A 57671-nucleotide genomic window follows, 5' to 3' on the forward strand; every position below is an offset into this window, starting at 1 on the left:
GGGGCCCCCGGGGGGGGGGTGGGCGGGGGGGCGCGCCGGGGGGGGGGGGGGGGGGGGGGGCGGGGGGGGGGGGGGGGGGGGGGGGGGGGGGCCGCCCCCCCCCCCCCCCCCGCGGGGGCGAAACAAACCCACCCCACCCCCGCCCTCAGATCCGCCGCCGAGCCTTCCGCGCCCGCCGCACCAACGCAGCCGTACCCAACAACGCCACCGTCGCCCCCGCGGCCCCCGCCGCTGTCGCGTCCTTGCGCCCAAGCCGCCGCCCCACCACGGTATGCCGCCCGGCGACCTCCTCCAGCAGCTCCGCGAGCACCTCCTCGTTGCTCCACTGAGGCCGCCACCCGGCATCGTGCAGCCGGCTCCCGCTCACCACCCAGGGATACATCGTGTACGCCAGATCCCCGGCCGGAGAGGGCGTGAGCCCGATCCGGTGCAGCCGGGCAGCCGCGCCCAGCGCGACAGCGGACGGCAGCTCCATGCGCCGGATCCCGCTGATCTCCTCGACCTGCTCCTGCTCCAGCCACCCGTCACACCCGACGGCCAGCTCCCCCTCGACCTTCTCCAGCACCGCGTACTCCAGCGCGCTGCACAGATCCTCGACGTGACAGAACTGCCACGCGGGCCGCGACCCGGCGACCACAAGCAGCCGTGGAGACTCAAAGTACCTGGTCAGAGCGGTGTCGGTGCCCCCGATCAACACCGCGGGGCGTACAACGGTGACATTCAGCCCGGGATGCGCCCGCGGTGCGCGCCGAGCGAGCCGCTCGATCTCCAGCAGATCCCCGACCCCGGTCGCCTCGGCGGTCGCCCGCAGCTCGGCGTCCTCCGCCAGCGGGAGTTCGTTGTCCGGCAGCGCCCCGTAGACCATCGCCGACGTGCACAGCACGACCCGATGGACCCCGGCCGCCGCGGCAGCCGTCAGCACGGTCTGCGTCCCGCGCACGTTGTACGCCGTTCGGGCGGCCCCGTCCGTCTCCAGGTCCAGATCGAGGGCCAGGTGCACCACGACGTCGGCACCACGCAGCTTCTCCGCGATGGCCGGATCGCGTACATCCAGGATGTGCCACTGCGCCGCCGCGCACTCGCCGCGCCGCTCGTCGATGGCGACGACCTGCTTGATCTCCTCGGACGCCGCGAGCCGCTCGGTGAGCAGCGCTCCGATGCCGGTCGCGGCGCCGGTGACCGCGACGACTGGCCCGCGTACGGCCGGGTTGGTTGAGTGGTTTCGCGCTGCGCGAACCTGCGGATCTGGGGAACTCACCGGCGTCTCCAGCGGTTGTCTTCAGTAAGGACGCGCGTGACGCGTACGTACCAGGTGACATCCATCCTGCCGCAGGCCAGGAGTCGGCGACGCACCGAGCCCCCAACCGGCCGAGGTGTCTAGGCTGGGTGGTGTTGTCGGGCAGCCGCCGTTGGAAGAACCGACGGCCTTACCAGCCGAGGAATCCCGTGAGTGACACCCCATTCGGATTCGGCCTTCCGCCGGAGGAGCCGGAGAACGGCGACGAGGGCAAGAAGGAGGACCAGCAGAGCGGTGGTGGTCAGGGACCGTTCGGTTTCGGACTGCCCGGCTTCGGTGGTCCAGGAGGCGACAATCCGCTCGCAGCCATGTTCGGTTCCATGAACCCCAACGACCTGGGCGCCGCGTTCCAGCAACTGGGCCAGATGCTCTCGTACGAGGGCGGTCCGGTGAACTGGGAGATGGCCAAGCAGATCGCCCGTCAGACGGTCTCCCAGGGGACTTCCGACGGCGTCAAGGACTCCAGCATCGGTCCCGCCGAGCGCACCGCGGTCGAGGAGGCCGTCCGGCTGGCGGACCTGTGGCTGGACGACGCGACGTCGCTGCCGTCCGGCGCGGGCTCCGCCGTGGCGTGGAGCCGCGCGGAGTGGGTCGAGGCGACCCTGCCCGCCTGGAAGGAGCTGGTCGATCCGGTCGCCGAGCGGGTCGGCGCGGCCATGGGTGATGTCCTGCCCGAGGAGATGCAGGCCATGGCGGGCCCGCTGATCGGCATGATGCGCTCCATGGGCGGCGCCATGTTCGGCACGCAGATCGGGCAGGCCGTGGGTGTGCTCGCGGGCGAGGTCGTCGGCTCGACGGACGTCGGCCTGCCGCTGGGCCCGACGGGCCGGGCCGCGTTGCTGCCGGCGAACATCGCGTCGTTCGGCAAGGACCTGAGTGTGCCGCAGGAGGAGGTGCGGCTGTATCTCGCCCTGCGCGAGGCCGCCCACCAGCGCCTGTTCGCCCATGTGCCGTGGCTGCGCTCGCATCTGTTCGGCGCGGTCGACGGCTACGCACGCGGGATCAAGGTCGACACGGCCAAGCTGGAGGACGTGGTCGGCCAGTTCGACCCGCAGAACCCGGAGCAGTTGCAGGACGCGCTCCAGCAGGGCATGTTCCAGCCGGAGGACACCCCGGAGCAAAAGGTCGCCCTGGCCCGGCTGGAGACGGCGCTGGCGCTCGTCGAGGGCTGGGTGGACGCGGTGGTGCACGCGGCGGCCAAGCCCCGTCTGACCTCTGCGGACGCGCTGCGCGAGACGCTGCGCCGCCGCCGTGCCACGGGTGGCCCGGCCGAGCAGACGTTCGCCACACTGATCGGCCTGGAGCTGCGCCCGCGCCGGCTGCGCGACGCTTCGCGCCTCTGGGCCTCGCTGACGGACGCACGCGGGGTCGACGGCCGGGACGGCCTGTGGGCCCACCCGGACATGCTGCCCACGGCCTCCGACCTGGACGACCCGGACGGCTTCGTGCACCGCGAGCAGCTGGACTTCTCCGAGCTCGACAAGATGCTCGGCGAGGCGGCGGAGAAGCCCAACCTCAAGAAGGACAGCACCGACGGCGAGGACAAGGGCGACGGCACCGAGTGAACCTGTACGACGACGCGGTCCTCGTACTGAAGGGCTACGAGGACCAGGAAGAGTTGCGCCAGTCCTACCTGGACCATCTCGGGGCTCACCCGGACGGCATGTGGAAGGCCTGCGAGGACGGGCACATCACGGCGAGCGCACTGGTGGTCGACCCGGAACATGGTCGGGTGCTCCTCACCCTCCACCGGAAGCTGCGGATGTGGCTCCAGATGGGCGGTCACTGCGAGCCGGAGGACTTCTCCGTGGCGGCGGCGGCCCTGCGCGAGGCCACGGAGGAGTCCGGCATCAGCGGGCTCAGCCTGCTGCCGGGCGGCCCGGTGCGCCTCGACCGGCACCCGATCCCGGCGCCCTGTCACTGGCACTTCGACGTCCAGTACGCGGTCGTGGCGCCGGCCGGTGCGACACAGGAGATCAGCGACGAGTCGCTCGACCTGCGCTGGTTCGCGTACGACGAGGTGGCGGACGTGGCCGACGAGTCGGTCCTGAGGCTGCTGGCAGCGACACGCGCGAGGTTGTGAGTCCCGGGCAAGTGCCGGATGCGCGTGTGTAGATGAGCATGTGTAAGGGGCGACCACCATTGGCGGTCGCCCCTTACACAACTTACGGTCCGGGCGGTCAGCCCCAGGCGTTGCCCTGGTTCTGCGCCCGCGCCCCCTGCTGGCCCATACCGAACTGGGCGGCGGCGCCCTGCCCGATCTGGGCGTTCTGCGGCGGCAGCAACTCGCTGGGCTGGACCAGCGCGTAGCCGCTGCCCATGAAGCTGAGCTCCCAGCCCTCACCGGTGTTGCCTCGGCGCCGCCACACTCCGGAGGTGTGCGTCTGGGCCTGCATCTGCACGCGCAGGCCGGTCGACCAGGCGACGATCGCGTCGGCGTCACAGTTGACGTACTTGTCCGGCGTCACCTGCATCATCAGCGGCGCGCCCGAGGTCATCAGAGCGACCCTGCCACGGCCGGTGATGTTGAGCTGGTACTTCCCGGAACCGGCGATGCCGTACAGGCTGTCCACTGCGATCACCTCGTGATGCAGCCCGGAGTCCATCGCCAGCACGTAACTGCTGTCGACCGTCAGACCGTCCTGCTCCACGTCCACCAGATGGATGTGCTGGGCGAGGTTGGCGAGATAGACCGTGCCCTGCCCGTGGCAGCGCATCAGGTCCAGTCCCTCACCCGTCTGCGCGCGCGAGCGGCCCTGGTTGTTGCTCTGGTACTCGGCGTCGAACTCCATCAGCCCCTGGTAGGCGACCATCGTGCCCTTGCGGGCGAGGATGTCGTCGTGGCCCTCCAGGGTGATCCGGAGCATCTGCTTGTTCTGCAGACTCCAGCGTTCCTGGGTCTGTGAGTCGTTGTGCACGAAAAGTGGGCTCTGCATGGCGTTCTGGTTCCCCCTCAGCCCCGGACCCGGAGCCGGTCGGTGCTGTCCTCGCTGGGCTGGACGACGACGAAGCCCTGGCCGGAGAAGGCCATCTGGTAGGCCTCGCCGCTGCCCCGGCCGATGAGTGACTGCGCCTTGAAGCTGCGCTTGCCCTTCACCTTGAGGTTCGGGGACCAGGCGACGAGCGCGTCCGGGTCTACGTACGTCTCGTCGTCGCCGCCACCGCAGTCGACGACGATCGGCTTGCCCCGGGAGGTCAGCGCGACCCAGCCCTGCCCGGAGATCTTCGTGTTCCACAGGCCCTGCCCGGCGAATTTCGCCAGCCCCTTGACCCGCTCGACGCCCCAGGTGAGGTGTGCGTCGAAGGCGAGCAGGTTGGTGGCGTTGACGGAGATGCCGTCGCCGTTGAGGTTGATCACGATCACGTTCGCGCCGTAGTCGGCGAGATAGAGCAGGCCGTCCCCTGAGCACTTCATCAGGGGCGCGCCCTCGCCGGTCATCCAGTCCTTGGCGATCTGGCGTACGGCCGGCGGGTTGGGCTCGTACTGGACGAAGCCTTCATAGGCGACCATCGACCCCACGCGCGCGAGGAGGTCGTTTCCGGTCTGCATGGCGACCTTCAGCATGTGGTTGCCGTGGTTCTCCATGCGGGCGGTGACGGGTGCGGGAGCGTAGCCCGCGAGTGGCTGGTTCATGACGGGCTCCCTCAGACCTCGTACGGCTGGACGACGATGAAGTTGCCGGGCGCGCCTCGGAACTGGAGGTTGACGCTCTCTCCGGTGTCGCCGGGGTAGGCGTTGCGACGCATCCGTACCTGGCTGGAGACGACCACCTGGGAGGCGGCGGACCAGGCGACCACGGCGTTGCAGTCGGCGAACGTGGTGGGTGTGACCGGCAGGACGACGGGGACACCATGCGTCTTCACGACGATGGTGCCGGTGCCCGTGAACTGCATCGTGAACAGAGCGCCACCAGGGATGCCGTGTCCCTCGACCCGGCGGACCTCGTACTGGAGGCTCTCGTCGAACGCGAGGACGTTCTCCGCGGACACGCAGATGCCGTCGCCCTGGAGCTCGATGGGGTGCAGCATCGTGGAGTTGTCGGCGAAGAACACCTGGCCCTGGCCGGTACAGCGCATCAGCTGCATCTCCTGGCCGGTCGCGTTACCCGCGATCCGGCCGGCGAATCCGGCGCCCTTGTAGCTGAAGTCGACCTTGCCCTGGTAGAGCACCATGCTGCCCTGCCGGGCCAGCACCGGCTGGCTGCCGGTGCCCAGGTCGACGCGGACCAGCTTCTTGTTCTGCTGCGTCCAACGCTGCCCGGTCGGCGTCTCCTTGAACTGCTGGAGCGCGGCCGTGACGCCGGCGCCCTGTCCGCCACCCTGCGGTACGCCCTGGGGCACGCCGTAGGGGGCCTGCTGGCCGGGGACCTGCCCGAACGGGGGCTGCTGACCGTAGCCCGGGGGCGCAGTCGGCTGCCCGTGGCCGGGAGGACCGACCGGTGCCTGGGGCTGGCCGTAGCCGGGGGGCAGCGACCCCGTCTGGCCGGGTGCCTGGCCGTACGCGGGCTGCGGGGGCCCCGGCTGTCCGTAGGGCGCGGGCGCCGGCGCCGGGGGCGGCACCTGGGCGCCGCCGGGCGGTGTCAGGGGCGCGACGATGGTGGGGGCGGCGTGCACCGCCGGCGCGGGCGCCGAGGCCGGGGGCGCGGCGGCTCCCGGAGGGGGCGGCGCGAAGCCCTGGGCCGCGGGCTGCGGAGCGGCCGGGGCCGGCGCCGGAGCACCGAAGGCGGGCGGCGCGAAGCCGGGAGCGGCACCGGTCTGCGGCTGCTGCGGAGCGGGCGTCTCCTCCTCCTCGGCGACCTCCCCGCCGAAGTTCTTCAGCAGCGCGTCCAGGCCACCGTCGAAACCCTGTCCGACCGCGGCGAACCGCCACACGTCCTTCAGGTAGAAGTCGCCCAGCATCACGGCCCGCTCGGTGGAGAACTCCGAGCCGTTGAAGGAGTAGCGTGCCACCTCCTCGCCACCGGCGACGATGCGGACGTATCCAGGGGCGATCTGCGACAGCTGCCCGGCGCCGTCGAGCGTAGCGGTGAACGAAAGTTTCTGGATCTGCGGCGGAATCCGGTCGAGCGTGACGCGGAAGGACTCCGTGTCGCCCGCCTGAGCGCCCAGGATCTGGATGGACTCCTCGGGTGACTTCGGCTGGTTGAAGAAGACGAAATACCGGTCGTCCGAGAGCCGCTCGTCGGCGTCGAGGCCGAAGCAGCTGATGTCGAAGCTCAGCCCCGGTCCGGAGATCTGTACACCTACGTACAGATCTGTGCCTGCGGTGAGATCACTGATCCTGGCCTTGTGGCCGCGTTGGAATTCCCTGGCCATACGTAACGACCGTCCCCCATCCCGAATGCCGAATGCGTCGGGTCAGGCTAACGGCTATTTCCGGACGTGAGCCGAAGCCGGTACAAACCCGGTACACAACGGCCCACCGCCCGCGCACCTACCGCGCGAAGATCAGTCCCCGCGCGCGGGAGGCAGCTGCGGCAGCCGGTCGGCGGCGACCACGCCTTCGAGGTAGCCACGAGCCCGCTCGGTCCGCGGGTAGGCCTCCAGGAGCCGCCAGAACCGGGGACCATGACCGGGCACCAGCAGATGCGCCAGCTCATGGACGAGGACGTAGTCGACGACGTACTCGGGCATGCCCTGCAGCCGGTGCGACAGGCGGATGCTGCCCTCGGCCGGCGTGCACGAGCCCCAACGCGTGTTCTGGTTGGTGACCCAGCGCACCGAGGCAGGCCGGGCGCGGCCGGCGAAGTACTGGGCCGACAGTTGCTCGGCGCGCTCGGCCAGCTCGCTGTCGCCGGGCACCCGTTTGTGTTTGCTTTCCTGGGCGGCCAGTTTGTCGAGCATGACAGTCACCCAGCGCTGTTCCTCGGCCTCGGACATCCGGGCGGGGATGAGCACGACGGTGCGATCGCCCTCGCGGTAGGCGGAGACCGTCCGGCGTCGCCGGGCGCTCCTGCGAACCTCGATCGCGCTCGCCCCCGAGCCGCTCGGCGGCTGGCTCGTCGTGCTGCGCTGTGGGTTTCCGGCGCGGTGCAAGGGGTCGGCGGGCACGGCACGACGTTACCCGCTGCACACGGGGGAAGTCTTGACTCCGGGACGGTTCGGCGCCGATCCCCCACCATGCGCTCAATTTGTACGACGAACACCCACCGCCTGTGGACAACTTTCGACGACCTTCGAGCAAACCGGGCATGCTGGCACTCGTCGGCGGAACGAGCACTGAAATCCACCGACAAACAGGGACTTTCAACGGGGACTTTCTCTGGCTACGGGGGCCTGCCATGCGATCAACCACCACACCTGCGCCCGCGTCGGACGCGTCTGTCACGCTGTCGACCACGGCCCACTCGGACAAGACCCGCCCGCGTGTCACCCATCCGATGACGAAGCCCGCGCTGCGGCGTGGCTGGCGGGATCTGAACACGGTGCAGTTCGGGATGACACCCGCGCACGCGATGACACTCGGCCCGATGGACACGGCGACGGGCAGCTTCCTGAACCTGCTCGACGGCACCCGCGGACGGGCGCGGCTCCACGAGGAAGGGCACCGGATGGACCTGCCGGCCGATCATGTCGACGGACTCGTGGAGCGGCTGAGCGAGGCCGGCCTCCTCGACGACGCGACGGGCGGCGGCCCGGCCGTCGACACCCTGCGCGGCAAGAAGAAGGTTCTGGACCGGCTGGGTCCCGACCTCGCCTCCCTCTCCCTGGTCGCACCGGCGCCGGGCGAGGCGATGGCACGGCTGGCCGCTCGCCGGTCGCTGCGTGTGCAGGTCCGGGGCGCGGGCCGGGTCGGCGCAGTGGTGGCCTCGCTGCTGGCGGGGGCGGGCGTGGGCCACGTCGACGTACGCGACGGCGGCGTGGTCGAGCCGTGGGACGTCGCACCAGGTGGCCTGCCCGCCGATTCCGTCGGCGAACGCCGGGACGAGTCCGCCCGGCGCGCTGCCCGACGGGCAGCCCCGGACCGCCCACCACGGCATACGGCCGCTCAGCCGCCGCCCGACGAGAACAACCCCGGTTTCTCCCTGGTGATCCTCGCCCCACGCGACGACCTCGCCGTCCACGCACCCGACCCGGCCGCCGCCGAATCTCTCGTGAGCTCGGGCACACCGCATCTGTACGCGGGCGTCGTGGAAGGAACCGGCATCGTGGGCCCCCTGGTCCTGCCCGGCGAGACGGCCTGCGCCGGCTGTCTGGACCGGTGCCGCATCGACCGGGATCCGACCTGGCCGCGCCTGGTCGCGCAGTGGCGTTCCGCACGGCCACGCCAGGTCAGGGCATGCGACCTGGCCCTGGCGACGACAGTCGCGGGCCTGACCGCCAGCCACGCACTCGCCTTCCTGGACGGGAGGATCCCGTCCACCGCAGGCGCCCGCTGGGAGGTCTCCGTCCCCGGGCTCGACTGGCACGCCCGCCCGGTCTGGGCACACCCCGCATGCCCCTGCGGCACCGAGGAGAAGAGTAAGAAGGGGGAGCACCCCTCGGAGGACGGGGAGCCACACGAGACAATGGCCGAGCAACGGCCGTCATCGGAGTTACGCCGTAAGGCACACGCGGCGCGGCTGTCCGGAACTTGGAGGGCGCATGTCTGATCTTCCCCGGAAGGCGGTCACCCGAACCGCCAAGCTCGCCGCGCTCCCGCTCGGCTTCGCCGGGCGGGCGACGTGGGGGCTCGGCAAACGGATCGTCGGCGAATCGGCGGACATCGTCGGCCGCGAGCTGCAACAGCGCACGGCGGAACAGCTGTTCAAGGTGCTCGGTGAGCTCAAGGGCGGCGCGATGAAATTCGGGCAGGCCCTGTCCGTCTTCGAGTCGGCCCTGCCCGAGGAGGTCGCGGGTCCCTACCGCGCCGCACTGACGAAGCTCCAGGAAGCGGCCCCGCCGATGCCGACCCGCACGGTGCACTCCGTACTGGAGAAACGGCTCGGCGCGGACTGGCAGGAACTGTTCCTGGAGTTCGAGGAGAAGCCGTCCGCCGCGGCCTCGATCGGCCAGGTGCACCGGGGAGTGTGGCACGACGGACGCGAGGTCGCGGTCAAGGTGCAGTATCCGGGCGCCGGCGAGGCGCTGCTCTCCGACCTGACCCAACTGAGCCGCTTCGCCCGCCTGTTGGGTCCCCTCATCCCCGGGATGGACATCAAGCCGCTCATCACCGAACTCCGGGACCGTGTCTCCGAGGAGCTCGACTACGGCCTGGAGGCGCAGGCCCAGCAGGCCCACTCGGAGGAGTTCACGGACGACCCGGACGTGTTGGTACCGGCCGTTGTCCATCACTGCGAGCAGGTCCTGGTGTCGGAATGGATCGACGGAATACCCCTGTCGGAGGTGATCACCGACGGCACCCAGGAACAGCGCGACCGCGCCGGCCAACTACTGACCCGCTTCCTCTTCTCGGGCCCTGCCCGCACCGGCCTCCTGCACGCCGACCCGCATCCCGGAAACTTCCGCCTGCTGCCGGGCGGCCCGGCCGACGAGGACGACTGGCGCCTGGGCGTCCTGGACTTCGGCACCGTCGACCGTCTGCCGGGCGGCCTTCCCGCCACGATCGGCGAGTCTCTGCGCCTGACGCTGGACGGCCAGGCCGAGGCGGTCTACGAGACGCTCCGCGCGGAAGGCTTCGTCAAGGACTCGATAGACCTGGACCCCGACGCGGTCCTCGACTATCTCCTGCCGATCATCGAACCGGCCCAGGCGGACGAGTTCACCTTCACCCGCGGCTGGATGCGCAGCCAGGCGGCCCGCATAGCCGACCCGCGTTCCCCCGCACACCAACTGGGCAAGCGCCTCAACCTGCCCCCGTCGTACCTCCTGATACACCGGGTGACCTTGAGCACCATCGGTGTCCTGTGCCAGCTGGGAGCGACGGTCCGCATGCGCGCGGAACTGGAGGAGTGGCTACCGGGATTCCTGCCTGAGGCCGAGGAGGAGCCGTCGGCTGCTGAGGCATGAGCCGGTTCACCACCAAGCCGGGTCCAACCGAGCCTCGATCGCCCTGAGGTTCTCCCGGGCGCACGTGTCGCAGAAGTAGTGACGCGTTCCGTTCTCCATCGAGCAGGTCCAGGTCAGCGGTGGAGTGTCGGCGCGGGCGCCGCAGCGGGTGCACACGATGGGGCGGAGCTCCGCCGAGGAGCCGCTGTCGCCGCTGCCAAGGGGAACGTCGCTGCCACCGGGAGGACTGGTCACGCGGCGACGATATCGCCGTGACCGGCGGTTGGCCGGGCACAACGCACCGCGGGGGCCGGTCCGTTCGGACGGACCGGCCCTCGCGGGAAGGTCTTGCCTCCCGAGGTCGGGAGGCCACCGCTTCCGGTGTGGTGGGGTACTGCTGTTACTACTGAGGCTGCCGTGGTCGTTACTGCATGACCGCCATGGCGAGCGCGCGGCGGGCGCGCAGCGAGGCGCGCTCGGCGCGGCGCTGGAGCCGACGGGCCGTCACCACGCGGTGCGCCCGGCGTTCCTGCTCGGCCTCCTGGAGGCGGTCGTGCATATGCGCACGAGCCAGGGCTTCTGGGATGAGTTGCATCTCTCGGGTCCTGTTCTGGCGCGAGTCGTTCGCACCGGTGGTGGTGAAGTCCGGGGTCGCGGAGCCGACGGGCTCGCTGGTGGTCGGCGTCATCGGGGCCTGCTTCTTGGGGTCGTGCGTGAAGGGGCGGTCGATCGTTCCTGTGATGTTCATGCCGTGACCGGGTTCTTGCGCGGACGGCCACGGGGCCGCTTGCGGGCCACGACAACACCCTGGACGAACAGTTCGCCGCCCCAGACGCCCCAGGGCTCACGCCGCTCCTTGGCGCCGGCGAGGCAGGCCTCCATCAGCGGGCAGGTGCGGCACAGGGACTTGGCGTACTCGACGTCGGCCGGCGACTCGGCGAAGAAGACCTCCGGGTCGTAGGAACGGCAGGGGACGGGTACGCCGAGGTTCTCGATGGCGTCGTCGAGCGCGGTGAGCGCAGTGAGCGGGATCAAGGTGGAGTCCTCCGTGAGGCCGGGCGGGGGGATCGTTTCGGAAGGCGGTACGGACGGGGCGTGCGCTTCGAGTTGCACGGTTCGTCTTCCTCGTCTGGTCGTTCCGGCCCTGTTGGGCCGGGTTGCGGCTGGTACCGGCGGGTTTTCTCTTGTCCCGAGGCCCCTTCACTCCGTCGTCCCCGTTCGGGGAAAACAGAAGGGCCGCGGATCCCGGATGGGGTTCCGCGGCCCTGAAGGCGCCGGCCTGATAGATCAGGCTGGATCACTCCAGGGTTCTGGCCCACGGAAGGCCCACATCGTGTGGTGCTGCGTCGTCTGCTTGAGGGATCCGGCACCGGCCGCGAAGGCATAGGCCGGGGCCTTTGCCTCTACTGCTCCTGCTTCCAGTGCCTTACTCGGTCGCTCATTGCGCTCGCGGACAGGGAGACCTGCGAGAGACACGGTGGACGCCGGCCGGACGGCAGGAATGCCGGACAGACCGGTGCCCAGGTTCGAGACGCCGAGCATGCACAGGGAGACGGCCGAGAGATCGGTCATTTTGACCGTGCTGACAGAGCTGGTGTAGATGCTGATCACTGGACTCGCCTCCTCTCGGCGTCTTGAAGGGACTGGGGTGAACCAGTCCAACGGATATACGACTATGAAGTACAGCACGAAACCAGGGCTTCTGAGAAGACTCTGTTCCCGTGGCTAAGAACCTATGGGGATTGCCGGGGCATGCGCAAACTATTTTTCCGTCGAGTTTGAATCAGTCACCCCCGCCCTCCCCAGCAACTTCCTGACCTGCACAGATGGCCAGAACCTCGGCTCCGTACCGGTTGAGCTTGCGCACTCCGACGCCAGGGATGCGGGCCAGCTCACCCTCTTCGTCGGGAACGGTCTCGGCGATCGCCATCAGGGTCCTGTCGGTGAAGACGCAGAAGGCTGGTTGCCCGCTGCGCGCCGCTTGGACCGCTCGCCACTCACGCAACCGCTCGTAGAGGCCCTCGTCCATGTCGGAGGGGCACTCGTCGCAGCGCATCAGTTTCATCTCGCCCGCGTCGGTCAGCGTGCGCCCGCAGACCCGGCACCGGGCCGGGGTTCTCTGTGTCCGGCGCGGGGCGAGCCCGGGACGGCCCCCGAAGCCGCGCTCGATCCCACCCGAGCCGGCCGCGCCCGTCCGTACGGCGGTGGTGACGGAGCCGGGACGCAGGCCGTCGAGGAAGCGGCTGGGGCGGCGGCTGGGCCGGCCTCCGGGTGCGCGGGAGAGAGCCCAGGAGACATGGACGCGGTCGCGTGCGCGGGTGACTCCGACATACAGGAGGCGGCGTTCCTCCTCGATCTGCTCCTCGGTCTTTGCGTAGGTGATCGGCATCATGCCCTCGGCGACGCCGACGACGAAGACGACGTCCCATTCCAGGCCCTTGGCCGAGTGGAGGGAGGCAAGGGTGACGCCCTGCACCGTCGGGGCGTGCTGGGCGTTCGCCCGCTCGTCCAGTTCGGCGACCAGGTCGGCGAGCGTGGCGCCCGGTTTCGCGGTGGTGAAGTCCTGCGCGAGGTTCACCAGTGCGGCGAGCGACTCCCAGCGCTCCCTGACGGCGCCTGAGCCCGCGGGCGGCTGGCCGGTCCACCCCTCCCCCGACAGTACGGCGCGTACCTGGGAGGGCAGGTCGACGGCGTCGTCCAGGAGGGAGTCGTTGCCTCCGAAGCGGGCGGCGGCGCGCAGCGCGCTGCCCGCCTTGCGCACCTCGGGCCGGTCGAAGAACCGTTCGGCACCGCGCAGCTGGTAGGGGACTCCGGCGTCGGCGAGGGCCTGTTCGTAGGTCTCGGACTGGGAGTTCGTCCGGAACAGGATGGCGATCTCGCTCGCCGGGACACCCCCGGCGACGAGGTCGCGGATGCGGCGGGCAGCACCCTCCGCCTCGGCGGGTTCGTCGGCGTACTCGATATAGCCGGGCTCGGGTCCCGGGTCGCGCTGGGAGACCAGCTCCAGCCGGTGTTCGGCGGCGCGGCCCCTGGCCTGGGCGAGCAGGCCGTTGGCGAGGTGGACGACCTGGGGGGTGGAGCGGTAGTCGCGGACCAGCTTGACGACGGTGGCACCGGGGTGGCGGGTGCGGAAGTCGAGCAGATGGTCTGGAGTTGCTCCTGTGAACGAATAGATCGTCTGACTGGCGTCGCCCACCACGCACAGGTTGTCCCGCTCTCCGAGCCACAGCTCCAGCAGCCGTTGCTGGAGCGGGCTGACGTCCTGGTACTCGTCGACCACGAAGTGCTGGTACTGGGAGCGGACCTGCTCGGCGATGTCGCGCCGGTCCTGGAGGACGGCGACGGTCAGCAGGAGGACATCCTCGAAGTCGATGACGGAGCGGTCCCGTTTGAGGTCTTCGTAGGTGGCGTAGAGCTGGGCGATCTCGGCCGGGTCGCGGGGGGCGTCGCGGCCGGACTTGGCGATGGCGGGCACATAGTCGGCGGGGACGATCTGAGTGACCTTGGACCACTCGATCTCGGCGGTGACGTCCCGCAGTTCGCCACGGTCGAGACGGATGCGGCAGGCAGCCGCGGCATCGGCGACGAGCTGGATCTTGCGGTCGACGAGCCGCGGCATGGAACCGCCGACGGCTTTCGGCCAGAAGTACTGGAGCTGGCGCAGCGCGGCCGAGTGGAAGGTGCGCGCCTGGACTCCGCCGGCACCGAGCTGGCGCAATCGCCCCCGCATCTCACCGGCGGCGCGGTTGGTGAAGGTGACGGCGAGCACGCTGGAGGGCTGGAGGATTCCGGCGCGCACCCCGTAGGCGATGCGGTGGGTGATCGCCCGTGTCTTTCCCGTGCCGGCGCCTGCCAGCACGCACACCGGACCGTGCAGGGCCGTGGCCACTTCGCGCTGCTCGGGATCGAGTCCTTCGAGCACCGCGTCGGCCGAGTCCGGAACCTGTGGGAAGAGGGTGGAGTGCGTTGCTGCTGTCACATGGCCATGCTGCCAGGTCGCCGGAGACAGGTGAGCCGGTTGTCCACAGGCACCCCCATGCAGTCGTACTAATGCGGCAGGCGTCGTCCCGCCTCGGGAGCCGGGGATACCCCCTGCGGGAATGGCGGCCGGGTCACGTACGTTCCATCACCGCGAGCACCCGTCCCCGAACTGCTGAGGAGCGCGAGAGACATGCCGGGCACTGTGACGATGTACAGCACCACGTGGTGCGGCTACTGCACGCGGCTGAAGAGCCAGATGGACCGCGAAGGCATCGCGTACAACGAGATCAACATCGAGCACGACCCGGACTCCGCGGCCTTCGTGGAGAAGGCGAACGGCGGCAACCAGACGGTTCCGACAGTTCTGGTGATCCCCTCCAACAACGGCCCGGAGGTCGTGATGACCAATCCGAGCCTCGCGCAGGTGAAGCAGGCCCTCGGCGCCTGACCCACGCATCCTCGACCCCCGACCGGCACGACGGCCGTGCGGGGGTCTTCGCGTACGTCAGAGCGCGCTGCCCGGCTTCGGCAGCGGCTTGCCGTACCAGAGTTCGATCAGGCGGGCCGCGATCGAGATGCCGTACGGCGGGAGGACCTCGCCGGATTCGAAGCCCGCGCGCAGTTCCTCGCGGGAGAACCAGCGGGCCTCGTGGATCTCGTCACCGTCGACCTCGATGTCGGTGGAGACGGCGCGGGCCATGAAGCCGAGCATGAGGCTGGACGGGAACGGCCAGGGCTGGCTGGCGACGTACTCGACCTGACCGACGTTGATGCCGGCCTCCTCGAAGACCTCGCGGCGCACCGACTGTTCGATGGACTCGCCGGGCTCGACGAAGCCGGCGAGCGTCGAGAAGCGGCCCTCGGGCCAGTGGACCTGGCGGCCGAGGAGGATGCGGTCCTCCTCGTCGGTGACGGCCATGATCACGGCCGGGTCGGTGCGCGGGTAGTGCTCGGCGCCACAGGCCTGGCAGCGGCGGATGTGGCCGGCGGCGGCGATGACCGTGCGCTCGCCGCAGCGGGAGCAGAAGCGGTGCAGGCGCTGCCAGTTCTCCAGGGCGACGGCGTGCACCATCAGGCCCGCGTCGCGAGGCGAGAGGAGCAGCCCGGCCTCGCGCAGGCCCGCGGCGCGCGCGGACTGGTCCATGCGGCCGGGCAGGGCGTCCTTCTGGAGGGCGAAGTAGCTGGTGCCGTCGTCGTCGCTGCCCAGGAAGTAGCGGTGTGCCTCGGTGAGGGGGGCTTCGAAGGAAGGGGTCATGACGAGTTCGGTACGCCCTTCGGGCGTCTCGTCGATGAGGACCTGGCCGCCGGAGACCACGAAACAGCGGGTCGTGGGGTGGCTCCACGCTGCGGCGAGCCAGGCCTCGTCGAGCCGGTGGTGCGCTGCCCGGTCGATGCCGCTCGGGGCGGTGAGTGAGATGGGACGGTCGGCGGTGTGGTCGGTCCAGGTGGTCACAGGTGCTTCCAACTCCCCCGGTGGAACGGATATTTCGGCGGGCGATTCAGAGGGACGTGGGCGGGGATGTGTGGAGGGCTGCGGTTTTCGGGCGTGCGGGCCGGTCTGCGGAGCGGCGCTTCCAGTGTGCCCCGGGACGGCTGCCGGTCCGGACCGCGGGAAGTCGTCAGGCCGCATGGTGCCAGTTCCCTGCCAGGTCGCCCCAGAGGTAGGCGGTGGTCTCGACGCCTTTGAGGAGCAGGTCGAGTTCCACTTTCTCGTTGGGGGCGTGCCAGCCGTCGGAGGGGACGGAGATGCCCAGGAAGAGCACGGGGGCACCGAGGACGTCCTGAAGGTCGGCCGCCGGGCCGCTGCCGCCCTCGCGCGTGTAGCGGACGGGCTTTTCGAAGGCGCGGCTCATAGCGCGTACGACGGATTGCAGGGCGGGGTGGTCCAGCGGGGTCAGGCACGGGCGGGTGGCCGCCGCGAACGTGATCTCGTAGCGGATCCCGGCGGGAATCCGGGCCGCGGTCCAGTCGCGGACGATCTTCTCGATGTGGTCGGGGTCCTGGCCGGCGACCAGTCGGAAGGAGAGTTTCACCATGGCCGAGGCCGGGACGATGGTCTTGCTGCCGGGGCCCTGGTAACCGCCGCCGATGCCGTTGACCTCGGCGGTGGGGCGCGTCCAGACGCGCTCCAGGGTGGTGTGTCCGGCTTCGCCGTGGGCGGCGTACGACTTGGCGGTGCGCAGCCACTGCTCCTCGTCGAAGGGGAGCTCGGCAAGGAGTTGGCGCTCGCGTTCGGTGAGTTCGGCGACGCCGTCGTAGAACCCGGGGATCGTCACGCGCGCGTGCTCGTCGTGGAGCGCGGCGACCAGACGGGCGACGGTGGTCGCCGGGTTGGGCACGGCGCCGCCGAAGGAGCCGGAGTGGATGTCCTGATCGGGTCCGTACAGCTGGATCTCGCACTCGGCGAGGCCGCGCATGCCGGTGCACACCGTGGGGGTGTCCTCGGCCCACATGCCGGTGTCGGAGACGATCACGGCGTCGGCGGCGAGCCGGTCGGCGTGCTCTTCGACGAGGGAACGGAAGTGGACTGAGCCCGACTCCTCCTCGCCCTCGACGAGCATCTTCAGGTGCACGGCGGGTGCGGTGCGGCCGGTGGTGGTGAGGTGGGCGCGGACGCCGAGTGTGTGGAAGAACACCTGGCCCTTGTCGTCGGCAGCCCCGCGCGCGTGGAGGCGGTTTCCCCGGACGACCGGTTCGAAGGGGTCGCTGTCCCAGCCGTCCTCGCGGGCCGCGGGCTGCACGTCGTGGTGGCCGTAGACGAGGACCGTGGGGGCTGCGGGGTCGTCGGCGGGCCACTCGGCGAAGACCGCCGGCGCGCCCGGTGTCGCCCAGACCTCGACGGTCGGGAAGCCGGTTTCCCTGAGTTTGGCGGCGAGCCAGTCGGCGCTGCGGCGTACATCGGCGGCGCGGTCGGGCTGGGCCGACACGGACGGGATGCGCAGCCACTCGGCGAGGTCGTCAAGGAAGACGTCGCGGTGCTGCTCGATGTACGTACGGACGGCGCTGACGTCACTGTCAACGGGATGGCTCATGGTCAAGAGCCTATCGGCCCGCACTGACATCCTCGTCCGGTACTTCGAACGCACCCGGGTCGTCCAGGAGCAGCCGCTCCAGCGCCGACCGGTCCGGGAGATCCTCCGGTCGTACGGTCTGCCCACTGCGCACATACAGGAAGGCGGCCCCGACAGCCTCCAGGGGCACGCCCTGCTGTTCAGCCCAGGCCAGGCGGTACAGGGCGAGCTGAAGCGGGTCGGCGGTGGGGGCGCGATGGGTCTTCCAGTCGACGATCTCGTACGTCGCTTCCTCTCCGTCGCCTTCCTTGTAGACGGCGTCGATCCGGCCTCGTACGACGCGTCCGGCGATCGCAAGCTGGAAGGGGGCCTCGACCCGGTAGGGCGTGCGGTGTGCGTACGCGGTGTGTTCGAAGGCGTCCTTGAGCATCTCCAGGTCGCGTTCGTCGGCGATCTCGGTGTCGCTGCCGGGCAGTTCCTCGGGCTCCAGCATGGGCAGCCGAAGTTCCTCGAAGCGCGCTTCGACCCAGGCGTGGAAACGGGTGCCCCGGCGGGCTGCGGGCTGCGGGGGGCGTGGCATGGGACGGGCCAGTTCCTGCGCGAAGGCGTCCGGGTCGGCGGCCAGGAGCATCACCTGGGACGCCGTCAGCGACGGGGGCAGGAGTACGTCGGTGACGCTCTCCCGCGCGCGCAGCAGTTCCCCGGTGAGCGCGTCGAGGTCACGGTCCCAGGAGGCGACGGCGCGGGCCTCCTCGGGCGTGAGATCCGCTTCGGCGGGGTGCCTGCGGGCGTGGGGCACGGCGGGCGGGCGGTGGTGGTCGTGTCCGGGGTGGGGTGGTGCCTGTGAGGCGGCTTCCGGGCGGTCCGTGGTCCACGCGTCCCAGTCGGCGTCGTCCTCCGGTGGGAAAGCGCCGTCTTCTTCATGAGGGCGGGCACCAAGAGGTTCGTCGTCCTCGTACGGATTCTCGTCGTCCGGCGGCGGGGGCCAGTCGGGGTCGTCGTACGCGTTCGGGTCGTGGGTGGCCGCGGGGTGACCGTCCTCGTGGGAGGCGAGCGTCTCCAGGTGGGCGAGGACCGTCTCCGCGGCGGCCCGGCGGCGGACGAACGCGGCGTCGTCCAGGGGCAGCGGCCACAGCTGGTCGGTGGCCGTCGCGTGCAGGACCGGGTTCTCCTCGTCCTCGGCGGGTTCGTCCGCCCAGGCCTCGGTCTCTCCGTGTCCGGCCGCGCAGTGGTCGTACAGGGCCCGGAGGAAGTCGGAGGGACCTCGGGGCTTCTTCTGGGAGGGACCCCACCAGTGGCCGGAGCCGAGCAGGAGGGAGCGGGGGCGGGTGAAGGTGACATAGCCGAGGCGGAGTTCCTCGGTGTGCTGGTGGTCCTTCATCGCCTCGTGGAAGGCCTTCATGCCCCGGGAGTCCCAGGCCTCGATGTCGGGCAGCGTGGCGGTGTCGCCGCGCAGTTCGTGTGGCAGGACCTTGGCCTGTGAGGTCCACTTCTCGCGGCCCCGGTCGCTGGGAAAGGTGCCGGTGACCAGGCCGGGGACCGCCACGACGTCCCATTCCAGGCCCTTGGACCTGTGTGCGGTGAGCACCTTGACGGTGTTCTCGCCCCCGGGCAGGGCGTTGTCGAGGCCCTTCTCGTACTGCGCGGCCGTGCGCAGGAAGCCGAGGAAGGCGAGCAGTCTGGCCTCGCTCTCGTTCGCCGCGAACGAGGCGGCGATGTCCAGGAAGTTGGAGAGGGTCTCGCGGCGGCGGGCGGCCAGGGCGTGCGGGGACGCCGACAGTTCCACCTCCAGACCGGTGACGGCGAGCACGCGGTGCAGTACGTCCATCAGCGGGTCGGCGAGGGAGCGGCGCAGGTCGCGCAGTTCGGCGGCGAGCCGGGCGAAGCGCACGCGCGCGTCCGGCGAGAAGGGCAGCCCGTCGTCGTCGCCCTCGCCTCGCAGAGGTGTCTCCAGGAAAGTGTCGAGGGCATCCGCGAGCGATATCACCTCGGAGGGGTCGACCCCCTCGACTGCTTCGGCGAGTCGGCGGTCCGGGTCGTCGGCGTCGCCCACGCGCGCGTGGGACACGAGATACCGGGCCCGGCGTCCCAGGAGGGCGAGGTCGCGCGGGCCGATGCGCCAGCGCGGGCCGGTCAGCAGCCGGACCAGGGAGGCGTTGGCCCCGGGGTCCTGGAGAACCTCGCAGACGGCCACCAGGTCGGCGACCTCGGGCAGGTGCAGCAGCCCGGAGAGGCCGACGACCTCGACGGGGATGTCCCGGGCGACGAGCGCACCCTGGATCTCGGCGAAGTCGGTTGCCGTGCGGCACAGGACGGCGATCTCGCCGGGGGCCTTTCCGGTGTGCACGAGGTGGGCGATGGAGTCGGCGAGCCAGTCGATCTCCTCGGCGTGGGTGGGCAGCAGCGCGCATCGCACCTGGCCGTCGCGCTCGGCGCCGGGTGCGGGGCGGAGGGCCTCCACGCCCGCGTGCATGGCGCGCAGGGGCTCCGCGAGGCCGTTGGCGAGGTCGAGGAGGCGGCCTCCGCTGCGGCGGTTCTCACTGAGCGACTGGCGCGCGGCGAAGCCGCCGTCGGCGCGGGCGAAGTGCTCGGGGAAGTCGTCGAGGTTGGCGACGGAGGCGCCGCGCCAGCCGTAGATCGCCTGGCAGGGGTCGCCGACCGCGGTCACCGGGTGGCCGGTGCCACCGCCGAACAGGCCTGCCAGGAGGACGCGCTGGGCCACCGACGTGTCCTGGTACTCGTCGAGGAGGACCACGCGGAACTCGTCGCGCAGGACGCGGCCCACTTCGGGGATCCGGGCGAGCGTCGCGGAGAGGGCGATCTGGTCGCCGAAGTCGAGGAGGTCGCGCTCGCGCTTGGCGGCCCGGTAGCGGGTCACCAGCTCGGTGAGTTCGCGGCGGGCGGCGGCCGTCTCGGGGACCTTGCGCAGGTCCGCGTTGGTGAGTTTGGCGCCCTCCAGCGCGTGCAGCAGTTCGGCGTCGTACGCGCGCAGTTCCTCGGGTCGGACGAGGTGTTCGGCGAGTTCGGAGTCGAGGGTCAGCAGGTCGCTGACGAGGTCCGGGAAGGAGCGGGTGAGCGCCGGGTAGGGGCCGGGGGCTTCGCGCAGTACCCGCGCGGCGAGCTGGAAGCGGGTGGCATCGGCGAGGAGACGGGCGGTGGGTTCGAGGCCGATGCGCAGCCCGTGGTCGGTCAGGAGGCGGCCGGCGAAGGCGTGGTAGGTGGAGATGACCGGTTCGCCGGGCGGGTTGTCGGGGTCGATGACGTCCGGGTCGGTGACGCCCGCCTTGATGAGCGCCTTGCGGACGCGCTCGGCGAGTTCACCGGCGGCCTTGTTGGTGAAGGTGAGCCCGAGCACCTGTTCGGGGGCGACCTGGCCGGTGCCGACCAGCCACACCACGCGTGCCGCCATCACCGTGGTCTTGCCCGACCCGGCTCCGGCCACGATGACCTGCGGCGCGGGCGGTGCGGTGATGCAGTCCGTCTGCTCCGGGGTGAACGGGATGCCGAGGAGCTCCTTGAGCTGCTCGGGGTGGCTGATACTGGCTGGCACGTCAGAGAGGCTAGCGGCGGACACTGACAGTGGGTGCCGGATCGCCGTCCGGGTCGGCAGAAGCGCAGGTCGGCACGGGTGGTGCCGTACATCACTCCCGTACGGTCGTCACCCTCGTACGTGCTCGGCCGGTGTCACTCGACCACGTGCCGGCCTTCCGGGCGGGCGCTGCACGACGCCCGAAACGCGCAGTGCGTGCAGTGCTGGCCGGCGGTCGGGGTGAAGCGTTCGTCGAGCACCTTGCCGGCGGCGGTGGCCAGCAGATCGCCGATCCAGTCCCCCTCCGCCCCTTCCCCTGTCGTCCCCTCAAGGGGTGCCTGGGCCTGGACCTTGGGCAGGGTCTCGCCGCCGTCCCGTTTGGCGGCGCCCTGACGCAGCTGGACGAGTTCGGCGCCGCCCGGTTCGGGACGGACCCCGTCGAAGGCGTCGTCGACGGCGCCTTCGCGGACGGCGAGCTGGTAGACGGCGAGCTGGGGGTGGCGGGCCACCTCGGCGGCGGTGGGTACCTGTTTGCCGGTCTTGAAGTCGACCACGTACGCGCGGCCCTCGCCGTCGGTCTCGACACGGTCCATGGAGCCCCGGATGCGTACTTCGTATGCGCCGGCACCGAGGGTCACGTCGAAGTCGTGCTCGCTGGCCACGGGTGTACGGCCGGTGCGGGCGCCGCCGGAGTCGACATGCCAGGTGAGGAAGCGTTCGAGCGCCACACGCGCGTGCTCCTTCTCCTGTGCCGACTTCCAGGGCGCGTCGAAGGCGAGCGCGTTCCACACGGAGTCGAGGCGCTCCATGAGGACGGCGAGGTCGGCGGGGGTGTGCCCGGAGGCGACCTCGTCGGCGAGGACGTGCACCACGTTGCCGAAGCCCTGCGCGGCGGTCGCGGGGGCGTCGGCCTTCACCTCGCGGCCCAGGAACCACTGCAGGGCGCAGGTGTTGGCGAGCTGGTCGAGGGCGCTGCCGGAGAGCACGACCGGCTGGTCGCGGTCGCGCAGCGGGACCTTGCTCTCGGTCGGCTCGTACATGCCCCACCAGCGGTAGGGGTGCGCGGACGGCACGAGCGGGCGGCTGTCCTCGTCGGTGAGCGCGGCGAGCCGGGCCAGACGGCGGGCGGCGGCCTCCCGGAGGGAGGCAGAGACCCGCGGATCGACTGTGGTGGCGCGCAGTTCGGCGACGAGCGCGGCCACGGAGAGCGGGCGGCGCGGGCGGCCCGTCACGTCCTTCGCCTCGACGCCGAGTTCGGTGAGGAAGCGGGAGGGCTGGTCGCCGTCGTCGGCGGGGGCCTTCACCGCGGTCACGACCAGGCGCTCACGCGCGCGCGTGGCGGCCACGTAGAACAGCCGGCGTTCCTCAGCGAGCAGCGCTCCCGGCGTGAGCGGTTCGGCGAGGCCGTCGCGGCCGATGCGGTCGGCCTCCAGGAGGGACCCGCGGCGGCGCAGGTCGGGCCACAGTCCCTCCTGGACGCCGGCGACGACCACGAGACGCCATTGGAGGCCCTTGGAGCGGTGCGCGGTCATCAGACGCACGGCCTCGGGGCGTACCGCGCGCCGGGTGAGGGTGTCGGCGGCGATGTCCTCGGCGTCGATCTCCTCCAGGAAGTTGAGGGTGCCCCGGCCGCCGGTGCGCTCCTCGGCGCGCGCGGCGGTCGCGAACAGTGCGCAGACGGCGTCGAGGTCGCGGTCGGCGTTGCGTCCGGCCGCACCGCCGCGCCGCGCGGCCCGTTCCAGCCGTCCCGGCCACGGTGTACCGGCCCACAGCTCCCAGAGGGCCTCTTCGGCCGTGCCGCCGCCCGCGAGGCGCTCACGGGCCTTCCTGAGCAGCGCGCCCAGTCGCTGAGCGCCGCGCGCGTACGTCGGGTCGTGGGCGATGAGGCGTTCCGGTTCGGCCAGCGCACGGGCGAGGAGGTCGTCCGAGGGCGGCGGTACGGGGTTGCCGGCGGCCCGCTCCTCCTCGCGCAGGGCACGTCCGAGGCGGCGCAGGTCGGCGGCGTCCATGCCGGCGAGAGGGGAGGTGAGCAGGGTCAGGGCGGTCTCTGTGCCGAGCCAGGCGGTGTCTCCCGACAGGGCGACGTCGGCGTCCTCGCCTGCGGCATCCCCTGCTGCCTCGATGCCTGGTTCCTCGACCGCACGGGACGCCTCCGCCGTCGCCACGGCTCTGAGCGCCGTCAGGAGCGGTGCCACCGCTGGTTCGTGGCGCAGCGGCACGTCGTCGCCGTCGATGTCCAGGGGGACCCCGGCGGCTGTGAGGGCGCGCCGGACCGTCGGGATCGTACGGCCGCCGGCCCGCACCAGGACGGCCATCTCGCCCCAGGGGACACCGTCCTCCAGGTGCGCTCTGCGGAGGATGTCGGCGATGTTGTCGAGCTCCGTACCGGACGTCGGGTACGTACAGACCTCGACGCGGCCTCCGCCGCGGACCGGGGTGAGGTCCCGGTGCGCGCGTACCTTCTCGGCCGGGAGGCGGGACAGGGGCATGCGCTGGGTAAGGAGGCGGCTGGCGGTCAGCAGGGTGCCGGCCGAACGGCGGGATGTCCGCAGGACTTCGACGGGGGCGGGGCGGCCGTCCGCGCGCGGGAAGGCCGCCGGGAAGTCCAGGATGCCGTTCACGTCGGCGCCCCGGAACGCGTAGATCGACTGGTCGGGGTCGCCGAGGGCGACGAGTGTCCGACCGCCTCCGGCGAGCGCGTGCAGCAGCCGCACCTGGGCCGGGTCGGTGTCCTGGTACTCGTCCACGTAGACCGCGTCGTAGCGGGCGGCGAGTTGCCCGGCGGTGTCGGGGCGGTCCGCGAGGAGTACCGCGCGGTGCACGAGTTCCGCGTAGTCGAGGACTCCTTGCATGTCGAGTACGTCGAGGTACTCGGCGAGGAAGGCGGCGGCGGCGCGCCAGTCGGGGCGGCCGATGCGCCGGGCGAAGGCGTCGAGGGCGTCCGGGCCGAGGCCCAGTTCACGGCTGCGGGCGAGGACCGCGCGGACCTCGTCGGCGAAGCCGCGGGTGGTGAGGCAGGCGCGCAGCTCGTCCGGCCAGCGCACATGGGCGAGGCCGAGCCGCTCCAGGTCGGGCTGTCCGGCGAGCAGTCCGCGTACGGCCACGTCCTGTTCCGGGCCGGAGAGCAACCGCAGGGGCTCCGCGAACAGATCGCTGTCCTGGTGGGCGCGGACCAGGGCGTAGCAGAAGGAGTGGAAGGTGGTCGCGCGGGGAGCGCGGGCTGCTCCCATGCGCAGTGCCATCCGGTCGCGCAGTTCGACGGCCGCCTTGCGGCTGAACGTCAGTACGAGGATCCGCTCGGGGTCCCCGCCACGGGCGATCCGGGCCGCCACGGACTCGACGAGCGTGGTGGTCTTTCCGGTGCCCGGACCTGCGAGAACGAGCAGAGGTCCGGTCGTGTGGTCAACCACCGCGCGCTGTGCGGCGTCCAGATGAGGGGGATCCTGCCGGGTGGGCGCGGTACGCACCAGTCGGTAAGCGCCACGGTTCCCCTGTCGCACCTGGGGGTGCGACAGGCGCCTGGTGGAGAAAGAGGAGCTCACGTGGTTCGCCGGTCCTGGTGGGTGTGCCATCTATCGGTGCCGGCGCGAGGCGCCGTCTTTGCAGGGTGGTGGTCGGGTGACGGGTGGGATGGCCGTCACGCGTGGACGGTGGCTGGGAGGTGAGGGGGGTACGTGGAGCCGACGCTACGCCGACGGGCCGCTCGGAAGCGGCACTTCCGGTTGTTCCCTCCCGACCCGTACGTCACCCGGGCCCCTCGCTCCACGAACGTACGCCATGGCACGGACGTGCCCGCTTTACCCCGTACGGGCCACAGGTCCCCCGGATGCCCGCCCGATGGCGGAAGCTGTCAGGTGTGACCCTCCGCCCGCTCGCCGCCGTCCCATCGCGCCCGTCTCATGTCGAGGCGTGGCAGATGCCCCTCGGCGGCCCTGCTCGCCTCCTTCAGGGGTGTGCCCTCCGCGCGGTAGTGGCCGAGGGCCTCCAGTTCGTGGCCCGGGAGAAGGACGCCGTCCGCGCGGACGACCCGCCACCACGGAACAGCTCCTCCGTAGAGGGCCATCACCCGGCCGACCTGGCGGGGCCCACCCTCCTCCAGCCACTCGGCGACATCGCCGTACGTCAGGACACGCCCGGGCGGGATCAGTTCCGCGGCCTCCAGGACCCGCTCGGCGTACTCCGGCAGGGCACCCGCCGGAAGGCTCTCGTCGCTCATCCGCCCCATCCTGCCCCACCCCACCGACAATGTGACGAGGCGGCGACCGTGGGTATCCCTCGCCCCGGAGCGGCGCTTGGGGCAGACTGTGCGCCCCCGCATCGCACCCTGATGCCCCTGTGTGTCAGTGGGGCATGCCACCATCGTGCGGGCGGTGACCGGTGATACGAGACCAAGAAGAGACCATGAAGCAGCAGGGCGTGCACCCCGAAGGGGCGGAAGGCACCTCTGAGGTCTCGCCGCGCCCCGACACCGACGGCACCGGCCACGCGCGCGAGCGGACGCCGGCCGAGCAGGCCGTCGACTGTGCGGACGACGACGCCCATGCCGAGGAGGTCGAGGGCGACGAACCACTGCTCCCCGCGCGCGTGCACCGCCCCTCCGATCTCATGCGGCTCCTGGCGGGCGTCGTCGCGGTCGTCGTGCTGCTCGCGATCGCCGCGTTCGCGCACGGCACCACCTCGGGGCTCGAACAGGACATCAACAAGGGCACCGGCCAGGCACCCGATCTGCTGATCAAGATCGCGGGTCTGGCGTCGAGCATCGCGATCCTCCTGGTGCCGGTCGCCTTCGCGATCGAGCGGCTGATCAAGCGGGACGGGCTGCGGATCGCCGACGGTGTCCTCGCGGCGGTCCTCGCACACGGGGTGACCCTCGCCACCGACCTGTGGGTCGCCAAGGCCGCCCCGGGCTCCGTCCGGGAGGCGCTGACCCAGCCCTCCCCCGGCGACATCCAGGCCCTCACCGACCCGGTGCACGGCTATCTCGCGCCGGTCATCGCGTACATGACGGCCGTCGGTATGTCCCGTCGGCCGCGCTGGCGTGCCGTGCTGTGGGTGGTGCTGCTGCTCGACGCCTTCTCGATGCTGGTCACCGGCTACACGACACCGTTCTCGATCATCCTGACGGTGCTGATCGGCTGGTCGGTGGCGTACGGAACGCTGTACGCGGTCGGCTCCCCGAACGTGCGTCCCACCGGGCGCAACCTGATGGCGGGTCTGCGGCACGTCGGTTTCCGCCCCGTGAGCGCGGCCCGCGAGGAGGTGCCGGAGGCGACGGACAGCGGCGACCGCGGACGGCGCTACTTCGTCACCCTGGAGGACGGCCCACCGCTGGACGTCACCGTGGTCGACCGCGAGCAGCAGGCGCAGCACTTCTTCTACCGCATGTGGCGCAACATCACGCTGCGCGGACTGGCCACCCGCAGCAGCCTCCAGTCGCTGCGTCAGGCCCTGGAGCAGGAGGCACTCCTCGCGTACGCGGCGATCGCCGCCGGGGCCAACGCGCCCAAGCTGATCGCGACTTCAGAACTCGGCCCGGACGCCGTGATGCTCGTCTACGAGCACACCGGGGGCCGCACGCTCGACTCACTGGAGGACGAGGACATCACCGACGAGCTGCTGCGCAACACCTGGGACCAGGTGAAGGCGCTGCAGTCGCGGCGCATCGCGCATCGCAGGCTCACCGGTGAGGCCATTCTGGTGGATCGTTCCGGCAAGGTGATCCTCACCGACCTCCGGGTCGGCGAGATCGCGGCCGGCGACCTGCTGCTGCGTATGGACATCGCCCAGCTCGTGTCGACACTCGGCCTGCGCGTCGGCGCCGAACGCGCGGTGGCCTCCGCGGTCGGGGTGCTCGGCCCCGATGCCGTGGCGGACTGTCTGCCGATGCTCCAGCCGATCGCTCTGTCGCGCTCCACGCGCGCGACGCTGCGCAAACTCGCCCGCGAGCGCTCCCAGCGCCAGCGCGAGGCGGTCCTTGAGGCGTCCCAGCAGGCCAAGCAGGCCCGCCTGGAGGCAGCCCACTCCGACGCCGGGCCCGTCGTACTGGAAAAGCCCGACAAGAAGGCCGTACGGGCGGAGCAGCGGGCCGAGAAGCGGGCCATCGACGAGGCCCTGGAGGGGGCCCGCGAGGAGGATCTGCTCACCCAGATCCGGCATCAGGTGCTGCTGATCAGACCGCAGGCACCGGTCGAACCAGCCCGCCTGGAGCGGGTGAGACCGCGGACGCTGATCAGTTTCATCGCCGGCGCGTTCGGCGCGTACTTCCTGCTCTCCCAGCTCACCCATATCGAGTTCGGCACCCTGTTCGACAACGCCGAGTGGGGCTGGGTCATCGCGGCCGTCATGTTCTCGGCGCTGAGCTACTTCGCCGCGGCGATGAGTCTGCTCGGCTTCGTGCCGGAGCGGGTGCCGTTCATGCGGACCGTGGCCGCGCAGGTCGCCGGGTCGTTCGTGAAGATCGTGGCGCCCGCGGCGGTGGGTGGTGTCGCCCTGAACACGCGCTTCCTTCAGCGCTCGGGCGTGCGGCCGGGGCTCGCGGTGGCCAGTGTCGGTGCGTCACAGCTGTTCGGGCTCGGCTGCCACATCCTGATGCTGCTGTCGTTCGGCTATCTGACGGGCACCGAGAAGACGCCGTCGCTGTCGCCGTCCCGGACGGTCATCGCGGGCCTGCTGACCGTCGCGGTGCTCGTCCTCGTGGTGACCTCAGTGCCGTTCCTGCGGAAATTCATCGTCACGCGCGTGCGGTCGCTGTTCGCCGGTGTCGTACCGCGCATGCTGGACGTTCTCCAACGGCCCCAGAAGCTGATCACCGGCATCGGCGGCATGCTGCTGCTGACCGCCTGCTTCGTGATGTGCCTGGACGCGTCGATCCGCGCGTTCGGCGACGAGACGACCTCCCTCAGCCTCGCCAGCGTCGCCGTCGTCTTCCTCGCCGGCAACGCGCTGGGGTCCGCGGCGCCGACCCCCGGTGGTGTGGGCGCGGTCGAGGCGACCCTGACGGTCGGTCTGATCGCTGTCGGTCTCCCCAAAGAGGTCGCCGCCCCGGCGGTGCTGCTCTACCGGCTGCTGACCCTGTGGATTCCGGTACTGCCGGGCTGGTTGTTCTTCAACCACCTGACACGGAAGGGCGCCCTCTAGAGCGAGCGGCCATGTGCGGTGCTCTTCGGGACCTGCGCGGTACCTCGTACGGCTCGCGCCCCGAGCGTCCTGCCGGATGCGACCGCAGGATGGGGGGCATGCCCAACCCCTTCCGGCCGCGTGCCGCCGCCCTGACCGTCACCGCCCTCCTGCTGTCGTTGCTGGTGGCAGGGTGCAGTGACGAATCCGGCTCCGCGGAGAAGGAGGAGAAGGACCTGTCGGCGCAGAAACCGAACTGGAAGGACTGTCCCGCACCGGCCGAATCGGAGGGCGGCGGCGAGGCACCGTCCCCGCTGCCGGGCGGCGACACCTGGCAGTGCGCCACCTTGAAGGCGCCGCTGGACTGGGGCGAGCCGAAGGGCGACACGATCGGGCTCGCACTGATCCGGGCGAAGGCGAGCGGCGACGCGAGCAGACGCATCGGGTCCCTGATCTTCAACTTCGGCGGGCCCGGCGGCTCGGGAGTCACCACGCTCCCCGCGTTCGGCGCCGAGTACGCGAGCCTGCGCACCCGCTACGACCTGGTGAGCTTCGACCCGCGCGGGGTCGGCCGAAGCGCCGGTGTGCGGTGCGAGGACGGCGAACAGCTCGACGCGTACTTCCAGCAGGACGCGACGCCGGACAATGCCGCCGAACGCACCGAACTGCTGGACAGCACCCGGGAGTTCAACGCGGCCTGCGAGAAGCACTCCAAGAAGGTGCTCCCGCATGTGCGAACCACCGACGCGGCCCGTGACCTGGACCTGATGCGCCAGGTTCTCGGCGACGACAAACTGCACTACTTCGGCATCTCGTACGGCACCGAACTCGGCGGCGTCTACGCACACTTGTTCCCCAAGAAGGTGGGGCGTGCCGTCTTCGACGCGGTCGTCGACCCGACCCGGACACCCGAACAGGGCTCGCTCGGACAGGCCGAGGGATTCCAGCTCGCGCTCGACAACTTCGCCGAGGACTGCACGTCGAAGGCCGAGGACTGCCCTGTCGGTGACACCGCGCAGGACGTCAAGGACCGGATCACCAAGCTCCTCAAGGACCTCGACGCCAAGCCGATCCCGGGTGTCTTCCCGCGCGAACTGACCGAGAGCGCGGCGGCCAACGGCATCGTGCAGGCGCTGTACTCCAAGGACTTCTGGCCCTACCTCACCGCGGGACTTGAACAGGCGTACGACGGTGACGGCAGGGTTCTGATGCTGCTGTCCGACTCGATGAACGGACGCAACGCGGACGGCGAGTACAGCAACCTCACCGCGGCGAACATCTCCATCAACTGCTCCGACCAGAAACCGCGTTACACCGTCGGCGATGTCGAGGCGAGGCTGCCCGAGTTCCGCGCCGCCTCGCCCCTGTTCGGTGAGTTCCTGGCCTGGGGAATGCTCAGCTGCACCGACTGGCCCGTGCCGGGCGCCGCCGACCACCCCGACGTCGGCGCGGCCGGCTCGGCACCGATCCTCGTCATCGGCAACACCGGCGACCCGGCCACGCCGTACGAGGGCGCGCGGAAGATGGCGGCGGCGCTGGGTGAGGGGGTGGGTGTCGAGCTGACGTACAAAGGGCAGGGGCACGGCGCGTACAACAGCGGGAACAAGTGCGTGCGCACGGCGGTGAACGGCTATCTGCTGAACGGGAAGGTACCGGCGGCGGGCACCGTTTGCTCCTAGAAAAGTGCAGGTCAAAAGGTTATCCACAGGCTGATACGGCCTCGGCGGGATCCGCCTACTATGGCCGGACCGCCATCCGCTGCTCCGAGCGGACGGCTCTCAGGGGGAGTTCGCATGTCCCGTTTCGTACGCTGGACAGCCGCGACCGCGGCTGCGTTGCTGTTGGCCGGTTGCAGTGGTGGCAGGTCCGACGACGGTGACGACAAGGGGACCGGTACCGCCACGCCTTCGTCGACCACGCCCTCGTCCCGGGCCTCGCCCGGGCTGCCCGCCTCGCTGACCTCGCAGAAGCTCGACTGGGGCCGCTGCAAAGGCACATCGGACTCTCCCACGCCCGGCAGCGACTGGCAGTGCGCGACGCTCAAGGTGCCACTGGACTACGCGAAGGCGGACGGCGAGACCATCGGCCTGTCACTCATCCGCGCCAGGGCGAGCGGCGGCAACCGCATCGGGTCCCTCCTGTTCAACTTCGGCGGACCGGGCCAGTCGGGCGTCTCCGTGATGCCCTCGTACGCCGGCACGGTCTCCGCACTCGGCGAGCGCTACGACCTGGTGAGCTGGGACCCGCGCGGGGTCGGGGCCAGCGAGGGTGTGCGCTGCCGCAGTGACAAGGAGATCCGGGCCGCCGAGTCGGTGGACCCGTCGCCGGACGACGCTGCGGAGGAGAAGGCGTACTTCGAGGATGCCGCGAGCTTCGGCAAGGGGTGCGAGAAGTCCGCCGGGAACCTCATCGCACATGTCTCGACGACCGACTCCGCCCGCGACATGGACCTGATGCGCCAGGTCCTCGGCGACACAAAGACGCACTATTTCGGCATTTCGTATGGCACCGAACTCGGCGGTGTGTACGCCCACTTGTTCCCGAAGAACGTGGGGCGGCTGATCCTTGACGCCGTCGTCGACCCGAGCGCCGACACGGTGGGACACGCGAAGAACCAGGCCAGGGGCTTCCAGCGCGCCCTCGACGACTATCTGAAGTCGACGGGCCAGGACCCGGAGCAGGGATCGCAGAAGATCACGGCCCTGCTGAAGCGGATCGACGCCGAGCCCTTGCCCACGCCCTCCGGGCGGAAGCTGACACAGGGCCTGGCGGTCACCGGCATCGCCGTGACGCTGTACAGCGAGCTGAGCTGGCCGGCGCTGACCGGCGCCCTGGACTCGGCCGAGCAGGGCGACGGATCGGACCTGCTGGCGCTCGCCGACCAATACAACGACCGTGACGCGTCGGGCCACTACGGCACGACGACACATGCCCAACGGGTCATATCGTGCCTGGACGACAAGCAGCGGCCGACGGCGACGGAGACCAAGAAGCTGCTGCCCGAGTTCCGGAGGATCTCGCCCGTCTTCGGGGACTTCATGGGCTGGGACACGGCCGGCTGGTGCCACAACTGGCCGGTGGCCGGTCAGCACGACACCCCGGAGGTCAGCGCGCCCGGCGCGGCGCCCGTCCTGGTGGTCGGCAACACCGGGGACCCGGCGACTCCGTACGAGGGCACGCGCAAGATGGCGGACGAGCTGGGCAAGGGAGTCGGCGTGATGCTCACCTGGAAGGGCCAGGGACACGGGGCGTACGGCAGTGGGAGCGACTGTGTCGACTCCACGGTGAACGCGTATCTGCTGGAGGGGACGGTGCCGCAGGACGGCAAGGTCTGTTCATGACGGCGGCGGGGGCCCCGGGCACCTGTGGTGCGCGAGACCCCCGCCGACCGAACAAGGCAGACGAGGCTGCCGGGGTGGTGACCCTCGGGTCAGTACACCGGCTTGTCCGGCTCGATCTGGTGGACCCAGCCGATCACACCGCCGCCGACGTGCACGGCGTCGGAGAAGCCCGCGGACTTCAGGACCGCGAGGACTTCCGCACTGCGGACACCCGTCTTGCAGTGCAGGACGATCTTCTTGTCCTGCGGGAGAGTCGCCAGGGCAGTGCCCATGAGGAACTCGTTCTTCGGGATCAGCTTGGCGCCGGGGATCGAGACGATCTCGTACTCGTTGATCTCGCGGACGTCGATGATCTCGATGTTCTCGCCGTCGTCGATCCACTCCTTGAGCTGCTTGGGAGTGATCGTCGAACCGGCCGCCGCCTCCTGGGCCTCCTCGGACACGACGCCGCAGAAGGCCTCGTAGTCGATGAGCTCGGTGACGGTCGGGTTCTCGCCGCAGACCGCGCAGTCGGGGTCCTTGCGGACCTTGACCTGGCGGTACTGCATCTCCAGGGCGTCGTAGATCATCAGGCGGCCGACGAGCGGCTCACCGATGCCCGCGAGGAGCTTGATGGCCTCGTTGACCTGGATGGAGCCGATGGACGCGCACAGCACACCCAGGACGCCGCCCTCGGCGCAGGAGGGGACCATGCCCGGCGGCGGGGGCTCCGGGTAGAGGCAGCGGTAGCAGGGGCCGTGCTCGGACCAGAAGACGGAGGCCTGGCCGTCGAAGCGGTAGATCGAGCCCCACACGTACGGCTTGTTGAGCAGCACGCAGGCGTCGTTGACGAGGTAGCGGGTCGCGAAGTTGTCCGTGCCGTCGACGATCAGGTCGTACTGGCTGAAGATGTCCATCACGTTCTCGGCTTCGAGCCGCTCTTCGTGCAGGACCACGTTCACGTACGGGTTGATGCCGAGGACCGAGTCGCGGGCCGACTGGGCCTTGGAGCGGCCGATGTCCGCCTGGCTGTGGATGATCTGACGCTGCAGGTTGGACTCGTCGACCTCGTCGAACTCCACGATGCCGAGCGTGCCCACGCCCGCGGCGGCCAGGTACATCAGCGCCGGCGAACCCAGGCCGCCGGCGCCGACAGCGAGCACCTTGGCGTTCTTCAGCCGCTTCTGCCCGTCCATGCCCACATCGGGGATGATCAGGTGGCGGGAGTACCTGCGGACCTCGTCTACGGTGAGCTCAGCAGCTGGCTCGACCAGGGGTGGCAGCGACACGGGGACTCCGTTGGTCGGTCAATCACTACAGTTGTTCTCCCCGTAACACTGCCACGCCCTTCTTCATTCCGAGACACCCGTTCCGAGGCGCGAGACGAGGTCGTCCCAGTAGCCGGGCATCGTCTCCCAGGGGTCGGTCCGGCCGCCGCGGTCCGTGCGGTCGGTGAAGTAGATCGTGGCGGCGCCCTGCCAGCGGGCGACACGCAGCGCCTCGTCGAGATGGCCGTGCGGCAGTCCGTGCACGAAGTGGCAGAAGCGTTCGGGCGGATGGTCGGCGGTCCACTCGGCCACCTGCGACCAGCGGTAGTCGCTCCAGTGGCCGGAGAACGTGACGAGTTGGTCGGCGTGCTCGGCATAGGCCGGGTGCGGATGGGTGCCGTGGCCCAGGACGATGTGCGCGTCTCTGTCCGCCGCACGGAGCGTGTCGACCGTGCGTCGGATCTCCGGGAGCGCGGCGCGGTCGGCCGGACAGCGGTCCAGGAGGAAACCGTCGGCCCTGTACCAGTCGCGGTACCGCTGTGCTTCGGCGGTCAGCTCACCGTGGGTGCGCGTGCCGTGGGCCGTGTCGAGGTGGCCGAGGACGCGGACGCCCGCGTTGCGCAGGCGGCCCGCGGCCTCCAGACAGTGCGGATCGGGGCGGCTGCCCGGGCCGTCGGCGACATTGAGGACGGCCCAGTGCAAGGGCGTGCCCGGGCGGGTGAGTTCGCCCCACTCGGTCGGGGCGACGAGTGGATGCGCGAAGCCCGGGACGCCGAAGCCGGTGCGGACGCCGGTGCTCGCGGTGCCCGCCCTGGCGCTGGTCAGATGCGGCATGCCGCCTCCATCCAGATGTCGGCGAGGGACTCCTCCAGGTTGATCCGGGGCCGCCAGCCGAGCCGGTCGCGTGCGGTGCGCACATCGGCCTGCTGCCAGCTGCCGCAGCCGTCCGGATACGGGTACGCGGCCGGGGGCGCGTGGTCCGGGTCGGTGCGGGGGTGGGCGATGGACGCCCTCAGCGGGCCGGGCGGGCCGTCGAGTTCGTGCAGCGTGCCGCCGTATCCGGCCACGCGGGCGAGGACGGACGCGGCGTCGCGCAGGCGCACGGCGCGGCCCGAGCCGATGTTGATGACGCCCTGCGCGGCCGAGAGCGAGGCCGCGTGGACGGCACGTGCCACGTCCCGTACGTCGATGAAGTCGCGCTGCGCGCCCAGCCCGCCGAGCTTGAGCTCACCGTCACCGGCCTGCATCGCGCGGCGCATCGCCTCGGCGAGCCGGCCGAGCGGGGAGCCCGCGGGCGTGCCGGGGCCGGCCGGAGAGAAGACGCGCAGGACGACGGCGTCGAGGCCGGAGCCCAGGACCAGCTCGGTGGCGGCGAGCTTGCTGACGCCGTACGGGCCGCCCGGGCGGGGGACCGCGTCCTCGGCCGTGGAGGAACCGGGCTGGCTGGGCCCGTACTCGGCGCCGCAGCCGAGCTGCACCAGACGGGCGCCGCAACCGCTGCGCCGCAGCGCCTCGCAGACGGTGGCGACGGCGACGGTGTTGTGGCGGGTGAGTTCGCGGGCACCGCCGCGAGTGGCGCCCGCACAGTTGACGACGACTCCGGGGTGGACGGCGTCGAGGAAGCGGGTGAGTGCGCCGGGGCTGCCGGACGCGAGGTCGAAACGGACGTCGGCGTCGTCGCCGCGGCCGAGGACGGTGAGCTGCACGGCCGGGTCGGCGAGCAGTCGGTCGGCGACGAAGCGCCCGAGGTAGCCGTTGGCTCCGATCAGCAGAACCCTCATCGGACGGCTCCCTCGGCGGACTCTCCGGCTCCGGGTCGAGAGGTGATCATCGGTCTACTCCTTCGGGGTGTGCGGTTGCGTTCGTGGGCGGGGCCGATGTCCGGTTCGTCCGGCGGTCGGGCCGAGGTGAGCTGCGGTGCTGTGCGGATGCCTCCGGTTGTCCGCCGGGCGCTGTGAGTTCGTGGTGGGGCCGCACCGGGGCGTAGGCGTCCTCCGCCGGGTGCGGAAGGTCAGGGGCGGGATCGGTCACCTGCCGGGGTCGTGATCCGGGCGTCATCCGGGCTCACCCGGCACCGCGTGCGCCGAGGCCCTGCTGAGCGTGCGGGTCGCGTGGAGCAGGAGGACCAGGGCTGCCCCACCGCAGGCCACTGCCGGGATACCGGTCGGCCCCCAGATCGCCACGACCGCCTCCACCGGGGCGGCCAGGAAGGCGCAGCCGGGGAGGTGGGACGCGAAGGCTGTGGCCAGGGCCGCCGCCTCGGTTGCGGCTGCCGCGCCGAGGACCACCGCCGGGGCGTGGGTGAAACCGTGCGTCGTGAGGAGGCGGGCCAGGAGGAGCAGGGCGCCCAGGGTGACGGTCGTGGTGTAGGCCGCCGGTTCGTGCAGGACCGTTCCGCAGAGGGCCACGAGCGCCGCCAACGCGCAGAGGAACAGGGCGAACGTGCCCAGGAGGAGGGGTTTCACGGATGCGGTGAAGTCCGCCAGGCCTCGACTGGCGGCCAGTTTGCGGTGGGCCCCCGTCGCGAAGAGATGGGCGCACCAGGCCGCCGGTGCACAGGCCAGGGTGAGGGCCAGTACGGGAGCGGTGGACAGGTCCCGCAGGGCGGCCGGGAATCCGGCGAGGCCACCCGTCAGCGCGGCGGCGAGCAGGTCGGTGCCCAGGAAGGCGTACGCGACGAGCCAGTACGCCCAGGCGCGCGTGGACGTCGGGGTGTGCCTCTCGTGTGTGCCGGCCGGCGCCGGACGGGACCTGGGGCTCAGGGGACCCCGGCCGAGTGCCGCGCGTACGGCGAGGGCCACGGCCAGCGCGCCCAGCATCGCCACGGCCAGCCGGGAGCGCCCTTCGGTCAGGTGCAGGCCCGTCACCGTCGCCGCGCTCAAGGCGCCCGGCAGCAGGGTGAGCAGCGCCCAGTCGGCCCGTACCCCGGGTGTCGTCGTCGGGGTGGGCTGCGGTGCCGTTTCTGCGTCTCGGGAGACCCGGGCGTACATCTCCTCGGCCAGGGAGAACACGTCCCGGTGGCGGAAGCGGGCGGCCGTTCGGTCCGTGACGCCGTGGGCCTCCAGGCCCGCCGCGATCTCCAGGGGGTCCACCGCGCGCTCGCACAGCTCACGGTGCCTGTGCATCAGCGCCTTCACGGGGTCGCCGGTCCCCCGTCGGGGGGCGCGAGTGGAGGGGGTTCCGCGGTCGCTGTCGGCTCCGAAAGACGTGCCTGACTCCGCCGCCTCCGACGCCCCTGCCGCCCGCGTCCGCGTGTCTCGTACGTCCGTCTCGTCCGTCTCGTTCGTCTCCTCGGCGCCCGTGAGCCACTCCTCCGAGCGTTCGTCCCAGGCTCCCGGGCTGTTCGGTGTCCCCGGGCGGTCCAGTTCTCCCAGCTCGCTCATCGCGCGCCCTCCCCGGCCGGTACGGGGGTCGCCTGTACCGGTGCGGAAGCGTGTCCTGTTGCCCAGCTGGGCCCGCCCCGGGCCACCACGCCTATGCCGGCCTGGGTCCAGCGGCCGGGGACGTGTGCCTCCGCCGGTACGGCGAACGGGAGCGGTTCGCCGGTGTCGTCGAGGACCACGCGGCTGACAGGGCAGCGCGAGACGACCTCCAGGTAAATGCCGCGAAATGCCTCGACGTTCTGCTCGACGGTGAACAGTTCGAGCGCGCGGGCGCGGGCGGCGGCGCCCAGTCGCTCGCGGCGCGCCCGGTCGCGCAGCAGCGCCACGCACGCCTCGGCGAGCGCCCGCGGATTGCGCGGCGGCACCACCAGTCCCGTACCGCCGATGATCTCGACCACCGCGCCCACGTCCGTCGACACGGTCGCCCGGCCGCAGAACATGGCCTCGACCAGGCTGATCGGGAAGCCCTCGACCACGCTCGACAGGACGACGACCGCGCCCGCCGCGTACGCCTCCGCGAGCGTCGGGGCCTCCGGGCCGCCGATCTCCTCGAACGACACCGGGTTGTCGCCGACCGCGTGGATGCCCTCGGCCTCGTCGGGGAAGAGCTGCGCGGCCAGTGCCTGGCAGTGGCCGAGATACGCCTCGCTCTCGGCTCCCGTGGCCGCGCCGATGATGCGCAGGCGGGTCTTCGGTTCCTCCTTGCGGACCTCCGCGAACGAGTGCAGGAGGGAGATCAGGTCCTTGGCGGGTTCGATACGGCCGACCCAGATCAGCGTGTCGGCGTCCGCGGTCCCCGGCGACTCGCCGACCTCCGCGAAGTGGGACACCTCCATGCCCGGGTACACCGTGCGCAGCTTCTCCCGGTCGGCCCCGCATCTCTCCTGCCAGCGGCGGGTGTGCGTGTTGCCGGGGGTGACGAGCGCGGCCTGCCGGTAGACCTCCGAGGCCAGCCTGCCGTGGAAGGCCGCGAGCAGGGACCGTACGGCCGGGGCGCAGTCGCCCGCGCCCGAGGCCAGGTAGTGCGCGCGCAGCGGGACCCCGTACTCGGTGACCAGCAGGGGTACGCCGGAGAAATGGTGGGCGAGCAGTCCGGGGAGCGCCGCCGGGCCGCCGGCCGCGGCATGGCAGAGGTCGACCGCGCCGAGTCCGTCGTCCTCGTACCAGTCGAGGGAGAGGGGGCGCAGGGCGCGCTCCAGTTGCGCGGCGACAGTGAGCAGGTCCGGGACGCGCGCCTCGCGCGCCCCTCCGAGGGCGCCGGGCGCACGACAGGCGTGCTCCAGGGCGCGTACGGCGGCCTCGGAGCGGAGCGCTCCGACCAGCCCGCCCTCGTCCCGGGCAATTTCGGCGAGCCCGTACAGCGCGCTGCCGAAACGGTCCGCCTCAGCGGTGGACGCGTCCGGTCCGTCCGGCGCGTTCCCCGTGTCGGGCCCGGCACACAGCGCCGCCGCCAACTCCCCGTAGCACTCGGCGAACCGGCGGCGCGTGCGGCGGCCGTACACCACTCCGTCGTCCTCGGCCGTCCACAGTGGAGCGGTCCGGACCCGGCTGACCTGCGGCGGCAGCTCGATCCAGCCCTCGTCCTCCTGCCGCTCGCTGCGGCTGAGCGCGTAGATGTCGAACTCGTGGCCGTCGAGCCCGCGCACGAGCCGGTCGCACCAGAGTCTGGCGTCACCGCTCACATACGGATAGCCACCCTCCGTCAGCAGTCCGATGCGCACGAGTACACCCCCGATCTCCCGTATGGGGAGCCGCCGTTGACCCGGCGGCTCGCAGCGGGACGAACGTATGCGGACATGACGGTGGTACGACGGACGGTTGTCCGTCGCACCACCAAAAGGGGTGAACGGTCGTAACTTTCCCGTGCGGGTCGCGTTCCGTCGCGCTAAGAGATCATTCGCGCACGTATGGTCACGAACAAACGTATGGTCAGGCGGGGGCCAACTCCCGTCGGGCGGTGCGTCGCCGGGCCGCGATCTCGGGGTCGAGGACCGGTACGGCCGTCAGCAGTCGGCGCGTGTACGGATCCCGCGGATTGTCGTACACCTCGTCAGCGGGCCCGGACTCGACGATCCACCGGTTCCACATCACCGCGACGCGGTCGCTGACCTGGCGTACGACGGCGAAGTCGTGGGCGACGAACACCAGCGTGAGGCCGAGTTCGCGCTGCAACTCGCCATGCAGGGCGACCACCTGGGCCTGGGTCGTGACGTCGAGCGCCGAGACCGGCTCGTCGCAGACGATGACGCGCGGCTCGGCGGCCAGCGCCCGTGCGATGCCCACGCGCTGGCGCTGGCCACCGCTGAACTCGTGCGGGTAGCGGTCGAAGTGCGCCGGGTCGAGCCCCACACGCTCCAGCAACTCCCCCACGCGCCCCCGGCCGCGCCCCTCGTCTCTCTCGCCGCGCGCCCGCAGCGGGTCGGCGATCGACTCGCCCACGCTGCGGCGGGGGTTGAGGGAGGAGACCGGGTCCTGGAAGACCATCTGCACGGCCGGACCGACCCCGGAGGGCGCACGCCCCTCGTACCGCACCTCGCCGCCGTCGGCTCCAGCAGCCCGACCAGCATCCGCCCGAGCGTCGTCTTCCCAGCCGCTCTCACCGACGATCCCGAGGGTCTCGCCCCGGCGCACGGTCAGCGACACGTCGTCCACGGCCCCGAACGCCCGCCTCCCGCGCCCGAACACGCCGCAGGCCGACGGCCTCCAGCACGACCTCCTGCGGGCCGGAAGCGTCCCCAGGGATCCGCCGCGCGTCCACGCACGGTCCCGCGGCGAGCAGTTCGCGTGTGTACGCCTGGGCGGGCGCCCCTCAGTACGGCGGCGACCGGCCCGTGCTCGACAACTTGTCCGCTCCGCATCACCAGCACATCGTCGACGCTCTCCGCCGCGACGCCCACGTCGTGCGTGACGAGCAGCAGGCCCATGCCGGTCTCCTCGCGCAGGGCGTGCAGCAGCGGGTCGTAGAGGTGTCGGCCACACAGAGAGCGGTCACGCCGATCAGCGCCAGCTCGATGGCTACGCGTTCGACAACATGACTGGACCACATACGCAAAAATACGAACGAACCTTCAGTTCATGTCAGCGCGACCCGGGCGGACCCCCCGCGCGCCCCGGCCGCCACACCCGTCAACTCACCGGAAACGGCCAGGGGTTGGCCCGGCAGTGAATTCCGTCATGATCGAGGAACTTGCTCTGCTGCTGCATGACCGGGGCGAGGTCGCCGTCCTTGTCGCAGGTGACGTGCCCATAGCCGAGCCGATGGCCGATCTCGTGGTTGATCAGCATCTGCCGGTAGGCGTAGATCTTGTCGCCGTAAGTTTCCGACCCCTGCGCCCATCGATAGGCGTTGATCATCACGCGGTCGGTGGCGGCCGAGTCGCAGGACACGTTGTCCTCGGTGGTGTCGAGCCCGGACTTGGCACACCAGAAGGCGGTGGTGCCAGGGCTCGCCAGCGTGATCACGAAGTCGGGCTGGCCGGACGAGATCCGCTCGAACGTACGACCGCCGTTGTGGGCCCAGCTGCGGTCGTCGTTGAGCGTCTTCTGTACGGCCTGCGCGAACAGCTCCCCCTCAAGGCCGAGCCCCTGCTCGACGTCCACGCGGTACCTGTACTTCTGCCCCGCCCCCGGCGCCCGGGCGAAGCCACGGATCGCGTCGAACTTCCCCGAGCCCTTGAGAGTCGCCCCGAGGGCGTATGTCCGGGCCATCTTCTGGTCGTACGTGAGTTTCGTCACCGCGGCCGGCGCGTCGGACGAGTCCGGGAGGCTGTCACTGCGCTCGGCGGAGTCTTCGGAATCCGTGTCCCGTACGTCCTGTTCCGCGCCGTTCGCGGTCTGCGTGCGCAGGCCACCGCCGTCGTCCTGGCTGTCGGTGACCTGCCCGGCCACGACGACCGCCAGCACGGTGGTGACGGCCGCGGCCGCGATCCCGGCGAACGCCCGCCCCTTGGTCTTGCCCTTGCCCCTGGCCTTCTCCTCGACGGGCGGTGCGTACGCGTCGGCGGCGTTCGCCGCCTCGGCGTCGGCCTCCCAGGCGGTGACGGAGGCGTAGGGGTCGACAGGATGCCGTGTCCGGGCGCGGGACGCGAAGAGATCGACGTCCTCGGCATGAGCGCCGGACATACCGGCCCGGTCAAAGGCGTCGACGTACGACTGCCGGGGTCCGGGCCCGTTCGGAGGCGCGGGACGCTGACGCGGTATGGCGGGTCCGCCACCGGACCGCCCGCCGACCTCGCCCCAGCCCCCGCCGGTTTCGCGCTGCTCGGGGTGCCCGCCCCGAACCCGGGGAACGCCATGGGCGGGGGTGCCGTCAGGGAGGCGCGGGAAGCCGTGCGCAGGAGTGCCATCAGGGAGCCGTGGGAACCCGTGGGCCGGCGTGCCGTCAGCAAATCGAGGCATCCCATGAGCCGGCGTACCGTCGGAAAAGCGAGGCGTCCCCGGTCCGGGACCCGCCGCACGGCCGTCAGCCCCTGCTTGACCCGCACCGCGGCGATCCCCGCCCGGGCCGATCCCCTGCTGCCCCTGCCCTTGGCCCTGCCCCTGTTGAACCACAGGGATGTTCGTCGTGTCGCCCGTCCTGGCGCCCCCGCGCCCGCGGCGGCTGTGCCGTCCCACGTCGCGTCTCAGCTCCCCGCATTCGCGGCGTCGGCCCGGCTGCCGAGCGTCCTCGCCGCCACAGTACCGGCATCCACTTTCAACTCACCTGTGTCCGAGAGCAGTTCACGGAACGCCGACGCCACCGTCTCCGGGTATTCCATCATCGCCACATGCCCGGCGTCCGGCAGCGAGAGCAGCCGGGAGTCACGGAAGGCGCGCGCCGCCCGCTGGGCCATGCGGTAGGAGACGAGCTGGTCACGGCCGCCGTAGACGAGAAGCGTCGGCGCGAGCACCCGCTCGGCCTGACGCCACAGCCCGTGCTGGCCGCCGAGCGTGTACGCGTTCACGATCCCGCGCGTGGAACGCGTCATCGCGTCCCAGAAGTACGGCAGTTGCTGCCGGCGTTCCATCTCTTCGACCGCGTTGCGGAATCCCTCGGGCGTCACCTGCCCAGGATCTCCGTAACACAGCCCCATGACGCCGCTGACGCGCTGTTCGGCGCTCCACTGCTGGGTCAATCGGGTGAACAGGCGGGCCACGCCGGGCACGGCGAGCAGCGCGGTCGGCACCGCGGTGCGCTGCACGCGGACCTCCGGCAGCGCGGGAGAGACGAGCGTGAGCGTCCGGACGAGGTCGGGCCGCACCGCCGCGACGCGGGTCGTGACCGCGCCGCCCATCGAGTTCCCGAACAGGTGCACGGGACCGCGCCCGGAGGAGTCGAGGTAGCGGATGACGGCACGCGCGTGCCCGGTGATCGAGTAGTCGCCGTCGTCCGGAGGCGGGGAGTCGCCGAAGCCCGGCAGATCGAGCGCCTCACTGTCGACGAGCTCGTCGTGCAGCGGCATGAGCGCCGACCAGTTCTGCGAGGAACCGCCCAGGCCATGGACGTACAGAGCGGGCGGCAGTCCCGCGCGCGCGGGGGGCCGTGACCGCACGGTCAGGGTGATCCCGGGCAGGCCGACCGAGCGCAGCCGCTCGCCCTCCGCGATCCGGACGGGCGCCACCTTGGGGAGCACATTGGTGGCCGGCACGAACGGCAGCTCGGTCGAAGACATGCGGCAATGTTACGAGACGATCACGCAGTGGTTCGTGTGTTCGGCATCACAGGCCGCGCCGGGGCCGTCCGCAGGGCCCGGAACGGCACCCGATCACATGGCATCCCGATCCGGTGTCTCCTAGGCTCGTAAACAGGGCACCCGTAGGAGAGCCACACCCCCCTGCCGCCTCCCCGGGCTCCAGGGACGTTCTTGGGAAGGGAGCCCAACATGGCCGTCGACCCCACCGAGCCTGACACCTTCGAGGACACCTTCGAGGAAGAGGACGGTGCCAGGGAACTCGACGTCGAAGCCCCTGAAGCCGACGCCGCCGAGCAGCGCGCGGACGTCACCCCACACGGCGACGCCCCGCTGACCGGCGAGAACACGGACCGCGCCAACGAGGCCGACCTCGCGGAGCAGGCACGCGTCGTGCAACTGGACGAAGACGACTACCGATAGCCGCCACCACAACGTGCACTCTGCACCCACTAGTGGACCCACTGGCGGTTTTATTACCATTTAGGAACATCGCCCGGAATATACAGCCACTCGGTCGAGGAATTTCTCCGCTCGCACCGCGCACAGCAGGGTTACCGAAAAGTACGATGGCGGCGCGGCGCACACCGCACGTGGACGAAATTGGGAGGCGGCGTGACAGCCATCGAGCAAACTGAGGCGGCACGCCCGCGGGGCACGCGGTTGCCGCGTCGCGCCCGGCGGAACCAGCTGCTGGGCGCCGCCCAGGAAGTGTTCGTGGCGCAGGGCTACCACTCCGCCGCGATGGACGACATCGCCGAGCGCGCCGGAGTCAGCAAGCCGGTGCTCTACCAGCACTTCCCGGGCAAGCTCGACCTCTATCTCGCCCTGCTGGACCAGCACTGCGAGTCCCTGATCGAGTCGGTCCGCGCCGCACTGGCGTCGACGTCCGACAACAAGCAGCGCGTACGGGCGACGATGGACGCGTACTTCGCCTACGTGGAGGACGACGGCGGCGCCTTCCGCCTGGTCTTCGAGTCCGACCTGACGAACGAGCCGGCCGTACGCGAGCGCGTCGACAAGGTGACGCACGAGTGCGCGGAAGCGATCTCCGAGGTCATCGCCGAGGACACCGGCCTCTCCCCCGCGGAGTCGATGCTGCTGGCCTCCGGTCTGGGCGGTCTGTCCCAGGTGGTGGCACGGTCCTGGCTGCACAGTGACCGCAGTGTCCCGCGCGAGCAGGCGGTCCAACTGCTGGCCTCGCTGGCCTGGCGCGGCATCGCCGGTTTCCCGCTGCACGGCACCGAGCACCAGTGACCGTGCGTTTGTTCCCGTCGGCTGTTCGCTCTTGGCGTTCCGACGCGGAACATGTACGTCCCCTCACCGGGCTAATGTGTGCGGAGTACGGCGCGGAAGCCCGCGCATTTCACTGACCGTCGGAGGGACAACCGTGGAGGTCAAGATCGGCGTGCAGCACGCGCCCCGCGAGATCGTTCTGGAGAGCGGTCAGAGCGCTGAGGAGGTCGAGCAGGCCGTGGCCGAGGCCCTGTCCGGCAAGTCGGCGCTGCTCAGCCTCGTGGACGACCACGGCCGCAAGGTCCTGGTCCCGGCCGACCGTCTCGCGTACGTCGAGCTGGGCGAGCCGACGGCCCGCAAGGTGGGCTTCAGCGCGCTGTAGGGATACGTAGTGGGTGGGGCCCGGCGGTTTCGACCGCCGGGCCCCACCCATGTCCGTCCCTTCCGTCCCTGTCGGTGTGCACGTCCCCACGCACAGGTTGACCACACGTCACCCTTACAAGTGGGTTGCTCGCCGCAGGTCACGGGTATGACGGGCTGTGAACGTCATACGCACGCAGGCTGTGGGAGGGACCTCGACATGTTCTTGGAAGCGCTCGGCTCCGCGATCCTCGGCCTCGCCCTGGCCTGGGCGGCGGCCCACCGGCTGCCCGACCGCCTCCCCGCGCGCCAACTGGTCCTGTCGACCGGTGTGGCCGGAGCCCTCTTCGGGGCCTTCGTCACGCACAGCGCGCTGAGCGCCGGCCACTTCCTGGCGATCCTCGTCGGCGCGGCGGTCGTCTCCGGCGCGTCCGTCTCCCTGCTGCTCCGCCCGAAGGGCAGACTCCGCCGATCATCGGCGACGGCATAACCGTCGGCCCGCCAACGGCGTGAACCGACAACGGCATGCCTAGGGCCTGTCCGGCGGATCATGCCGCAGACGCGGGGTCTGGCACGCCGATCTGCGGCGTTGTCGTCGGTTGCCGACTCCCCCACGCTCGAACAACCTCGCGCGGGGGCCCCCATCGCGTCGACGCCCTTCTCCGCCTTGCAACTCGACGCACCAGACCCCGCTCACCGGCGCTGATCGGGCGCCGTTGATTCCCTGCGGCCTGATCCGCCGGACAGGCCCTATGCGGCGAGCCCCAGCGCCGCCATCCGCTTCGTGTGTGCCTCGGTGATCCGGGAGAACATCCGGCCGACCTCCGCGAGGTCGAACCCGTCCGCGACGCCCCCGACGAGCATCGTGGACAGCGCGTCCCGGTCAGCCACGACGCGTTGCGACTGCGACAGCGCCTCGCCCATCAACCGCCGCGCCCACAGCGCGAGTCGGCCGCCCACACGCGGGTCCGCGTCGATCGCCGCGCGCACCTTCTCCACGGCGAAGCTCGCGTGCCCGGTGTCGTCGAGGACCGTGAGCACCAGCTGACGGGTGTCCGCGTCGAGGCGGGCCGCGACCTCGCGGTAGAAGTCACTGGCGATCGAGTCACCGACGTACGCCTTGACGAGTCCCTCCAGCCAGTCGGAGGGTGCCGTCTGCTTGTGGAAGCCGTCGAGCGCGGCGACGAACGGTTCCATCGCCTGTGTCGCGTCGGCGCCGATCTCGGTGAGCCGGTCCCTGATCTGTTCGAAGTGGTGGAACTCCGCCGACGCCATCTTGGCCAGTTCCGACTTGTCGAGGAGTGTCGGCGCCAGCTTGGCGTCCTCGGCGAGCCGCTCGAACGCGGACAGTTCGCCGTAGGCGAGCGCTCCGAGCAGGTCCACGACCGCGGCACTGTACTGCGGGTCGGTGGCAGCCTGCGCCCAGTCCTGGGCGGCGACTCCGGTGGGTGCGGGAGCGGCGTCGGCCGCGGTCTCGGCGGGGGTGGTGGAGGTACCGGAGGCGTTGTCAGGCGTCGTCATGAAGCGCACAATAGCCCGCTGACCGTAAGGCGGAAGTCCCTGCTCAGTCAGTGTGACGACCACTACGTGACCGAATCGGCCATCGCATGTGCGCGATTCCGGGGTATGGTGGTAATGCGCTCGTTGAGTTTACAGACGTATTCTCGACGGGCCACTCGAATGAGGATGCCCGGTCGGTGGCCCGATCGGCTCCGACCCGACAGCTCTCCTCATCCGTACGGCACAGTGCGTACGGAATTCGGAGGGACCCTCAGCGGTACGAGCGCTCGAGCGTCGGCAGTGGTCCCGTGCCACTCGGCCCGCCCGTGAGGCGGCCGACTTTTTCCGGCACGGTCCCGACACGACCCCCGCGCTCGCCTCGCACCGCGTACACAGAAGAGGCATTGCCCTGACTACCACTTTCCGCGATCTCGGGATCCTTCCCGAGACGGCCGAGGCGCTCGAAGCCGTCGGCATCGTCACCCCCTTCCCCATCCAGGAGATGACCCTCCCCGTCGCCCTCACGGGCACGGACGTCATCGGCCAGGCCAAGACCGGCACCGGCAAGACGCTCGGCTTCGGACTCCCGCTCCTGGAGCGCGTGACCGTCCCCGCCGACGTCGAGGCCGGCCGCGCCAAGCCCGAGCAGCTCACGGACGCCCCGCAGGCCCTCGTCGTCGTCCCGACGCGCGAGCTGTGTCAGCAGGTGACGAACGACCTGCTGACGGCCGGCAAGGTCCGCAACGTGCGCGTTCTCGCCATCTACGGCGGCCGGGCGTACGAGCCGCAGGTCGAGGCGCTCAAGAAGGGCGTCGACGTCATCGTCGGCACCCCGGGCCGTCTCCTGGACCTCGCGGGTCAGAAGAAGCTCGACCTCAAGCACATCCGCGCGCTCGTCCTCGACGAGGCCGACGAGATGCTCGACCTGGGCTTCCTGCCCGACGTCGAGAAGATCATGAACATGCTGCCGCCCCGCCGTCAGACGATGCTGTTCTCGGCGACCATGCCGGGCGCGGTCATCGGTCTCGCGCGCCGCTACATGTCGCAGCCCACGCACATCCGCGCCGCCGCGCCGGACGACGAGGGCAAGACGGTCGCGAACACCGCGCAGTACGTCTACCGCGCGCACAACATGGACAAGCCCGAACTGGTCGCGCGCATACTGCAGGCCGACGGCCGGGGACTGGCCATGGTCTTCTGCCGTACGAAGCGTACGGCGGCCGATCTCGCCGACCAGCTCGCGCAGCGCGGCTTCGCCTCCGGCGCCGTCCACGGCGACCTCGGCCAGGGCGCCCGCGAACAGGCGCTGCGCGCCTTCCGCAACGGCAAGGTCGACGTCCTCGTCTGCACGGACGTGGCCGCGCGCGGTATCGACGTCGAGGGTGTCACGCACGTCATCAACTACCAGTCTCCCGAAGAGGAGAAGACGTACCTGCACCGCATCGGCCGTACGGGCCGCGCGGGTGCCAAGGGCATCGCGATCACGCTGGTCGACTGGGACGACATCCCGCGCTGGCAGCTGATCAACAAGGCGCTGGAGCTGAAGTTCAACGACCCGCCGGAGACGTACTCCACGTCCCCGCACCTGTTCGAGGAACTGAGCATCCCGGTCGGCACGAAGGGTGTGCTGCCTCGTTCGGAGCGCACGCGTGCCGGTCTGGGCGCCGAGGAGGTCGAAGACCTCGGTGAGACGGGCGGACGCGGTGGCCCGCGCGGTCGCGGCGGCCGTTCCGGTGGCCCCTCCGCCGCCCCCGCCGCTGCTTCCGCGCCCTCGTCGGAGCGCGAGCGCCCGGCACGTACGCCGCGCAGTCGCCGCCGTACCCGTGGCGGGGCCGCCTCGGACGCGCCGGTCACGTCCGGCAGCCCGGTCACCGAGGCACCCGCCTCGTCCGAGCAGCCCACCGAGCGCCGTACGCCGCGCCGCCGTCGCCGCACGCGTGGTGCCGCCGCGGAGCCGCTGGCAGCCGCCACGGCAACGGTCGTCGAGCCGTCGGCCGAGGCCGCGGTCGCGACGGCGGAGGGCACTGTCCCCGAGCCGTCGGAGCAGCCGCGCCGTCGCCGCAGCCGCAGGACGGCGGAGCCGGCGCTGACCGCCCCCGCCGAGATCGTCCCTGCCGAGGCCCCGGCGGCCCCCGAGGCGGAGACGCCCCAGGAGCAGCCGCGCCGTCGCCGTACCCGCAGGACCGCCGAACAGACGGTCACGCCGGTCGTGACGACGGAGACAGTCGTCGAGCCCGTCACCGAGCCGGCCCCGGTCGTCGCGGAGACCAAGCCGCGCCGTGCGACGCGCAAGGCGACCGTGGCTGCGGAAACGGCCGTGGACACCGCCGAGGCAACGGAGACGAAGCCGCGTCGGGCGACACGCAGGGCGACGACGGCTGCGGAAGCCGTCGTCGACACCGCTGAGGCCGTCGAGGCCAAGCCGCGCCGCCGGACCCGTAAGGCCGCGGAGCCCGTCGTGGCCGTGGTCGAGGCCGTTACGGAGACGCCGGAGCCCGAGGCCGTCAAGCCGCGCCGGACCCGCAAGGCCGCGGTGACCGCTGTGGACACGGTCGAGGCCACCGAGGTGATCGAGGCCAAGCCGCGCCGTGCGACGCGCAAGGCCACGACGACTGCGGAAGCCGTCGTGGACACCGCTGAGGCGGTCGAGGCCAAGCCGCGCCGCCGGACCACCCGCAAGGCCGCCGAGCCTGTCGTCGCGGCGGACACCGTGACGGCCGACATCCCGGCCCAGCCGACCTCGGCCGAGGCGACGGAGACGAAGCCGCGCCGTGCGACGCGCAAGGCGACGGCGACCGCTGCGGAGGCCGCGGTCGACACCGCCGAAGGCGTCGAGGCGAAGCCGCGCCGCCGGGCCACGCGCAAGACCGCCGAGGCCCCGGTCGTCACGGAGACGGAATCGGCGGAGCCGAAGCCGCGCCGCGCGACCCGCAAGGCGACGGCAACGGCGACGGAGGCCGCGGTCGACACCGCGGAGGCCAAGCCGCGCCGTACGACCGCCCGCAAGGCCGCCGCAGCCGCACCGGCGGCGGAAGCCGCCGTGGACACGGCCGAGGCAACCGAGGCCAAGCCCCGCCGTCGCACGACACGCAAGGCGGTCGCGGCCCCGGAGACCGTGACGGCCGACATCCCGGCCCAGGCCGCGGACGAGGCGGAGGCCAAGCCGCGCCGCCGGGCCACGCGCAAGGCCGCTGAACCGGCGGTCGTGGCGGAGCCGGCCTCAGAGGCCACCGAGGCAAAGCCCAGGCGCCGCGCCACCCGAAAGGCCACGGTCACCGCTCCGGTCACGGAACCCGCGGACGCCTGACCCCCGCGGAGGGCCCGTCCCTCCGCAACACCGGCAACACCCCCGACGGCCCGGCCCACCCCACCAGGTGGCCGGGCCGTCGGCGTTGCCACAGATGCCGTGGCCGCCCCGCATACCCCGGGCGCCGAGCTCCCGCTGCACGCCCTCAGCGCCGAGCCCTCCCCGCCGCCCTCAACCACCCAGGCCGTCGGGGGACGCCCAGGCACCATGGCCGTCCCCGCACACCCCAAACGCCGCTCACCCCTGCACCGAACCCCGCCGCCCTCAAGCGCCCAAGCCATCAACGCACGCCTAGCCACCACGACCCCGGCACCCCACACCCCAGACACCGAACGGCCGCCACTCACGCCCAGCACCGAACCCCCGGTGCCTCCAAGCACCCGAGCCACCGGCGCACGCCCCGGCACCATGGCTGTCCCCGCACACGCCAGCACCGACCCCCGCCATCGGCCCCAGGCCATCAGTGCTCCCCCAAACACCATGGCCCCGGCCCGGGCTCCCGCCCCGGACACCGAACCGTCAGAGTTCGCCCAGGCTGCCGAACCGCCGCCCTGAGCCCACCGGCTACCCCAGCACCGGCCCGAGCTCTCTGGCCACCCCACCCACCTCAGCCGCCCTAACCACCTCAGCCACCTCAGCCACCTCAGCCACCTCAGCCACCAGCCCGAGCCCTCCCACCACCGAGCGGCCCTCAGCCCCGACCCCAGCGACCAACTCCAACCCCAGCCCACCGAACCCCAGGCACCACTCCCGGCCCATCAAGCCACCCCCCTCTCAGGCCCCCGCCCACCCGAGCCACCGACCACCCCCGCAGGTTCGCCGGATAACCTCGGCACATGAGCAGGCCTTCGACCTTCGCCCCGCCCCCCGGTGCCCGTGCGTACGCCCTGCGTACCGCGCGTGGTGAGTTCGCCGTCATCGATGCCGCCATGGATGGCGGCGTCGAGCCCAAGGGGACCGTTCTGCTGCTGCCCGGGTTCACCGGCAGCAAGGAGGACTACATCGGGATGCACGAACCGCTGGCCGCGCGCGGGTACCGTACCGTCGCCGTGGACGGGCGCGGGCAGTTCGAGTCGCCGGGTCCCCGGGACGACGAATCGGCTTACGCCCAGGCCGAGTTGGCGCAGGACGTGCTCGCGCAGGCGGCGGCCGTCGGCACCCCCGTGCATCTCGTCGGGCACTCGCTCGGCGGACAGATCGCCCGGGCCGCCGTGATCCTGGACCACTCCCCCTTCCTCTCGCTGACCCTCATCTCCTCGGGCCCCGCCGAGATCTCCGAGGCACAGCAGCAGCGCGCGAAGCTGCTGCGGGACGCGCTCGCCGTGATGACCATGGCCGACGTCTGGGAGGCCATCCAGGCCATGGACGACCCCCAGACCCGCGCCGGCGACCTCGATTCCGTGGACGCCGTCGACGCGGGGCTCGACGACCGCGAGGATCTGCGCCGCCGCTGGATGGGCAACAGTCCGGCCCAACTCATCGCCACAGGGCGTCAGTTGTGCGCCGAGCCGGACCGGGTGGCGGAACTCGCCACCGTACCGCTGCCCTTCCATGTCCTGTCCGGTTCGGAGGACGGCACCTGGGCCGTCCCCCTCCTCGACGACATGGCCGTACGACTGCGTGCGCACCGGACGGTCGTGGCGGGAGCCGAGCACTCCCCCAACACGGACCGCCCGCTGGAGACCGCCCGCGCTCTCGCCGACTTCTGGGACACCGCAGCGGACCGGTGAGCGCGTGAGGTGAGGGTCAGTACTGGGTCTGAAGGTGCTCCCAGAACCCGTCCCGCAGCGACCGTCGCAGCTCGGCCTGCCCGCGCAGCGAGTACTGGAGCAGCCCCTCCGCCTCCACCAGCAGGTCCTGGTCGACGGACCCGGGCAGATACGGATGCCCGGGCAGCAGCTCGACCAGTGCCTCGCGGCCTCGCGCGGCCAGCCACTTCGCCGCGATCTGCGCGCCCACGAACCGGACATCCTCGCGCGAGGGCCGCGCTCCCGCCGAAGAGTCGTACGACGCCGCCGTGCGCCGGGCGACGTACGGCTTGAAGAAGTCGAGGTCGAACGTGCGCTGGCTGTCGACCTCCCAGAGGAGCGGCTCGGCCTGGTTGCGGCCCTCGGGCGCCTCGATGCCCCACAGGTGGACCCGTGCCCCGTACCCCTGGGCCGCCTCGACCGCCGACACCAGGTCCTCGTCGCCACCGATGAGCGCGGCGTCGCTGATCGCGCGGTGCCGGGCCAGTGACTCCAGGTCGGTGCGGATCAGCGAGTCGACGCCTTTCTGCTGGTTGTTGGCGTTGAGGTTGCCCAGGCGAACCTTCACATCCGGCAGTTCCGCGATCGCCTGCTGTTCGATGGTGTGGATGCGGCGCCGGGCACCGTCGTACCAGTAGACCCGCAGCAGCCGACTGTCCGCGAAGATCGTGCGGGCCTTGTCGATGAGCGCCTCGATGAGACCTTCCGCGTCCAGTTCGTAGGAGCGGCGGTCCTCGGTTCCGGCGACGAGCCGTCCCGCCGCCGCGTACAGATACCCGGCGTCGACGAAGATCGCGTGCGTCGAGGGTGTCTTCGCCACCTCGGCGAGCATCCGGTGGAGCAACTCGTTCGTGCGGTCGATGCGGGCGCTCAGCTCCGCGTGGTCGTCGTTGTTCATATGCCTCCATTGTCTCGGTGGTCACGCTGCGAACACAACCGGTCCCGGTCAGTCTCCTACACGCCTTCTATACGGCTCTTACCGGTCGGTAGTTAGACGTTCGAAAAATTTATTTAGCGTAGGGAATGTTCGTAACACGCACGTAGTTGTCTACCTACGTAACGCAAGTAGTTCTCCTCAGGAGGATGACCAGACGAAGGGAGAAGCCCATGCGCTTCGAAATCATGCGTCTTGACGACGTCGACGGCACCCCCGTCGACAGTACGGTCGTGGACGCCGCCTCCGTCAACCGGATCGTGCAGCAGGCCGCCGCCATAGGACAGCGCCTCTGGATCCGCCCGGCCGACACCTCGGCCTCATAACGCGCGTATCGCGCGGATGACGCTCGCGGACGACGAGCAGACTTCGGAACCCCCGTACGGCACATGCCGTGCGGGGGTTCCGCTTATCGGCTTGTCGGCGCCCGCAGCCGCCAACACCCATCAGCTCTGCTGAACCACCAGAGTGACCCCGTTGATGATCTGCTGCACGGCGATCGCGGACAGCATCATCCCCGCGAGCCGGGTCACCAGGACCACGCCCCCGTCCTTGATGACGCGGATGATCACCAGCGAGTACCGCATCACCACCCACAGCACGACATGGACCGCCAGGATCGCCGCCCACACCGACACCTGCATGGCCGCGCCGTCCGCCTTCTGCACGGCCAGGATGACCGACACGATCGCACCGGGCCCGGCGAGCAACGGCATGCCGAGCGGTACGAGGGCGACGTTCACGTCCTTGGTCTGCTTGGGCTCGTCCGTCTTGCCGGTGAGCAGGTCGAGGGCGATCAGCAGGAGCAGCAGCCCGCCCGCGATCATCAGGGCGGGCACGGAGACGTGCAGATAGCCCAGGATCTGATGCCCGAGCAGCCCGAACACGGTGATCACACCGCCGGCCACACAGACGGCCTGGAACGCCATCCGCTTCTGCACCCGGGCGGGCCGCCCGGCGGTGAGCGCGAGGAAGATCGGGGTGATCCCGGGGGGATCCATGATCACGAAGAGGGTGAGAAAGAGCGAGCCGAAGACAGCGACGTCGAACATGGGTGAGCAAGCCTTGCGTAGGTACGGGGACGGTGAGCGCGGGTGACTGTCAGGCTCCGCCGGCCCCCGGCACCGGGAACGCCCCGGTGGCCCGCCGCGTGATCTCCCCGTACACCTCGGGATCCGTCACGTTCTCCCCGAGCACGCACGTCTTCCGGCTGCCGTGGTAGTCGGAGGAGCCGGTGGCCAGCAGCCCCAGCTCCGCCGCGAGGCCCCGCAGCCGCGCCCGCGTCGCCGGTTCGTGGTCCATGTGGTCGACCTCGAGCCCGTCGAGCCCGGCGGCGGCCAACTCGGCGATCGCGGACTCCGGAACCGTCCGCCCCCGCTTGCTCGCCGCCGGGTGCGCGAAGACGGCCACCCCGCCCGCCCCCTTGATCAGCCGCAGCGCCTCGAAGGGATCGGTCTCGTGCTTCGGTACGTAGGCCCGGGCGCCGTCGGCCAGCCAGTCCCCGGTGAACGCGTCGTTCACGGTCGGTACGACGCCCAGCTCGACCAGCGCCGTCGCGACATGCGGGCGGCCCACGGATCCGTCGCCGGCGATCCGCGCGACCTGCTCCCAGGTGACGGGCACGCCCAGCTCCTGGAGCTTGGCCACCATGCCCCGGGCCCGCGGCACCCGGTCGTCGCGCACCAGCTCGCGCTCGGCGAACAGCGCGGGCTCCTCGGGATCGAACAGGTAGGCCAACATGTGCATGCTGATCCCGTCGAGCCGACAGGACAGCTCGGCGCCGGTGACCAGCGTGAGCCCGGCGGGCAACGCGGCGATCGCCTCGGCGTACCCACGCGTCGTGTCGTGATCGGTCAGCGCAACGACGTCCAGCCCGGCCCCGGCAGCGTTCCGCACCAGCTCGGCAGGCGTGTCCGTACCGTCGGAGGCGGTGGAGTGGCAGTGCAGATCGATGCGCACGGTGCGAACTCCAGGCGACGACGGGGCAGAACAAGACGCGCCAAGCATAACGGCCCCCAGAGGCCCGCCTGTCACACCTGAACCCAGCATCCGACCCTTACAAGGGCGGACCTATAGGGGCGCGGGGAACTGCGCGACAAGCCCCCACCGACCCGCACGCGACACGGAACCCAAGACACCCCAAAAAACGCGACCAACCTCTACGGCTCAAGCAACCGAGGCGACAACGCCCCGCAGGGAACCAGCTCCAACTCGGCCCCCGCATCCCGCAAATCCGTGAGCACCAGCTCGTCATACATCAGCAACCCGGACTGCTCGGGCCACACCACCGCCCACAACCACAACCCGAGCGCCTCACCCGCGAACACCGCACGGTCGTCGGGCCCGCCGGGGACATGCCACAACGGAGTGGGCCGCCCCGCCGCCAGCACCTTCGCCTCGGCCGGCTTCTCCACGTTCATGTACGGCCCCGGGTCGGGCCCGTCGATGCCCGCGTACCGCGCGCCGAGGCCGACACCGAGTTCCTCGGCGACCAGGATCAGCTCACCCATGCCGCCGAGCGGGCCGGGGCCCGAACAGGCCACCGCCGTCGCACGGCCGCCACTGCGGTCGTCGCCCGCACAGACCACGCCCGTGAAGAGCCAGCCGACCGGCAGCGGCCACGGCATCCACACCGGCACCTGCGTGCGGTGCACCACGACGCCGAGGGCCTCGACACTGGGCGGGATCGCGGGTTGCAGCGGATGCACCGTCCCGTGCACATCACACTGCCAGGAGTCGGCAAAGAGTCCGGGAGCCCTGACCCGGCCACCACACTTCGGGCAACTGGGTTCGCCCCTCATAGAGCCCCACGGTCCTCCCCGTCCTTCCTCACGTCAAGGACGATCACCCGTCCGGAGTGACACGTTTCCACCCTTTCCACCAGGTGAAAATAGATGCAGCTTGCACTCGTTAGCCGATCTAACTTAATATGTGTATAGACCAACGATCTATCCGCGGGTTGTGCCCGCGAGTCGTCAAGGAGCAGGCATGCGCAGCAGTACAGCCACCACGGAAAGCACGGGAGGCCCCGTCGAAGCCGACCCCTCCGAAGCCGATCCCTTCGACGCGGGAGCCGGCGGGCTGCTCCGGCAGCCGAAGGCCGTCTGGGCGACCGCCGGCGCGTCCGTCGTCGCCTTCATGGGCATCGGTCTCGTCGACCCGATCCTGCCGTCCATCGCCAAGGGCCTGGACGCCACGGCCGGCCAGGTCTCCCTGCTCTTCACGTCGTACTTCCTGATCACCGCCGTGGCGATGCTGGTCACCGGCTTCGTCTCCAGCCGGATCGGCGGCAAGAAGACCCTGCTGCTCGGCCTCGCGTTCGTCGTGGTCTTCGCGGGCCTGGCCGGCACCTCGGGCTCGGTCGCCGAACTGGTCGGCTTCCGGGCCGGCTGGGGCCTCGGCAACGCGCTCTTCGTCTCGACGGCCCTCGCGGTGATCGTCGGCGCGGCGGCCGGCGGCAGCGCTGCGGCGATCCTGCTGTACGAGTCCGCCCTGGGCCTCGGCATGGCCTGCGGGCCCCTGGTCGGCGCGCTGCTCGGCAACGCCAGCTGGCGCTACCCCTTCTTCGGCACCGCGTTCCTGATGGCGGTCGGCTTCCTGTGCGTCACGGTGTTCCTCAAGGAACAGCCGAAGCCGGCCCGGAAGACCTCGCTGCTCGACCCGCTCAAGGCGCTCGGCCACGGCGGCCTGGCCTCCGCCGCTGTCTCGTCCTTCTTCTACAACTACACGTTCTTCACCGTGCTGGCCTTCACCCCGTTCGTGCTCGACATGACGCCCTACAGGTCCGGGGCCGTGTTCTTCGCCTGGGGTGTCCTGCTCGCCGCCTTCTCCGTGCTCGTGGCACCGCCTCTCCAGCGACGGTTCGGCTCACTGAAGGTGCTCGGCGGCTCGCTGGTGCTCCTCGCCGCCGACGTACTGCTCCTCGGCTACGGCAGCCACACCACCGCCGTCGTCTGCACGATCCTCTCGGGCGCGTTCATCGGCGTGAACAACACCGTCTACACCGAGCTGGCGCTGGGTGTCTCCGACGCACCGCGCCCGGTGGCGAGCGCCGGCTACAACTTCGTGCGCTGGTTCGCCGCCGCCGCGGCCCCTTACTTCGCGCCGAAGATCGAGGAGTGGAGCAACGTCCGTATGCCGTTCGTCGTCGCGGCGGTGACGGCCGTGCTCGGCGCGGTGGTGGTCGTCGTACGCCGGAAGTCCCTCACCCACGAGGCCGAGGACCTGGAGACCCGGCACGCCACCGAGGACGGCGTCACCGTCTTCGCGAACTGAGGGCCAGGCCAACTGGCGCCTTCCGGGCGCCGGTTGGTGACATCGGTCACGTGGCCGTCGGACTCGGGCGTCAGTCCAGCGGGACGGACCTGCGGGCGGGGTCCCGGAGGTCCGTCCCGTTGGTGAGCCAGCGTTCCTGGAGAGCCTGGGCGCCGTGGACGCGCTTCCAGGCGGCCTCGTTCGGGGTCATCGGGAGGAGGGGGAGGAAGCGTACGGGGTCCAGGGGCTCGTCCAGCTCCAGGTCCTCGACCAGTCCTCCCGGTTCGGCGACCAGGACCGAGGTGAAGGGCGCCCCGGGCCAGAGCGGCTCGCCCACGTCGAGCGAGGCGCCGGGGGCCACGATCACACCCTCGACCTGCGGGGACGCGGCGAGGATCGCGAGCGGGCGCAGCACCTTGTCGGTGTCGGCGAGGCCGGCCCGGACGGAGATGACCAGTTCGGCGCGCGGGCCCTTCACCGGGTCGGCGAGCACGGCGGTGGGGTCGGCCATCGGCTGCGCGGACATGCCGAGCGTGGCGTAGCGCAGGATCTCCCCGTCCTGGTCGCGGTCCTGGAAACGCAGCACCTCGACGCGGTCGGTACCGACGAAGGTGACCGCGGCACGCGCGTCCGGTTCGCCCAGCGTCGTACGCAACCGGGCCTCGACCAGAGGAAGAACATCAGCCATGCAGCGAGCATAGAACTCGTCAGTTACGGGTAAACGCGCGCCTTGACAGTTCCGTCGGCTGTTACCCTAGGCCGGGTTCGGGGCAGCACGCAGAAGCGTCGCGATCGAGTCCCGACACCGCTGAAGTTCCCCCCAGGGGGCTCCCCTTGAAGGGGAATGGATCGTCCCTCACGAGGGACCGGCCGGAGGAGGTGGGGCTGCAATGGATCGAAGTCATCCGTGCAGTAGCACCCGCTCTTCCGCCCGCTGACGTAGTCGCTCCGGCCACTCCCGCTGGGTTGTCACCTCTCGCATTCGCGTCGTCTTCGCGTCTTCGCGGAAGAGCACTTGGTTTCGTTTTGCCTGATCCGTTTGCCTGATCCGTGTGATCTGCGTCAGTTCTGAATCAGTAGCGAAGCTCACCACCGCGACGGTGCGGTGCTCCCCGCTTTGTGGACGTGCCAACCATCCCCAGCCAGGACGTCCCCATTCCGGGCAGTTCCAGCCGTTGTCGGCGGTCTTTCGTTGCGTGTCGCGAAGGAGCCTGCCACATGTCGATGATCCACAACCTGCGTGCCGCGGTCCGCCCGTCCCGTCCCTCCCTGCGCAAGGACGGCGGTGCCTACGACACCACCCGCGACCCCTCGACGCCCTCCGCCGTCGTCGACTGCGCCGTCTACCGCGACGGCGCCCGCATCGACGTCTCGAAGTCGCTGACCCCGCACGAGGCGGTGCGCAAGGTGCGCCGCGACGGCGGCTTCGTATGGATCGGGCTGCACGAGCCGACCGAGGCCGAGTTCTCCGGTATCGCCAGCGAGTTCGGACTCCACCCGCTGGCCGTCGAGGACGCGATCCAGGCCCACCAGCGGCCCAAGCTGGAGCGGTACGACGACACGCTGTTCACCGTCTTCAAGACCATCCACTACGTCGACCACGCCGAACTCACCGCGAGCAGCGAGGTCGTGGAGACCGGCGAGGTCATGTGCTTCACCGGGCGGGACTTCTTCATCACCGTCCGGCACGGCGGCCAGGGCTCCCTGCGCGCGCTGCGCCACCGCCTCCAGGACGACCCCGAGCTGCTCGCCAAGGGCCCCTCCGCCGTGCTGCACGCCATCGCCGACCACGTCGTCGACGGCTACATCGCGGTCGCGGACGCCGTGCAGGACGACATCGACGAGGTCGAGACGGAGGTGTTCTCGCCGGGCCGCAAGGGCACCCCGCGCGGCACCGACGCCGGCCGGATCTACCAGCTCAAGCGTGAGGTCCTGGAGTTCAAGCGGGCGGTCTCGCCGCTCCTGCGGCCCATGCAGCTGCTGAGCGAGCGGCCGATGCGGCTGATCGACCCCGACATCCAGAAGTACTTCCGCGATGTCGCCGACCACCTCGCCCGGGTCCAGGAGCAGGTGATCGGCTTCGACGAGCTGCTCAACTCGATCCTCCAGGCCAACCTCGCCCAGGCTTCCGTCGCGCAGAACGAGGACATGCGGAAGATCACGTCCTGGGCCGCGATCATCGCCGTACCGACGATGGTGTGCGGGGTGTACGGCATGAACTTCGACTACATGCCCGAGCTGCACTGGAAGTTCGGCTACCCCGTGGTCATGACGGCCATGGTGGGCCTCTGTGTCGGCATCCACCGCACGCTGAAGCGCAACGGCTGGCTGTGACTACCCTTCTGCCCATGACTGACACGCTGCTCGACCGGGCCCTCGTCGAGGAGGCCACGAAGAAGTCCGGCCTCATCTGGGTCAAGGGCCCCGCCGGCCCCTCCCGCGCCCTGTGGCACGTCTGGCACGAGGGCGCGGCCGTCCTGGTCGGCGACGGGCCCGGTGAGCAGCCGCTGCCGGGGCTCTCCGAGGGGGCGGAGGCGGAGGTCACCGTCCGCAGCAAGGACAAGGGCGGACGGCTCGTCACCTGGCCGGCGACGGTCGTGGAGCTGGCCCCGCACTCCCCGGAGTGGGAGGCGGCTGTCGCCGAGCTGAAGGGCAAGCGCCTGAACGCGCCCGACGGCGAGGCCATGCCGGAGCGGTGGGCGCGTGAATGCAGGGTGGTGAGGTTGGTCCCGCACGCCGGAGAAACGCGTGCACTCCCCGACGGTTCACTGTCGGCGCCGCCACTGCCGACCCCGGCAACGACCCGGGAACCGATCCCGGCGGGGGTACC

Annotated in this window: 46 protein-coding genes and 2 pseudogenes (1 of these 48 only partly in view); 18 read left to right on the top strand and 30 right to left on the bottom strand. The window is 70.9% G+C overall.

The features are described from left to right. Positions 1 to 145 precede the first annotated feature (145 nt). Positions 146 to 1258, bottom strand: coding sequence for an SDR family oxidoreductase (locus ACH4TV_RS09410; RefSeq protein WP_398395934.1), 1113 nt, complete (start codon positions 1256 to 1258; stop codon positions 146 to 148). Positions 1259 to 1446: 188 nt separating this feature from the next. Here ACH4TV_RS09410 and ACH4TV_RS09415 point away from each other — a divergent pair, with 188 nt between their 5' ends. Beyond that, positions 1447 to 2862 (top strand): zinc-dependent metalloprotease, encoded by a 1416-nt coding sequence (locus tag ACH4TV_RS09415; RefSeq protein ID WP_398395936.1) that lies wholly within the window; start codon positions 1447 to 1449, stop codon positions 2860 to 2862. After that, positions 2859 to 3380 carry an NUDIX hydrolase gene (locus ACH4TV_RS09420; RefSeq protein ID WP_398395938.1) on the top strand — a complete coding sequence of 174 codons (522 nt, stop codon included), beginning with the start codon at positions 2859 to 2861 and terminating at the stop codon, positions 3378 to 3380. The genes ACH4TV_RS09415 and ACH4TV_RS09420 overlap by 4 nt, the downstream gene beginning before the upstream one ends. Positions 3381 to 3477: 97 nt before the next feature. Here ACH4TV_RS09420 and ACH4TV_RS09425 read toward each other — a convergent pair whose 3' ends face one another. The 4 genes from ACH4TV_RS09425 to ACH4TV_RS09440 all read right to left on the bottom strand — a co-directional run bounded on the left by ACH4TV_RS09425 (position 3478) and on the right by ACH4TV_RS09440 (position 7348). Further along, complete coding sequence (locus ACH4TV_RS09425; protein ID WP_398395939.1) at positions 3478 to 4233, bottom strand: AIM24 family protein; 756 nt, start codon at positions 4231 to 4233, stop codon at positions 3478 to 3480. Between the two features lie 17 nt (positions 4234 to 4250). Beyond that, entirely contained in the window at positions 4251 to 4931 is a 681-nt protein-coding gene (locus ACH4TV_RS09430; RefSeq protein ID WP_398395940.1) for an AIM24 family protein, read from the bottom strand. Between the two features lie 11 nt (positions 4932 to 4942). Then, entirely contained in the window at positions 4943 to 6613 is a 1671-nt protein-coding gene (locus tag ACH4TV_RS09435; RefSeq protein ID WP_398395941.1) for a TerD family protein, read from the bottom strand. Between the two features lie 132 nt (positions 6614 to 6745). Continuing rightward, on the bottom strand, positions 6746 to 7348 hold the full coding sequence (locus ACH4TV_RS09440) for a M48 family metallopeptidase (protein WP_398395942.1): 603 nt from the start codon (positions 7346 to 7348) through the stop codon (positions 6746 to 6748). A gap of 329 nt (positions 7349 to 7677) precedes the next feature. Here ACH4TV_RS09440 and ACH4TV_RS09445 point away from each other — a divergent pair, with 329 nt between their 5' ends. After that, positions 7678 to 8889 (top strand): TOMM precursor leader peptide-binding protein, encoded by a 1212-nt coding sequence (locus ACH4TV_RS09445; RefSeq protein WP_398396575.1) that lies wholly within the window; start codon positions 7678 to 7680, stop codon positions 8887 to 8889. Beyond that, entirely contained in the window at positions 8882 to 10246 is a 1365-nt protein-coding gene (locus tag ACH4TV_RS09450; RefSeq protein WP_398395943.1) for an ABC1 kinase family protein, read from the top strand. Before ACH4TV_RS09445 ends, ACH4TV_RS09450 begins: the two co-directional genes overlap by 8 nt. 6 nt (positions 10247 to 10252) lie before the next feature. On the opposite strand, the gene ACH4TV_RS09455 is transcribed toward ACH4TV_RS09450, so the two are convergent. The 5 genes from ACH4TV_RS09455 to ACH4TV_RS09475 form a co-directional block, all read right to left on the bottom strand. Next, positions 10253 to 10480 carry a hypothetical protein gene (locus ACH4TV_RS09455; RefSeq protein WP_398395944.1) on the bottom strand — a complete coding sequence of 76 codons (228 nt, stop codon included), beginning with the start codon at positions 10478 to 10480 and terminating at the stop codon, positions 10253 to 10255. A gap of 169 nt (positions 10481 to 10649) precedes the next feature. Then, positions 10650 to 10973, bottom strand: a complete 324-nt coding sequence (locus tag ACH4TV_RS09460) for a hypothetical protein (protein ID WP_398395945.1) — start codon at positions 10971 to 10973, stop codon at positions 10650 to 10652. Beyond that, positions 10970 to 11338 carry a WhiB family transcriptional regulator gene (locus tag ACH4TV_RS09465; protein ID WP_020119791.1) on the bottom strand — a complete coding sequence of 123 codons (369 nt, stop codon included), beginning with the start codon at positions 11336 to 11338 and terminating at the stop codon, positions 10970 to 10972. The genes ACH4TV_RS09460 and ACH4TV_RS09465 overlap by 4 nt, the downstream gene beginning before the upstream one ends. 174 nt (positions 11339 to 11512) lie before the next feature. After that, positions 11513 to 11836 (bottom strand): hypothetical protein, encoded by a 324-nt coding sequence (locus ACH4TV_RS09470; protein ID WP_398395947.1) that lies wholly within the window; start codon positions 11834 to 11836, stop codon positions 11513 to 11515. Between the two features lie 172 nt (positions 11837 to 12008). Then, on the bottom strand, positions 12009 to 14204 hold the full coding sequence (locus ACH4TV_RS09475; RefSeq protein WP_398395948.1) for an ATP-dependent DNA helicase UvrD2: 2196 nt from the start codon (positions 14202 to 14204) through the stop codon (positions 12009 to 12011). 192 nt (positions 14205 to 14396) lie between these two features. On the opposite strand from ACH4TV_RS09475, the gene ACH4TV_RS09480 reads away from it, so the two are divergent. Continuing rightward, the gene (locus ACH4TV_RS09480) at positions 14397 to 14654 is read left to right on the top strand and encodes a glutaredoxin family protein (protein WP_398395950.1); all 258 of its coding nucleotides are present in this window, start codon (positions 14397 to 14399) and stop codon (positions 14652 to 14654) included. 57 nt (positions 14655 to 14711) lie between these two features. Here the strand turns inward: ACH4TV_RS09480 and nudC are convergent, their stop codons facing one another. From nudC to ACH4TV_RS09505, 5 genes are all read right to left on the bottom strand, one after another. Beyond that, positions 14712 to 15659 (bottom strand): NAD(+) diphosphatase, encoded by a 948-nt coding sequence (nudC, locus tag ACH4TV_RS09485; protein ID WP_398395952.1) that lies wholly within the window; start codon positions 15657 to 15659, stop codon positions 14712 to 14714. A gap of 166 nt (positions 15660 to 15825) precedes the next feature. Beyond that, positions 15826 to 17238, bottom strand: a complete 1413-nt coding sequence (locus ACH4TV_RS09490; RefSeq protein WP_398395954.1) for a dipeptidase — start codon at positions 17236 to 17238, stop codon at positions 15826 to 15828. Between the two features lie 10 nt (positions 17239 to 17248). Beyond that, positions 17249 to 20767, bottom strand: coding sequence for a UvrD-helicase domain-containing protein (locus tag ACH4TV_RS09495; RefSeq protein ID WP_398395956.1), 3519 nt, complete (start codon positions 20765 to 20767; stop codon positions 17249 to 17251). Positions 20768 to 20901: 134 nt separating this feature from the next. Next, positions 20902 to 24288, bottom strand: a complete 3387-nt coding sequence (locus tag ACH4TV_RS09500; protein ID WP_398395958.1) for an ATP-dependent helicase — start codon at positions 24286 to 24288, stop codon at positions 20902 to 20904. A 308-nt stretch (positions 24289 to 24596) separates the two neighbouring features. Then, entirely contained in the window at positions 24597 to 24962 is a 366-nt protein-coding gene (locus ACH4TV_RS09505; protein ID WP_398395960.1) for an MGMT family protein, read from the bottom strand. A 185-nt stretch (positions 24963 to 25147) separates the two neighbouring features. On the opposite strand from ACH4TV_RS09505, the gene ACH4TV_RS09510 reads away from it, so the two are divergent. The 3 genes from ACH4TV_RS09510 to ACH4TV_RS09520 all read left to right on the top strand — a co-directional run bounded on the left by ACH4TV_RS09510 (position 25148) and on the right by ACH4TV_RS09520 (position 31203). Beyond that, positions 25148 to 27883 (top strand): lysylphosphatidylglycerol synthase domain-containing protein, encoded by a 2736-nt coding sequence (locus ACH4TV_RS09510; protein ID WP_398395962.1) that lies wholly within the window; start codon positions 25148 to 25150, stop codon positions 27881 to 27883. A gap of 98 nt (positions 27884 to 27981) precedes the next feature. After that, the gene (locus tag ACH4TV_RS09515) at positions 27982 to 29541 is read left to right on the top strand and encodes an alpha/beta hydrolase (RefSeq protein WP_398395964.1); all 1560 of its coding nucleotides are present in this window, start codon (positions 27982 to 27984) and stop codon (positions 29539 to 29541) included. Between the two features lie 114 nt (positions 29542 to 29655). After that, entirely contained in the window at positions 29656 to 31203 is a 1548-nt protein-coding gene (locus ACH4TV_RS09520) for an alpha/beta hydrolase (RefSeq protein ID WP_398395966.1), read from the top strand. Positions 31204 to 31292: 89 nt separating this feature from the next. Here ACH4TV_RS09520 and moeZ read toward each other — a convergent pair whose 3' ends face one another. The 9 genes and pseudogenes from moeZ to ACH4TV_RS09565 all read right to left on the bottom strand — a co-directional run bounded on the left by moeZ (position 31293) and on the right by ACH4TV_RS09565 (position 41484). After that, positions 31293 to 32471, bottom strand: a complete 1179-nt coding sequence (gene moeZ, locus ACH4TV_RS09525) for an adenylyltransferase/sulfurtransferase MoeZ (protein WP_398395968.1) — start codon at positions 32469 to 32471, stop codon at positions 31293 to 31295. A gap of 63 nt (positions 32472 to 32534) precedes the next feature. Then, a complete protein-coding gene (locus ACH4TV_RS09530; RefSeq protein WP_398395970.1) occupies positions 32535 to 33284 on the bottom strand; it encodes a spherulation-specific family 4 protein in 750 nt (249 codons plus the stop codon). Further along, complete coding sequence (locus tag ACH4TV_RS09535; protein ID WP_398395972.1) at positions 33272 to 34231, bottom strand: NAD-dependent epimerase/dehydratase family protein; 960 nt, start codon at positions 34229 to 34231, stop codon at positions 33272 to 33274. The genes ACH4TV_RS09530 and ACH4TV_RS09535 overlap by 13 nt, the downstream gene beginning before the upstream one ends. Before the next feature lie 273 nt (positions 34232 to 34504). Beyond that, positions 34505 to 35833, bottom strand: coding sequence for a hypothetical protein (locus ACH4TV_RS09540; RefSeq protein ID WP_398395975.1), 1329 nt, complete (start codon positions 35831 to 35833; stop codon positions 34505 to 34507). After that, positions 35830 to 37554, bottom strand: a complete 1725-nt coding sequence (locus ACH4TV_RS09545; protein ID WP_398395977.1) for a DUF3492 domain-containing protein — start codon at positions 37552 to 37554, stop codon at positions 35830 to 35832. Before ACH4TV_RS09545 ends, ACH4TV_RS09540 begins: the two co-directional genes overlap by 4 nt. Positions 37555 to 37762: 208 nt before the next feature. Further along, positions 37763 to 38787: pseudogene (locus tag ACH4TV_RS09550) on the bottom strand (ABC transporter ATP-binding protein); the annotation flags it as partial. A gap of 14 nt (positions 38788 to 38801) precedes the next feature. Continuing rightward, positions 38802 to 38879 (bottom strand): annotated as a pseudogene (locus tag ACH4TV_RS09555) (Ms4533A family Cys-rich leader peptide); the annotation flags it as partial. An 80-nt stretch (positions 38880 to 38959) separates the two neighbouring features. Then, positions 38960 to 39955, bottom strand: a complete 996-nt coding sequence (locus ACH4TV_RS09560; RefSeq protein WP_398395979.1) for a DUF3152 domain-containing protein — start codon at positions 39953 to 39955, stop codon at positions 38960 to 38962. A gap of 500 nt (positions 39956 to 40455) precedes the next feature. Next, a complete protein-coding gene (locus tag ACH4TV_RS09565; protein ID WP_398395981.1) occupies positions 40456 to 41484 on the bottom strand; it encodes an alpha/beta fold hydrolase in 1029 nt (342 codons plus the stop codon). A gap of 210 nt (positions 41485 to 41694) precedes the next feature. On the opposite strand from ACH4TV_RS09565, the gene ACH4TV_RS09570 reads away from it, so the two are divergent. The 4 genes from ACH4TV_RS09570 (at position 41695) to ACH4TV_RS09585 (ending at position 43588) form a co-directional block, all read left to right on the top strand. Continuing rightward, entirely contained in the window at positions 41695 to 41925 is a 231-nt protein-coding gene (locus ACH4TV_RS09570; RefSeq protein WP_398395983.1) for a hypothetical protein, read from the top strand. Between the two features lie 192 nt (positions 41926 to 42117). Then, positions 42118 to 42759, top strand: a complete 642-nt coding sequence (locus ACH4TV_RS09575; RefSeq protein ID WP_398395985.1) for a TetR/AcrR family transcriptional regulator — start codon at positions 42118 to 42120, stop codon at positions 42757 to 42759. A gap of 133 nt (positions 42760 to 42892) precedes the next feature. After that, entirely contained in the window at positions 42893 to 43120 is a 228-nt protein-coding gene (locus ACH4TV_RS09580; RefSeq protein ID WP_235475002.1) for a DUF3107 domain-containing protein, read from the top strand. Positions 43121 to 43318: 198 nt separating this feature from the next. Beyond that, positions 43319 to 43588, top strand: coding sequence for a hypothetical protein (locus tag ACH4TV_RS09585; RefSeq protein ID WP_398395987.1), 270 nt, complete (start codon positions 43319 to 43321; stop codon positions 43586 to 43588). A gap of 260 nt (positions 43589 to 43848) precedes the next feature. On the opposite strand, the gene ACH4TV_RS09590 is transcribed toward ACH4TV_RS09585, so the two are convergent. Continuing rightward, entirely contained in the window at positions 43849 to 44628 is a 780-nt protein-coding gene (locus tag ACH4TV_RS09590) for a ferritin-like fold-containing protein (protein WP_398395989.1), read from the bottom strand. Positions 44629 to 45100: 472 nt separating this feature from the next. On the opposite strand from ACH4TV_RS09590, the gene ACH4TV_RS09595 reads away from it, so the two are divergent. Further along, complete coding sequence (locus ACH4TV_RS09595; RefSeq protein WP_398395991.1) at positions 45101 to 47905, top strand: DEAD/DEAH box helicase; 2805 nt, start codon at positions 45101 to 45103, stop codon at positions 47903 to 47905. 836 nt (positions 47906 to 48741) lie between these two features. Further along, positions 48742 to 49635 carry an alpha/beta fold hydrolase gene (locus ACH4TV_RS09600; RefSeq protein WP_398395993.1) on the top strand — a complete coding sequence of 298 codons (894 nt, stop codon included), beginning with the start codon at positions 48742 to 48744 and terminating at the stop codon, positions 49633 to 49635. 16 nt (positions 49636 to 49651) lie between these two features. On the opposite strand, the gene ACH4TV_RS09605 is transcribed toward ACH4TV_RS09600, so the two are convergent. Further along, complete coding sequence (locus ACH4TV_RS09605; RefSeq protein WP_398395995.1) at positions 49652 to 50551, bottom strand: NYN domain-containing protein; 900 nt, start codon at positions 50549 to 50551, stop codon at positions 49652 to 49654. A 209-nt stretch (positions 50552 to 50760) separates the two neighbouring features. Between ACH4TV_RS09605 and ACH4TV_RS09610 the strand changes: the two genes are divergently transcribed. Further along, the gene (locus tag ACH4TV_RS09610) at positions 50761 to 50913 is read left to right on the top strand and encodes a hypothetical protein (protein ID WP_007384531.1); all 153 of its coding nucleotides are present in this window, start codon (positions 50761 to 50763) and stop codon (positions 50911 to 50913) included. A gap of 120 nt (positions 50914 to 51033) precedes the next feature. Here the strand turns inward: ACH4TV_RS09610 and ACH4TV_RS09615 are convergent, their stop codons facing one another. The 3 genes from ACH4TV_RS09615 to ACH4TV_RS09625 all read right to left on the bottom strand — a co-directional run bounded on the left by ACH4TV_RS09615 (position 51034) and on the right by ACH4TV_RS09625 (position 53388). Beyond that, positions 51034 to 51639: a MarC family protein gene (locus tag ACH4TV_RS09615; protein WP_398395997.1), complete on the bottom strand. Its 606-nt coding sequence runs from the start codon at positions 51637 to 51639 to the stop codon at positions 51034 to 51036. Between the two features lie 49 nt (positions 51640 to 51688). Next, a complete protein-coding gene (locus ACH4TV_RS09620) occupies positions 51689 to 52546 on the bottom strand; it encodes a PHP domain-containing protein (protein ID WP_398395999.1) in 858 nt (285 codons plus the stop codon). 200 nt (positions 52547 to 52746) lie between these two features. Beyond that, a complete protein-coding gene (locus tag ACH4TV_RS09625) occupies positions 52747 to 53388 on the bottom strand; it encodes a DUF6758 family protein (protein WP_398396001.1) in 642 nt (213 codons plus the stop codon). 187 nt (positions 53389 to 53575) lie between these two features. Between ACH4TV_RS09625 and ACH4TV_RS09630 the strand changes: the two genes are divergently transcribed. Continuing rightward, positions 53576 to 54862 (top strand): MFS transporter, encoded by a 1287-nt coding sequence (locus ACH4TV_RS09630; protein ID WP_398396003.1) that lies wholly within the window; start codon positions 53576 to 53578, stop codon positions 54860 to 54862. Positions 54863 to 54932: 70 nt separating this feature from the next. Here the strand turns inward: ACH4TV_RS09630 and ACH4TV_RS09635 are convergent, their stop codons facing one another. Continuing rightward, positions 54933 to 55529: a suppressor of fused domain protein gene (locus ACH4TV_RS09635; protein ID WP_398396006.1), complete on the bottom strand. Its 597-nt coding sequence runs from the start codon at positions 55527 to 55529 to the stop codon at positions 54933 to 54935. A gap of 530 nt (positions 55530 to 56059) precedes the next feature. On the opposite strand from ACH4TV_RS09635, the gene ACH4TV_RS09640 reads away from it, so the two are divergent. Together ACH4TV_RS09640 and ACH4TV_RS09645 are read left to right on the top strand one after the other, a co-directional pair. Then, positions 56060 to 57175 (top strand): magnesium and cobalt transport protein CorA, encoded by a 1116-nt coding sequence (locus ACH4TV_RS09640; protein WP_398396008.1) that lies wholly within the window; start codon positions 56060 to 56062, stop codon positions 57173 to 57175. A gap of 14 nt (positions 57176 to 57189) precedes the next feature. Continuing rightward, positions 57190 to 57671, top strand: partial view of a hypothetical protein gene (locus ACH4TV_RS09645; protein WP_398396010.1) — the 5' portion only. It continues 40 nt past the right edge of the window; 482 of the gene's 522 nt are visible here — the first part of the coding sequence; its start codon is at positions 57190 to 57192; the stop codon falls past the right edge of the window.

The sequence above is a fragment of the Streptomyces sp. NPDC020898 genome, from assembly GCF_044333925.1.
Taxonomy (GTDB): domain Bacteria; phylum Actinomycetota; class Actinomycetes; order Streptomycetales; family Streptomycetaceae; genus Streptomyces.

What these genes read in the sequence shown, in the direction of transcription:
- ACH4TV_RS09425 (WP_398395939.1), bottom strand. Translation starts at nt 4,233, where the DNA reads ATGCAGAGCCCACTTTTCGTGCACAACGACTCACAGACCCAGGAACGC.
- ACH4TV_RS09430 (WP_398395940.1), bottom strand. Translation starts at nt 4,931, where the DNA reads ATGAACCAGCCACTCGCGGGCTACGCTCCCGCACCCGTCACCGCCCGC.
- ACH4TV_RS09435 (WP_398395941.1), bottom strand. Translation starts at nt 6,613, where the DNA reads ATGGCCAGGGAATTCCAACGCGGCCACAAGGCCAGGATCAGTGATCTC.
- ACH4TV_RS09445 (WP_398396575.1), top strand. Translation starts at nt 7,678, where the DNA reads ATGACGAAGCCCGCGCTGCGGCGTGGCTGGCGGGATCTGAACACGGTG.
- ACH4TV_RS09450 (WP_398395943.1), top strand. Translation starts at nt 8,882, where the DNA reads ATGTCTGATCTTCCCCGGAAGGCGGTCACCCGAACCGCCAAGCTCGCC.
- ACH4TV_RS09460 (WP_398395945.1), bottom strand. Translation starts at nt 10,973, where the DNA reads ATGAACATCACAGGAACGATCGACCGCCCCTTCACGCACGACCCCAAG.
- ACH4TV_RS09480 (WP_398395950.1), top strand. Translation starts at nt 14,397, where the DNA reads ATGCCGGGCACTGTGACGATGTACAGCACCACGTGGTGCGGCTACTGC.
- ACH4TV_RS09490 (WP_398395954.1), bottom strand. Translation starts at nt 17,238, where the DNA reads ATGAGCCATCCCGTTGACAGTGACGTCAGCGCCGTCCGTACGTACATC.
- ACH4TV_RS09505 (WP_398395960.1), bottom strand. Translation starts at nt 24,962, where the DNA reads ATGAGCGACGAGAGCCTTCCGGCGGGTGCCCTGCCGGAGTACGCCGAG.
- ACH4TV_RS09510 (WP_398395962.1), top strand. Translation starts at nt 25,148, where the DNA reads ATGAAGCAGCAGGGCGTGCACCCCGAAGGGGCGGAAGGCACCTCTGAG.
- ACH4TV_RS09515 (WP_398395964.1), top strand. Translation starts at nt 27,982, where the DNA reads ATGCCCAACCCCTTCCGGCCGCGTGCCGCCGCCCTGACCGTCACCGCC.
- ACH4TV_RS09520 (WP_398395966.1), top strand. Translation starts at nt 29,656, where the DNA reads ATGTCCCGTTTCGTACGCTGGACAGCCGCGACCGCGGCTGCGTTGCTG.
- ACH4TV_RS09530 (WP_398395970.1), bottom strand. Translation starts at nt 33,284, where the DNA reads ATGCCGCATCTGACCAGCGCCAGGGCGGGCACCGCGAGCACCGGCGTC.
- ACH4TV_RS09535 (WP_398395972.1), bottom strand. Translation starts at nt 34,231, where the DNA reads ATGAGGGTTCTGCTGATCGGAGCCAACGGCTACCTCGGGCGCTTCGTC.
- ACH4TV_RS09540 (WP_398395975.1), bottom strand. Translation starts at nt 35,833, where the DNA reads ATGAGCGAGCTGGGAGAACTGGACCGCCCGGGGACACCGAACAGCCCG.
- ACH4TV_RS09560 (WP_398395979.1), bottom strand. Translation starts at nt 39,955, where the DNA reads ATGTCCGGCGCTCATGCCGAGGACGTCGATCTCTTCGCGTCCCGCGCC.
- ACH4TV_RS09565 (WP_398395981.1), bottom strand. Translation starts at nt 41,484, where the DNA reads ATGTCTTCGACCGAGCTGCCGTTCGTGCCGGCCACCAATGTGCTCCCC.
- ACH4TV_RS09570 (WP_398395983.1), top strand. Translation starts at nt 41,695, where the DNA reads ATGGCCGTCGACCCCACCGAGCCTGACACCTTCGAGGACACCTTCGAG.
- ACH4TV_RS09585 (WP_398395987.1), top strand. Translation starts at nt 43,319, where the DNA reads ATGTTCTTGGAAGCGCTCGGCTCCGCGATCCTCGGCCTCGCCCTGGCC.
- ACH4TV_RS09595 (WP_398395991.1), top strand. Translation starts at nt 45,101, where the DNA reads ATGACCCTCCCCGTCGCCCTCACGGGCACGGACGTCATCGGCCAGGCC.
- ACH4TV_RS09600 (WP_398395993.1), top strand. Translation starts at nt 48,742, where the DNA reads ATGAGCAGGCCTTCGACCTTCGCCCCGCCCCCCGGTGCCCGTGCGTAC.
- ACH4TV_RS09605 (WP_398395995.1), bottom strand. Translation starts at nt 50,551, where the DNA reads ATGAACAACGACGACCACGCGGAGCTGAGCGCCCGCATCGACCGCACG.
- ACH4TV_RS09610 (WP_007384531.1), top strand. Translation starts at nt 50,761, where the DNA reads ATGCGCTTCGAAATCATGCGTCTTGACGACGTCGACGGCACCCCCGTC.
- ACH4TV_RS09615 (WP_398395997.1), bottom strand. Translation starts at nt 51,639, where the DNA reads ATGTTCGACGTCGCTGTCTTCGGCTCGCTCTTTCTCACCCTCTTCGTG.
- ACH4TV_RS09625 (WP_398396001.1), bottom strand. Translation starts at nt 53,388, where the DNA reads ATGAGGGGCGAACCCAGTTGCCCGAAGTGTGGTGGCCGGGTCAGGGCT.
- ACH4TV_RS09630 (WP_398396003.1), top strand. Translation starts at nt 53,576, where the DNA reads ATGCGCAGCAGTACAGCCACCACGGAAAGCACGGGAGGCCCCGTCGAA.
- ACH4TV_RS09635 (WP_398396006.1), bottom strand. Translation starts at nt 55,529, where the DNA reads ATGGCTGATGTTCTTCCTCTGGTCGAGGCCCGGTTGCGTACGACGCTG.
- ACH4TV_RS09640 (WP_398396008.1), top strand. Translation starts at nt 56,060, where the DNA reads ATGTCGATGATCCACAACCTGCGTGCCGCGGTCCGCCCGTCCCGTCCC.